Here is a 45,943-nt window from a genome sequence, read left to right on the forward strand (position 1 = left end):
ATAGGTTCGAGGTGGAAGTGTGGCGACACATGGAGCTGACGAATACTAATCGATCGAGGACTTAACCAAATTCTTAAGAACCTTCAATTCACGTTTATCCAGTTTTGAAAGAACAACTTTCTTTCAAATAGTCTAGTAATGATGGCAAAGAGGTCACACCCGTTCCCATGCCGAACACGGAAGTTAAGCTCTTTAGCGCCGATGGTAGTTGGGGGCTTCCCCCTGTGAGAGTAGGACGTTGCTAGGCAATAGTTAAGGTATTAAGCAGATTATGCTTAATACCTTTTTATTTTGTTTAATTGTTACTAGTGTAGAATTCAATTCTAGTATTTAAAGGTAGGACCCTTTATTTACACTTTTACCACTTAGTCATTATTGAACATGCTATCCATTTGTCTAAATTTTCTCATCATCATGCACTTTAAATTTGTTGATATTTTTATAAATATTAATTGTATGTTCTAGGAAGTAGATTTTAGTAACTCAATGAAGCATAGAGATAAATTATTTTGAAAATATATAAATTATCCATAATGCTAGACGAATACGTAGCATATGATTAAATACACGTGTTTAGCACATAGCTATACTGGCCTCAATAAGATTAGTAAACGTCTTTGGCAACATGTATAATAAACATACCAGTAGTCATGAAAGGATATAGAGATGAGTAAATTATTTTTCACATTTGAAGGTCCAGAAGGAGCAGGTAAAACAACAATTTTAAAAATGGTTGTTAGTAAACTGCAAGAAGAGGGAAAGAAAGTAGTAGCGACACGAGAACCAGGCGGAAGTATAATTGCTGAAAAAATACGCCAAGTTATATTAGATCCCTCTCATTTAGAGATGGATCCAAAAACAGAAGCGTTATTATATGCGGCGGCTAGAAGCCAGCATTTTGTTGAAAAGATAAAGCCTTCATTAGATGAAGGAAGTATTGTTTTGTGTGACCGTTTCTTGGATTCTTCATTAGCTTATCAAGGTATAGGCAGAGGCCTTGGTATTGATGCGGTAAAGAGCATCAATGAATTTGCTATAGGAAATCGCTTGCCTGACGCAACGATTTTGTTTGATATAGACCCTCAAGTAGGACTTGATCGAATAGCCGCGCATAGTGAACGCGAGGTCAATCGATTAGATGCAGAAAGTTTGGCTTTCCATCAAAAGGTACATCAAGCATACTTACAATTAGCAAATAAATATCCAACTCGCATTTATAAAATAGATGCCAATAAGCCCCAAGAAGAAGTATTTCAATCTGTATGGAAAATTATGATCGAATTATTGAACTAATGAATTATTACTGTGTTTTAAAGTGTGGTATAATAGAAAAAAGAAATAGAGGAGTGAATGCCGATGAAATTAGTTGTGGCTGTAGTTCAAGATCAGGATAGTAACCGTCTTTCTAACGCTTTAACGAAACATGATTTTCGCGCAACAAAATTGGCCAGTACTGGAGGTTTCCTTCGTTCAGGTAATACAACCTTCTTAATTGGTACTGAGGATTCACTAGTTCAAAAATTATTAGGCGTTATTCGAGATAATTGCCGCTCCCGTGAACAAATGGTAGCTCCTATCTCACCGATGGGTGGAAATGCTGATGCATATATCCCTTATCCAGTAGAAGTAGAAGTAGGCGGCGCAACTGTCTTTGTATTACCTATCGAACAGTTCCATCATTTCTAAACGGTGGAGGGAACATTTTTTTGAAGATTAATCAAGATTTACGGATCGGTGTAGACACAACTAGACAAAAATTGCCTAATCACCAGCCAACTGCACGTTTTGGAGATTTTGTTGTTCAGTCAGGACAACGAATGCAAACAGAGCAATTAACAAGACTGTTAGGTGATATATCGACCGCTGGTGATCGTATTGCAAAATCCAAAAACCTTCGTGATTTAGCTAAATTTAAAATGCTTGTGAAGCGATTTTTAAAAGAAGTCATCTCTTCGGGGATGGAATTAAAGCAATCGCATACCTGGAACCGTTTTGGGGAAGGGCGTCGGTTGAAAATAGTGCAAACCATTGATGACAAACTAATTGAACTGACGGAGGACCTTTTAAATGAAGAAAAATCTTCCGTTGATTTATTAGCTAAAATAGGTGAGATTAAAGGATTGTTAATCAATCTTTATACGTAAAGCCCGTGTTATTCGGTACGCCGAAGCACGGGATTTTTTCAAAACAAGAGGGTGTGATGGAACCGTGGAGAATATAGAAGACTTACTTCAACTGCAGCCTATTGTAACGAAACAGCTTCAAACCATATTCGAAAAAAATCGTGTTGGACATGCCTACATTTTTGAAGGCTCTAAAGGAACTGGCACTGAAGAATTAATGCTTTTTTTTGTTCAATTAATTTTATGTGAAAATCCCCGTTTGAATGTTCCATGTGAAACATGCAGAAACTGTAAGCGTATCCTGTCTGGCAATCATCCTAACCTTCACCAACTATACCCGGATGGACAATTTATAAAAGTAGATGCAATAGACACATTGCTTAGTGAGATGAGCAAGACAGGCTTAGAAGCAGGGCGTAAGGTTTATGTGATACATAGCGCTGAACGTTTAAACGTAAAGTCAGCCAATAAATTGTTGAAGTTTTTAGAAGAACCTGAAGGAAACGTGACAGCCATATTTCTAACAGAAAATATAAATGCTATAATTCCAACGATCCGCTCTCGTTGTCAACATATTAAATTTAGAGATATAAATATACCACGAAATTTATTGATTGAAAAATTAACGGAGAGTGGAATTACCCAATCTATGGCAGCAACAGTCAGCATGTTGACCCATAATGTTGAGGAAGCTTTTGCTCTTGCAAAGGATGAGTCGTTTGCACAGGCAAGAAAAACAGTGTTAAAATTGGTAGAAGCAACCTTTAAAAATGTACATGAAGCAATGCTTATCATACATGAAGACTGGTTGCCTCAATTTAAAGAAAAAGAGCAAGTAGAAATTGCTTTAGATTTAATGCTGTTTGCCTTTCGTGACATTGTCTCCATTAAAGCTAATTCAGAAGTAATGTGCACATACCCAGATACGTTACCCGTATTCAAGGATGCTGCACTTCGAACAAGCTTCAATACATTATCAACCCAATTGCAAGCAATATTAACAGCTCGCAGGCAATTGAAAAGCAATATGAATAAAACGCTAATGATGGAACAGTTGATTTTAAATTTGCAGGAGGTAAAATCCTTTGTATAAAGTAGTTGGTGTCCGTTTTAAAAAAACGGGTAAAATATATTATTTCGACCCTGGCGACTATCTGTTAGAAAAAGGCCAATACGTCATAGTTGAAACAGCAAGAGGCGTAGAATACGGAAAAATTGTTGTAGCAATGAAGGAAGTTGGAGAAAATGATGTCGTATTGCCGCTTAAACAAGTAGTTCGTCCTGCTGATGAACGTGACCGCATTCAAGTTGATGAAAATGAAACTGAATCAACACGTGCGTTTGGAATTGCCACGGATAAAATAGTAGAACATAGTTTGGAAATGAAATTAGTAGATGTTGAATATACGTTTGACCGCAATAAAATTATTTTTTATTTTACAGCTGAAGGCAGAGTTGACTTCCGAGAATTGGTTAAAGATCTTGCAGCTATTTTCCGTACACGTATCGAGCTCAGGCAGATAGGTGTTCGGGATGAAGCGAAAATGTTAGGTGGAATAGGACCATGCGGCAGAATGCTTTGCTGTTCTACCTTCTTAGGAGATTTTGAACCTGTGTCCATAAAAATGGCAAAAGATCAAAATCTCTCGCTCAATCCTTCTAAGATTTCAGGTCTATGCGGTCGCTTAATGTGCTGTTTAAAATATGAAAACGACGAGTATGAAGAGGCGCGGGCACATATGCCAGACATTGGTGAAACAATTAGAACGCCGGATGGCAGAGGAAAAGTCAGCGGCCTAAATATTTTAGAAAGAATACTTCAAGTGGAGTTATATGAGGAGCAGCGAATATTAGAATACACATTGGACGAAATTCTTCAATACGAAAGTTCAGTTCAATAGATAATAACGAGGTGGCTTGAGTGAAGGACCGTAATTTTTTAGATACTGTTATGGAGTTCGAACAACAGCTTGAATCGATGCAAAAACAATTTGAGGCATTGAAGAAATTTGTTGCACTCATGATGGAAGAGCATCAAACATTACAGATGGAGAACAGCCATCTGCGTTCTCGCTTAGAAGAAGTCCTTTCTGTCCATCAGAAAGAGAACGAAAAAGAAGCCATTCAAGAGAAACAAAATGCGATGGATATAGGGGAGGGCTACGATAATTTAGCCCGTCTCTACCATGAAGGATTTCATGTTTGCCATGTTCATTTTGGCAGTTCACGAAAAGGTGAAGACTGTTTATTCTGTTTGTCATTCTTAAATAAACAATAATAATAAAAAGGCTGATTCCACATAAAAGATCGTGGTGGTCAGTCTTTTGCTATGTGGAGGATTTTTAATGGAAGACTGGTTAAAGGAAGATGAAAGAATGGACTATTTATTGGCAGAGGATTTGCGCATAATCCAAAGTCCATCTGTATTTTCATTTTCACTGGATGCTGTGTTGTTATCGAAATTTGTTAACGTTCCTTTTCAAAAAGGAAAACTGGTGGATTTATGTACAGGCAATGGTGTAATTCCTCTCTTTTTAAGTGCGCGTACAAAAGGGCATATCACCGGTGTAGAATTACAAAGTCGGTTGTATGATATGGCTGAAAGAAGTGTACGCTATAACAAATTAGAAGAACAAATAACCATCATACAAGGAGATGTACGTACCATTTCACCCCAACTAGGAGTAGAAAAATATGATGTGGTGACATGTAATCCTCCTTACTTTCCTGCACATGAGGCAAGTGAAAAGAACCTTAAAGAGCATGTTGCAATTGCTCGACATGAAATTCACTTGAAGTTGGACGAAATGATTTATTCAGCAAGCAAACTCTTAAAGCAGGGTGGGAAGGCAGCGTTTGTACATAGGCCTGGTCGCCTTTTAGATATTGTGACCGCAATGCGAAACAATCGATTAGAGCCAAAACGGATACGCTTTGTCTATCCGAAAGAAGGTAAGGAAGCTAATACACTCCTAATTGAAGGCATAAAAGATGGCAAGGCTGATCTAAAAATATTGCCCCCTCTTTATGTGTATGGTGAGGATGGTGCTTATACACCAGAAGTAAGAGAGATGCTATATGGCGACAACGAATAAACATATGATGTATGTGGTAGAATGCAGCGATGGCAGTTATTATACTGGCTATACTAATAATTTAGAGAAGCGTTTGGCTGCACACAATGCTGGTAAAGGTGCAAAATATACGAAACCGAGATTGCCTGTACACTGTATTTACGCTGAAGCATTCCATACAAAGCAAGAGGCCATGAGTGCAGAATACCGTTTCAAACAATTATCTAAAAAGCAAAAGATCGACTATATTGCAGCATGGAGTGAAAAAAGTGAAATCACAAAAGAGTTCAATGCATGAACAGCAGAGTTGCTTGTACTTAGTAGCGACACCTATAGGAAATTTAGAAGACATAACAATGCGTGCCATCCGTATTTTAAAAGAAGCAGATATTATTGCAGCAGAGGATACACGGAATTCTAGAAAAATTTGCAACTATTTTGAAATCGACACACCCTTAACCAGCTATCATGAGCATAATCTGGAACAGGGAGGAGAAAAAATCCTACACTATTTACGAGAGGGAAAAAAGGTTGCATTAGTTAGCGATGCTGGTCTGCCTTGTATTTCTGACCCTGGAGCAGATATTGCAGCTAAGGCAATTGATGAAGGATTTGCAGTCATCCCTATACCAGGCGCAAATGCTGCACTTACAGCTTTAATCGCATCTGGCCTTACTCCTCAGCCATTCTTCTTTTACGGCTTTTTAAGTCGAAATAAAAAGGAACGAAAAGAATCTTTAGAGAACTTAAAAAAACGTCAGGAAACCATTCTTTTTTATGAAGCACCTCACCGCTTAAAAGACACTCTTAAAGACATGCAAGCCATATTAGGCGATCGAAAAATCGTCATGGCACGTGAATTGACAAAGAAATTTGAAGAATTTTTGCGTGGTACTTTAGAAGAAGCGGTTGAATGGGCAATGGCTAATGAAATCCGAGGAGAATTCTGCTTAGTAGTAGAAGGAAGCAAAGAAGCAGAGGAAAATGAAGAAGATAACTGGTGGACACAGCTGACAATAGAAGAACATGTCAACCTTTTAATCGAAGAACAAGGTATGTCGTCAAAAGAAGCAATTAAAGAAGTAGCAAAAATACGGAAGCTAAGTAAGCGAGAGGTTTATCAAGCATACCATGTCGAATAAAAAACAATAAGAAAAAATGAAAAGGCCCATGTGGATGAGTAGCATTCCACGTGGGCCTTTTCACTAATATATTAAACAAGATTCATGACGGCTCTCAAAAATTGTTTTAAAAATAACAAACGGTAGCTAAAGCACCTCTCGATGATATGCTAAGCCTTATTTATTTAATTTAGATTGGATTTCTTTAATAAGAATTTGTGCGCCTTCAGGGCTAAGGATTAGATTGCCTCCAGCTAGGCGGAAGTTATCATCTGATACTTCGCCAGTTACAGCACAAGTCATATTAGGCATATATTTTTTTAAGATGATTTTATCGTCATCCACGTAAATTTCTAGTGCATCTTTTTCAGCGATACCAAGAGTACGGCGAAGCTCGATGGGAATAACCACGCGTCCAAGTTCATCAACTTTACGTACAATACCTGTAGATTTCATAATTAGTGTTCCTCCTATATAAGCTATATATTATTGTTTTTCGTCAAAATTCGACATAATATTCCTTGACTAAGCATTAGTATACCAACTAATACCATATACGTCAATTATTTTTCAAGTTATTTTTTCAACAATTTTCAAGAAATTACCGTTCTTTAAGGAGATTTATCTTATTGGATGTTTTTATTTTGAACAATATTTGTATTTATATACGCTATTTATCTTATTTTTTCAAGAAACACTGTAATACGATGTTATTCGACACGATTTGACAAAAACTGAAGAAGTAATCTTTAATTGAAAGGTTTTTCCGTCTCCTATAGAATAGGAAGTATACTGTAAAGCACTGGAGGAAGTTTTCGTGACAAATGAAAAGAAAACATTCTATATCACAACCCCGATTTATTATCCAAGCGGCAAGTTTCATATTGGTACTGCCTATACAACGGTAGCTGCTGATACAATGGCTCGTTATAAACGTTTGCGCGGTTTTGATGTTAAGTTTCAAACTGGTATGGATGAACATGGCCAGAAGATTCAAGAAAAAGCAGAAGAGGCGAATAAAAATCCGCAAGTATATGTAGATGAAATCGCTCAAGCAGCTAAAAAACTTTGGAAGCTAATGGATATTTCATATGATGACTTCATCCAAACAACCGAAGATCGTCATACAAAGGTCGTAGAAAAAATCTTTAAAAAGTTTTTGGATAATGGCGACATTTATAAAGGAGAATATGAAGGTTGGTATTGTACGCCTTGTGAATCGTTTTTTACAGAAACACAGCTGGATAATGGCAAATGCCCGGATTGCGGTAGACCAGTCCATAAGGTAAAAGAAGAATCCTACTTCTTTAACATGAAAAAATATGCTGATCGTCTTTTGGCATACTACGAAGAGAATCCTACTTTCATTGAGCCTGAATCACGAAAAAATGAAATGATTAACAACTTTATCAAGCCAGGTCTTGAGGATCTTTCTGTATCTCGTACTTCATTTGATTGGGGAATACGGGTTCCTGGCGATCCAAAACATGTCATCTATGTATGGGTAGATGCATTAACGAACTATATTACAACATTAGGGTACGATACAGACAATGATGCCGAGTTTAAAAAATATTGGCCTGCAGATGTACATGTAGTAGGAAAGGATATTGTGCGCTTCCATACAATTTATTGGCCGATCTTCCTAATGGCATTAGATTTGCCACTTCCTAAAAAAGTATTCGCTCATGGCTTTATTATGATGAAGGATGGTAAGATGTCCAAGTCTAAAGGTAATGTCGTATACCCCGAGATGCTAATAGAGCGCTATGGATTAGATGCTACTCGCTACTTCTTACTCCGTGAGCTGCCATTTGGACAAGATGGTGTATTCTCGCCTGAAGCATTTGTCGAAAGAGTAAACTTCGACCTTGCAAATGACTTAGGAAACCTGTTAAACCGTACGATTTCGATGATGAATAAATATTTCGATGGCGTCATCCCAACTGAAGGACTTATTCCAACAGAGTTCGATGAAGCATTAAAGATCCAGGCAAAAGAAACAAAGGCACGTTACGAAGAAAATATTGAAAAAATGCAATTTAGCCAAGTGTTAAGTGACATTTGGGCACTTGTTTCTCGTACGAATAAATATATTGATGAAACACAGCCATGGGTACTTGCCAAGGATGAAGAGCTTCAAGGCAAGCTTGGAACAGTTATGTATAATTTAGCTGAAAACCTACGCAAGATCGCTATTATGGTTCAGCCATTCATGACCCAAGCTCCGAAAGAAATCATGCACCAGCTTGGTTTAAGCGAGGATTTACTTGCTTGGGAAACATTAGATGATGAAAATGGCATTCCAGCGAAAACGAAAGTGATCGATAAAGGTGTTCCAATTTTCCCACGTCTAGATCCAGAAGAAGAAATTACGTATATCCGCGATCAAATGCGCGTTTCTGTTAAAACAGAAGAGCCGAAAAAAGAGGAAGAACCAAAAGAGGAATTTCCTGAAATAACGATTGATGATTTCATGAAAGTCGATTTGCGCGTGGCTACGGTTACAGCTTGCGACAAGGTGCCTAAAGCAGATAAATTATTAAAGCTTCAACTGGATTTAGGCTATGAAAAACGTCAAGTTGTGTCAGGTATTGCGCAATATTACAAATCAGAGGAATTAATTGGACGCAAAGTAATTGTGGTAGCCAATTTAAAACCTGTAAAACTTCGTGGCGAATTATCTCAAGGGATGATTTTAGCTGGCAGCAAAGATGGTATTTTAACACTGGCAACAGTTGATGAAAAGCTTGAAAACGGCGCCCAAGTAAAATAGAAAAGAAAAAAGCCTGCCTATAAAGCAGGCTTTTCTTTTCAAATAAGCGTCATATTAGAGAAATTTGTAAAAAGGTTTTTTTAGTTTTTTAGACCTATTAAGCGAATATATTTTATGTTTCGACAGTTATCTTTATGAGTAAAAAGTATAGAAACAGATGAAATGTTTGTAATATAAATGTAATTTGACTGTGAAGCGTGAAATAATTTAATTGGTTACAATGAAATTCATGTGAGGAGAATGAAAATGTTTATCGATACACACGTCCATTTAAATTCTGAACAATACGAAGAAGATCTTCAACAAGTTATTGACCGTGCGTTAGCCAATAATGTAAAGAAAATGGTAGTAGTAGGTTTTGACCAGCCGACGATCACACGTGCAATGGAACTGGTGGAAATATACGACTTTCTTTATGCAGTAATCGGCTGGCATCCGGTAGATGCAATTGATTGCACAGAAGAAGATTTAAATTGGATTGAGCGTTTAGCTGCCCACCCGAAAGTTGTAGCTATTGGCGAAACAGGATTAGATTATCACTGGGACAAATCGCCAAAAGAAATACAGCAAGACTTACTTAGAAAACAAATTCAACTTGCGAAACGGGTAAAACTGCCGATTGTCATTCACAATCGTGAAGCAACAAATGACTGTATCCGCATTTTACAAGAGGAAGATGCTTCAGAAGTAGGCGGTGTTATGCATTGTTTCAGCGGTAGTGTAGAAACAGCTAAAATCTGTATTGAGATGAATTTTATGATCGGTTTGGGCGGACCAGTGACATTTAAAAATGCCAAAAAACCAAAAGAAGTTGCTGAGGCTATTCCCCTAGACTATTTGATGGTGGAAACAGATGCGCCATTTCTTGCTCCGCATCCTCATCGCGGTAAAAGAAATGAACCTTCCTATGTACCTTTAGTTGCGGAAGAAATTGCAAGACTAAAAAACATAGCAGTGGAAGAAGTAGCCGAAGCTACAACGCAAAATGCACTTCGTTTCTATAACATTTCAAATTAAAAGACTGAACAAACGTCTCCCACACAAAAAATATGAATAGTTTTCATTAGTTAGGAATAATACTAGTTACTGGAAGTTAAATTAGCAATTAGTATTTTTCAAAAAGCAAAAAGGAGGCGTTTTTTCATGATGAAAGAAAAGTTGTCTATAACAAAGAACTTAAAAAGAATATTTGGCGTGACAGTCTTAGCTATTATGGCATCACCTGTATTGACGAGCTCTATTTTTGCAGAAAATAGCTTTAATATACAGCAGAACCAACAGGTACAAAGCAATGAAAATGCAATGGATAGAGGAGACACTTCGACTACTGTCGCTGGCTTTTTAAAGCAACCCGCAAATGATGCAGCACAATCGGAAGTTCGAGTAGAAAAGGCCATCGATGTAGTGGAAAACTCCCATAAAAAAATTACAATGGTCAGCTCAGCCCGCAAATATCATACGACAGACCGTTTGAACTTGCGTAAGGGACCAGGTACAAAATACAAAGTAAAAACATTGATACCTAAAGGCCATAATGTAACATACAAAGGTCGCAAAGGAAACTGGTATAAAGTTAGCTACAAGAACCATACAGGCTATGTAGCAAAACAATATTTACGTATTGGTATTAAGAAAGTATCAAAACCTGTGTCTAACAAATCAATGTATGTTTCTTCTACAGCCTATACAGCTTATTGCAAAGGATGCTCAGGTAAAACAGCTACAGGGATCAATTTGCGCAAAAATCCATATAAAAAGGTGATTGCAGTCGACCCTAAAGTGATTCCATTGCGTTCTATGGTGTATGTGAACGGATATGGTCTAGCGGTTGCTGGCGATACCGGGGGGGCCATTAAAGGCCGCAAAATTGACGTCTTTATGCCATCGAAGAAAAAAGCATATAGCTGGGGACGACGTACTGTTAAAGTCACTATTCAAAAGTAAAGTTAAGATTTCCTAAGTGAGAGCTTCCTTATCGATTGATGATAAGGGAGCTTTTTCGTATCTAATTGAATCTTCATGGATAGCTTTGTATATGCTTATAACCAAAGATCCCATAGAAACTGTACAAACTATACAATAACCAATAAAATAAACAAAGGAACTTCGAAGAAAAGAGGACTTATAATCCGTGGACATTAAGGAAATTATTGTAGTTGAAGGAAAAGATGATACAACAGCGATTAAAAGAGCAGTAAATGCCGATACAATTGAAACAAATGGATCAGCTATCTCAGATGAGACACTGCGCAATATACAACACGCCCAACATGTAAGAGGTGTCATCGTGTTCACTGACCCAGACTATCCTGGCAGGCGTATCCGTGCCATTATTGAGGAACGAGTTCCTGGTGTAAAACATGCATTCTTGCCCAAGGAAAAAACAAAAGCTAAAAACGGAAAAAGCTTGGGGATTGAGCACGCAAAGGACGAAGATATACGCATGGCACTATCCAAGGTTTATTCGCCACAGCAATCTGAAAAATTTATAAGCACGATTACAATAGACGATTTACTAGCAGCTCACTTGCTCTCTCATCCTGATGCTAAAAAACGGCGTGAACGATTAGGAGAGTTGTTAAACGTAGGTTCAACAAACAGCAAACAATTGATCAAAAGGCTGACAATGTTCCAAATTACAGAACAACAATTCGGTGAAGCCATTCGACAACTGAATCAGGAGGAAAAAAATGAATAAAGATATAGCTACACCACTGCGCACTCAAGAAATACTAAAAAAATATGGCTTTTCATTTAAGAAGAGCCTAGGACAAAATTTCTTAATTGACCCTAATATCTTACGTAATATTGTAAGCCATGCAGAGTTGACAAAGGAAAGTGCTGCCATTGAGATAGGACCGGGAATCGGAGCACTCACAGAGCATTTGGCGCGCTCTGCGGGTAAAGTTATTTCTTTTGAAATAGACCAACGTTTACTGCCTGTACTTGCTGATACGTTGAGTCCTTATGATAATGTGAAAATTATTCATTCCGATATTTTAAAAGCGGATGTATCCAACATACTAGCAGAGGAATGTGAAAATTATAATGATATAATGGTGGTTGCAAACCTCCCTTATTACGTTACAACCCCAATCCTATTAAAATTATTAATGGATAAATTGCCGATTCGCGGTATGGTGGTTATGATGCAAAAAGAAGTGGCTGACAGGATATCAGCGGTTCCAGGGACTAAAGCATATGGCTCTCTGTCTATTGCGGTGCAGTATTATATGCAAGCTGAAGTAGTGATGACTGTTCCGAAAACAGTATTTATGCCTCAGCCAAATGTCGATTCGGCGGTTTTACGCCTTCTCCGTCGTGAAAAACCGCCGGTAGAGGTGATTAATGAAGCGTTCTTTTTTGAGGTAACGCGGAGTTCGTTTGCTCAGCGTCGCAAAACAATACTAAACAATCTGCAATCACAGTTGGAGAACGGAAAAGCGAAGAAGGAACAAATTTTATCTGCGCTTGCAGAGGTGAATATAGATCCAACGCGTCGCGGTGAAACCCTTTCTATTGTTGAGTTTGGAAGATTAGCTGATGCCTTATTACCTCACTTCCAAAAATAACCACTATATTGATATAATGATAAAAAATATTTTTTTATAAAAAATTTATTGACAACGTTTTATCAGATTGATAAAATATAAATTTTATGTTGACAATATTTCAGACATTTTGTATAATGGTTATTAGTGAGGTGTAAGCGAAAATGCCAAAAACTTTAGCCGACATTAAAAAGTCGTTAGATTGTCATTTGGGTAGACGTTTGCAATTAAAAGCAAACGGTGGTCGCAAGAAAACGATTGAGCGCGCTGGAATATTACGTGAAACATATCGCGCAGTATTTGTAGTTGATCTTGATCAAGACGATAACGCGATTGAGCGTGTGTCTTACAGCTACACAGATATCTTAACAGAAGCAGTAGAAATAACATTTGATGATGAGGTTGCAACAGGTGTTGCTGCAGCTAAATAAGCAAACAGAACTATAAACCAAAGCATTTTGTACAGCACTCTAGAAACACTCTGGCATACAGAGAATGTTTCTAGAGTGTTTTTTATATTGTTGGTTATACTAAAAGTCCAGGCGTTAAAGGGAGGAATTTCGTATGGCGAGAAAGTCGATTATGTCCGAACAGTTGAAAATAGAAATCGCAAAAGAATTAGGCTTTTACGATACGGTTCAACGTGAAGGATGGGGCGGAATCAAAGCGCGAGATGCCGGAAATATGGTGAAGAGGGCTATTGAAATGGCGAAAGAGTCTTTAGCGGACGGCCAAAAGCAGTAAATATTTTCACGTATATTAACAAATAGACGCACTGGAAAAGGCAGTTCTTCCTAAATGATAGGAAGGCTGCTTTTTGTTATATCCTAGGTATCAAGCGAATGGCTCATCAAACATAACCTGTGGTAAAATAGTGTGAAGTAGACAAAGAACGGAGATTGCTTCTTCTTTTATATTTGAAAGGAGGCGGAGGTATGCTTTATGTAAAAGCACCTGCCAAAATAAATTTAACGCTGGATGTACTATACAAAAGGAAAGACGGCTATCATGAGGTTGAAATGATTATGACGACTGTGGATTTAGCAGATCGCGTTGGTTTATCAAAACGGAGTGATGGGCAAATCCACATACACTCAAGTAGCACCTTTGTGCCGGATGACCAACGAAATTTGGCATATCAAGCAGCCAAGCTATTACAAGATACATACGGAGTCAAAGATGGTGTCTCCATTTCTATTGATAAGCAGATTCCAGTAGCTGCTGGTCTAGCAGGAGGAAGCAGTGATGCCGCTGCAACATTAAAAGGGTTGAATACTCTTTGGAATTTGGGGTTATCCATTGACCAATTGGCAGAATTGGGAGCGGAAATCGGATCAGATGTTTCTTTCTGTGTATACGGTGGGACCGCTATAGCCACAGGCAGAGGCGAAAAAATCAAACATATCGCAACTCCACCTGCATGTTGGGTTATACTGGCAAAGCCTGCGATTGGCGTTTCAACAGCAGCAGTGTATGGCGGTCTAGATATGAATAAGGTCGAACATCCAGACACACAACAAATGGTACAAGCTATTGAAGATAAAGATTATTCTCGATTATGCAACAGTGTTGGTAATGTTTTGGAGAGTGTAACATTAGAACTTTATCCCGAGGTATCCATTATTAAAGAGCAAATGAATAGATTTGGAGCAGATGCCGTATTAATGAGTGGCAGTGGGCCAACAGTATTTGGCTTAGTTCAAAATAAAGCACGGGTGAGTCGCATCGTCAACGGCCTGAGAGGCTTTTGCGATGAAGTATATGCAGTGCGTTTAATTGGTGAAAGAGATGCACTTGCTTAAAGACGCATAATTGTGGTATTTTTTGATTAAAACATTCGGGTAAAAGGAGAGGGTGCTATGAAATGGAAGCGCAGTGAGCGTCTTGTTGATATGACGCATTATTTATTGGAGCATCCACAAAAGCTAATCCCCCTTACTTTTTTTTCAGAGTTATATCAATCTGCTAAATCCTCCATTAGTGAGGATTTAACGATTGTAAAAGATACATTTGAAGAAAGAGGGATTGGGGTTTTAGTGACAGTTCCCGGAGCAGCAGGCGGGGTCAAATATATACCCAAGGTGTCTGAGAAAGTAGTCAAAGAGGTAATTGACGAATTAATAAGTGAGTTAGGCCATTCCGACCGTCTATTGCCAGGCGGCTATTTATTTATGACGGATTTACTTGGCAATCCCGAATTAATGAATAGAGTAGGGAAAGTGTTTGCATCAGCTTTTTGTATCCAGGAAATAGATGTCATTATGACAGTTGCGACTAAGGGAATTTCGATAGCTCATGCCATTGCAAGACACTTAAACGTACCGGTCGTAGTCGTGCGCAGAGATAACAAAGTAACCGAAGGCTCAACTGTCAGCATTAACTATGTTTCAGGCTCATCACGCCGCATTGAAACGATGGTTTTATCGAAACGTAGTATGAAAAGCGGTCAAAGAGTGCTTGTTACAGACGACTTCATGAAAGTCGGCGGCACGATGAATGGCATGAAAAACCTGATTGAAGAGTTTGATTGCACACTAGCAGGAATGGCTGTACTAGTAGAGGCCGCACATACAGATGAACGTTTAGTCGACAATTATTACTCTTTAGTGAAGTTAAAAGAAGTAAATGAAAAAGACCGTACGATCAAATTAGAAGAAGGCAACTATTTTTCGAAAGGCGGATATGACAGATGAAAGTAATCTCAACAAAAAACGCTCCAGCAGCAATTGGACCATATGTCCAAGGAATGGTAGTCAACAATACTTTTTACAGTTCAGGCCAAATTCCGTTAACAGCGGAAGGAGAATTTGTTGGCGGAGATATTACGGAGCAAACAAATCAAGTATTCGAAAACGTCAAAGCAGTTTTGGCTGAAGCAGGTTCTTCATTAAACCAAGTGATTAAAACGACAGTCTTTTTAACTGATATGGAAGACTTTGCAGTAATGAATGAAATCTATGCCGAACATTTTGGCGCACATAAGCCAGCTCGCACAACAGTGGAAGTATCAAAATTGCCAAAAGATGCAAAAGTTGAAATCGAAGTAATTGCTTTAGTATAAAACAAAAGGCCACAATTTTGTGGCCTTTTTATTTTGTTTAAAATAATATTTTAAATTTTATAAAAATTTTTTATAATAAAGAAGGGATTAGCTCTCTGCTTATAGAATTAGGATGTTAATAGATTCTATCTAACAACTAAGATGAGAGGTGGTGAGAAAATGGAAGTAACTGATGTAAGACTTCGCCGTGTAGAGACTGATGGCCGCATGCGCGCCATTGCTTCCATCACACTGGACAACGAATTCGTTGTGCATGATATACGTGTGATTGATGGGAATGCTGGATTATTTGTAGCAATGCCAAGCAAAAGAACGCCAGACGGAGAGTTCCGAGATATTGCCCATCCAATCAATTCTGGCACACGATCTAAGATCCAAGAATCTGTATTGCATGCTTATGCCAATAGCCACGAAGATGAATTTATGGTGCTAGAGGAAGAGAAAGTTTAATAGCAAAAGAAGCAAGGGCCAATTCTTATTGAATGGGCTCTTTTTTATGTTGAAATTTCCTTTTATGTAAAGATTATTAATCTAGCCTGCATATATAGTCTATTACCACATTTTTCTCTAAATAAAACCTCCCATAATAGAATTAAAAGAGTTATGATAAAGAGGAAGAACTTTTTAGAAAAAGAATTATATAATAAATGGTTTCTTAATGATTTGTCAAGTCGCAATGTCTTGAAAATATGTTTAGTTTGCTTTATAGTCAAAAGAGAAAAAATCTGTTTGACTGGAGGACTTGTAAGTATGACCAATATTTATGCCGTAATCTTGGCTGCTGGCCAAGGCACACGTATGAAGTCCAATTTATATAAAGTTCTTCATCCTGTTTGCGGAAAACCAATGGTAGAGCATGTGGTAGACAATATTCAACAGTTGGATGCCAGCCGTATCGTTACAGTGGTAGGACACGGTGCAGAAAAAGTGCAAGAACAATTAAACGATCGTAGTGAATATGTTCTGCAAAAAGAGCAGCTTGGCACTGCGCATGCTGTTCAACAAACAGAATCTTTGCTTCAAGATTTAGATGGTACAACACTGGTAATTTGTGGTGATACACCACTTATACGTCCAGAAACAATGAAAGCTCTCTATGAACATCATGAAGCAAATAAAGCAAAAGCGACAATTTTGACAGCTATAGCTGAAGACCCTACAGGTTATGGACGTATTTTACGTAGCAGCGATGGCAAGGTTGCACAGATTGTTGAGCAAAAAGACGCAACAAAAGAACAACAAGAAGTGACTGAAATCAATACAGGCACATACTGTTTTGATAATAAAGCGCTTTTTGAAGCTTTGAAAGAAGTAAAAAATGACAATGCACAAGGCGAATATTATTTGCCAGATGTGATTGAAATCTTACAAAGTCGCGGAGAAATTGTAGAAGCTTACGTGACTAAAGAATTTTCGGAAACACTAGGTGTTAATGATCGAGTAGCATTAGCACAAGCTGAAAGAATTATGCAATCTCGCATTAATAAGAAACATATGCAAAATGGTGTAACAATCATTAATCCAGACAATACTTATATTAGTGCTGAAGCTGTAATAGGCCGTGATACGGTGATTCAACCAGGAACGATGATTGAAGGCCCATCTACTATTGGCGAAAATTGTCTTATTGGGTTGAACAGCCAAATCCGAAATAGCCAAATAGGCAACCGTACAAAGATTGATCATTCTATCATAGAAGACAGTCGGATTGATGATGATGTAGCAGTTGGCCCTTATGCACATATTCGTCCTGCAACGCATATTATGGATCGCGCTAAAGTCGGCAACTTTGTCGAATTGAAAAAGACAACGCTTGGCGAAGGAAGCAAGGCATCGCATCTTACATATCTAGGCGATTCCACAATCGGCGCAGATGTAAATATTGGATGCGGTACTATTACAGTCAACTATGATGGCAAAAATAAATACGAGACGATTATTGAAGACAACGCATTTGTTGGCTGTAACGCCAATTTAATCGCACCGGTTACTATCGGCAAGAATGCATTTGTTGCTGCAGGTTCAACCATTACGAAAAATGTACCAGAAAATGCTCTTGCTATAGGACGTACAAGACAAGAGAATAAAGAAAACTATGTTAACAAATTAAAATAATTAAAACATTAACAGGAGGCCAACATGCCGTATCAATATGCTAACTCAAATTTAAAAATCTTTTCATTAAATTCAAATGAACCACTTGCTGCTGCAATCGCAAAAGAAGTAGGTGTAGAGTTAGGGAAATGTTCAGTCAAACACTTTAGCGATGGAGAAATCCAAATCAATATTGAGGAAAGCATTCGTGGGAACGATGTGTTTATCGTTCAATCTACTTCAGCGCCAGTAAACGAAAACTTAATGGAATTGTTGATTATGATTGATGCGTTGAAACGTGCTTCTGCTCGCACAGTTAACGTCGTAATGCCTTATTACGGATATGCACGCCAAGACCGTAAAGCGCGTTCACGTGAACCTATTACGGCAAAATTAGTGGCTAATCTATTAGAAACAGCAGGCGCAACACGCGTACTTGTTCTTGATTTGCACGCACCACAAATCCAAGGCTTCTTTGATATTTTAATTGACCACTTAATGGGTGTTCCTCTATTAGCGGATTACTTCAAGAAAAAAGGCTTTAATCCTGAAGACGTAGTTGTTGTTTCACCAGATCACGGTGGAGTAACACGAGCTCGTAAAATGGCAGAGCGTTTAAAAACACCAATTGCCATTATCGATAAACGCCGTCCAAAGCCAAATGTAGCAGAAGTGATGAACATTGTAGGGAATGTAGAAGGAAAAATCTGCATTTTAATCGACGACATTATTGATACAGCAGGCACAATTACAATTGGTGCGGAAGCACTTGTCAAAAGCGGCGCTAAAGAAGTGTATGCATGTTGTACGCATCCTGTTCTTTCAGGTCCTGCAATTGACCGCATCGAAAATTCAGTAATCAAAGAATTAGTTGTAACCAATTCAATTCAGTTGCCAGAAGAAAAGAAAATTCCAAAAATCAAAGAATTATCAGTTGCGACATTGTTGGCAGATGCCATCGTACGCATTTATGAGAATAAATCTGTAAGTAAATTATTTGATTAATGTTTCGTAGTCTTTCCATCCACATCCTATAGCTTAGGGTGTGGATTTTTGTATTTAATAGGTTTCGTTTATCTTTTGTAAGGGTATATACATAAAGCATTAGTTATTTTGAGGAAGGGGACGAAAATCTATGAGCACTGTCATTCAAGCGAATTCACGTGAAACCGGACATCATTCCAATCTTACAAGTCTTAGAAAAGAAGGGTATGTCCCAGGCGTAGTTTATGGCTTCCAAGTAGAATCAACACCCATTGCCGTTAGTGCAAGAGAACTCGAAAAAACATTAAGAGAAGACGGACGCAACGCCGTCATTACATTAGAAGTAGAAGACAAAAATGTTCAAGCCGTTCTAAATGATATCCAAAAGGATAATTTAAAGGGCGATTATCTCCATATCGACTTTTTAGCAATCAACATGTCTGATGCATTAGAAGTAGCTGTTCCGATTACGGTCGTTGGAGAATCCACAGGCGTTAAAGAAGGCGGTGTCTTGCAACAGCCAAATCGTGAGCTGACATTAAATGTGAAACCTTCTGATATACCTGAGAGCATCGAAGTAGATATTTCAGGGTTAGCCATTGGCGATACAATTACCATTAATGATATTCGTGATCAAGTCGAATTTGAGATTGTCGATGATAATGAATTGACACTTGTGACAATTTCAGCGCCAGTCTCAGCGGCAGAGCTAGAAACAGACACAGAAACAGAAGAGCCTGTTGCCGATAATGGAGCTGATGAATAATATATACTATTAACCTTGTGCTTTCTTAATTGAAGGCCCAAGGTTTTTATATTTTAATTAAATTTTTTTGAGACAAAGATTAATTAATATATTTTTGTTTTCCCATATAGTGTTCGACAAAAAAACTGTTTTTTCAACTTGCTTATTGTACTTTTAAACTTGGTAAGGTATTTATATATGCTAATATAACCTGTTTCTGTTATATTGGATTAAAGTGAATGAACCGCATCAAATAATGTTTATGTGATAAAATAACTGGGATTAGTAGTAAAGGAAGATGCAAAAATGAAACTTGTGATTGGCCTAGGTAACCCAGGCAAAGAATATGAACATACGCTCCATAACGTTGGTTTTGATACGATTGATTTATTAGCGGAAAAATGGGGTATATCATTAAATCAACAAAAATTTAATGCAATTTATGGAACTGCACATCTTCCAGAAGGAAAAGTAATGGTGGTGAAGCCACTTACTTACATGAACCTTTCTGGTGAAGCGGTGCGTCCTTTAATGGATTATTTTGATATTGAGCTGGAAGACATTGTGGTCATCTATGATGATTTAGATTTAGAAAAGGGAAAATTGCGTTTGCGTCAAAAGGGTAGCGCAGGTGGCCATAACGGCATAAAGTCGTTAATCCAACACCTAGGCACACAAAATTTTAATCGTATTCGTATAGGAATTGATCGTCCACCTGTAGGAATGAAGGTAGTCAATTATGTTCTAAGCCACTATCAAAAAGAAGATTTGCCGACTATGGAAGATGCATTTAAAAATGCCGCAGAAGCTTGTGATTATTGGTTGACGAAGCCTTTTGTTGAAGTCATGAATAAGTTCAACTAATTCTTCAAGCATAAAAAACTGAAAGCTGTCTATACTTTTACTAAAGGGAGGCATGCTTATGGCTATTCGTTACAAATGTCGTCATTGCAGTACGGAGATTGGTGTATTGCCATTTGATTCTGATGATAGTATTCGCAAACTGCATCAACTCAATGAAAAAGATGCCCAAGAATTTATCCGTCATGAGCAAAATGGCGATACGACCGTAGATAGTATATGTGAACACTGTGAAGATTCGCTAAAGAAATTCCCAAATTATCATGCATTAAAAAATTGGTTACAGTGAAACGCTTTGGCGCTTTTTGCGTCCAAGGCCTTTTTCTGTATGTTCTATAAATAAAGTCCGAAAGAGAAGGGAGATTTGTATGGAAATTTTGCGTCATCTATTGACTAGCGATCCGCAAGTACAAAAATTATTAGATGAAATAAAGAAGGGACAGGGAGCAGAGCTGGTAACGGGTTTGTCTGGCAGCGCGCGTCCCGCATTTTTAGATACAATATTTTATACTCTGCAAAAGCCGCTTTACATAATTTCGCCAAACTTGTTGCAAGCGCAAAAAATGTATGATGATTTGGCTAAACTGATAGGAGAGGACATGGTCCATTACTATCCAGCTGACGAATTTATTGCCGCTGATATGGCCACATCCAGTCCAGAGCTCAGAGCAGCACGTATTGAAACATTGGATCATATGATTCATCAACAAAAAGGAGTATATGTTATTCCTATAGCTGGTATGCGTAAAATAATGGCTCCGAAAGAAGTATGGATGAATTTAAATTTAACTGCCAAGCTTGGTGAAGAAATCGACGTAGAAGAATGGTTGAACCAATTAGTGACAATGGGGTATTCAAGAAGCCAAATGGTCACCTCTCCTGGTGAATTTGCACTGCGAGGTGGTATTTTAGATATTTATCCTCCTTATTCTGAAAATCCTGTTCGCATCGAGTTATTTGATACAGAAGTTGATTCTATTCGCACATTCTCAGCAGATGACCAACGTTCTATTAATAAACTAAAGAATATACATCTCTTACCTGCGACAGAATTTGTTGTGACAAAGAATCAAAGGCAGCAATTCGCGCAAAGGCTGGAAAGTGCATTAAGTGAGAGCTTAAAAAAGGTAAAGAAAAAAGAGATACAAGAACAATTATATCAAAATGTTCAATTGGATATAGAATTGCTTCAGCAAGGTGAGCTGCCGGAGTTTGCTAATCGTTACGGATCTCTGTTATATGAAAAACCTGCATTCTTGGGCGACTATTTTGCGAAAGATGGGCTTGTTGTATATGACGAGTACGGAAGAATCCAAGAAGTAATGGAAGCTTGGGAAAAAGAAGAGAAAGAGTGGTTCATTTCCCTTATAGAAGAAGGAAAAATGGTGCATGCAGTGAAGCCTTCTTATTCAATGAAAGAGGTCTCGGCTATGATTCAATTGCCAATACTTTACTTTTCATTGTTTGCCAGAAATTTCTCTGGCGTACGTTTCCGAGATATCACTAGCCTTTCTTGCAAGCCGATGCAGCATTTTCATGGTCAAATGCCGCTGTTAAAAGGGGAAATTGAGCGTTGGCAGCGTGAAAAATTTACAGTACTGTTTATGGCTGAAGATGGAAGTCGTCTACCAACTATCCAGACCACTTTAGAAGATTACGATATTCATATACAAATTGGAACGCCTGAGGCAGAAGGCATTTTTGCGATTACAGGTAATTTTTCCGCAGGTTTTGAACTACCGATGCAACGTGTGGCAGTAGTGACAGAAGAAGAGCTGTTTAAACAAAAGCCTAAAAAGAAAAGAAACCGCGCTCAAAAAATGTCCAATGCAGAGCGGATTAAAAGTTATACAGAAATCAAGTCTGGCGATTACGTGGTCCATGTGCATCATGGGATCGGCAAATATGTAGGAATTGATACGCTAGATGTGGGGGGGAAACATAAGGATTATCTCCATATCCGTTATCGTGCAGACGATAAATTGTATGTGCCTGTCGATCAAATTGATTTGATTCAAAAGTATATTGGTTCGGAAGATAAAGAAGTGAAACTCCATAAGCTTGGAGGTACAGAGTGGGGCAAAACGAAAACAAAAGTATCGAGAGCTGTCCAAGATATCGCTGATGATCTGATCAAGCTTTATGCTAAGCGTGAAGCAGAAAAAGGATTTGCCTTCTCTCCAGATGGAGATGAGCAACGGGCATTTGAAGAAGCATTCCAGTACGAGGAAACAGAGGATCAACTACGGACGATTCAAGAAGTGAAAATAGATATGGAAAAAGAAAGGCCAATGGACCGCTTAGTATGCGGAGATGTAGGTTATGGCAAAACAGAAGTGGCCATACGGGCTGCATTTAAAGCTGTACTAGACGGCAAGCAAGTAGCCTTTTTGGTCCCAACTACTATTTTGGCTCAGCAGCATTATGAAACGTTACTAGAGAGATTCCAAGATTATCCTGTTACAATCGGCGTACTGAACCGTTTTCGTTCTCGCAAGCAACAAAATGAAACTATAAGCGGACTGAAAGCTGGTACGGTAGATATCGTAGTAGGCACACACCGCCTTTTATCAAAAGATGTCGTGTATAAGGATTTAGGTTTATTAGTTGTCGATGAAGAACAACGATTCGGTGTAACACATAAAGAGAAAATTAAAAAATTACAAACAAAAGTAGATGTATTAACATTAACGGCAACACCGATTCCCCGCACATTGCACATGTCGATGGTCGGAGTACGTGATTTATCTGTAATCGAGACACCACCAGCTGACCGCTTCCCTGTTCAAACGTATGTAATGGAACATAACGGTGCACTTGTGAGAGAAGCGATTGAACGCGAATTAGCACGTGATGGGCAAGTATTCTATCTGCACAACCGTGTAGAAGATATTGCGAAAAAGGTTGAAGAGATTCAAATGCTTGTGCCTGATGCAAGGGTCGGCTCTGCCCATGGCAGAATGACTGAAAGAGATTTAGAAAACGTCATTTTAAAATTCCTTGAAGGTGAATACGATGTATTAGTCACGACCACCATCATTGAGACAGGTATTGACATTCCTAATGTTAACACACTGATTATTAATGACGCTGATCGTATGGGGCTGTCGCAGCTGTATCAATTAAGAGGGCGTGTCGGCAGGTCTAGCCGTGTGGCGTATGCCTATTTCATGTATCAACGTGATAAAGTCTTAACCGAAGTAGCAGAACAAAGGCTACAGGCAGTAAAAGAATTTACAGAGCTTGGTTCCGGTTTTAAAATTGCGATGCGCGATTTATCTATCCGCGGAGCAGGAAACTTGCTTGGTGCACAACAGCATGGCTTTATTGATTCAGTTGGATTTGATTTGTATTCACAAATGTTAGAAGAAGCGATTACGGAGCGGCAAACAGGCGTGAAAAAGGAAGAAGAAAAGGATATTGAAATCATTATTCCATTTGATGCATATATTCCAGATACTTATATTCCTGATGGCTATCAAAAAATACAAATGTATAAACGCATTAAGAGTATGGATGAAGAAGAAGACTACTCTGAGATTATTGATGAGCTGCAAGACCGATTCGGAGATTTCCCAGTTGAAACGGAACGCTTGCTGCGTATTGGCCGTATGAAGGTATGGGCAAAACAAGCAGGAGTAGAATCAATCAAAACGAAAAATAAAATCATCACGATTGAAATCTCGGAAGAAGGCACTGCCAAACTAGATGGAGGCAAAGTTGTAGCCGAATCAATGGTATTTGGTCGGGCAGTAGGCTTCCAATTGGAAGGCCAAAAATTACTTTTAACGATAGACGAAAAGAAAGCAGAAGCAAAATCAACGTTTGACATATTAGAAGCTTTGCTGAAATTATTGCCAACAGCACTCCGTGAAAAGACGGAGGCATAGAACTAATAATTGTTATGTATAAATTTCCCTTTATAAGGCCAAACTACCGACAAGACTATTTATGAAATCTTGTCGAAAGTGAGGCATTCGAATGAAGGCAACAGGCATTGTACGACGGATCGATGATTTAGGGCGCGTAGTCATTCCAAAAGAAATAAGAAGGACTTTGCGTATCCGGGAGGGAGATCCTTTAGAAATTTTTACTGATCGTGAAGGCGAAATTATACTTAAAAAATATTCACCTATTAATGAGCTAGGTGATTTTGCACTTTCTTATGTAGATACATTATTTGAAACATTAGGTACGAGCGCTTTGGTTAGCGATAGAGATCAGGTAATTGCTGCTGCAGGTGTTTCAAAAAAGGATTATTTGCATCGTGCCATTTCTCCTTTTGCAGAAGAACGTATTCTACAAAGGAATTTGATTGTAGAGAAGCATGAGAGTTCGATTGAAATTGTCCCTGGACAAATAGAACAGATCAAATCATATTGTATTGCACCGATTGTTGTAGCAGGAGATGCCATTGGCGCAGTCTATATTTTATCTAAAATGCACTTTATTGGTGATACGGAACAAAAGGTCGCAGAAACAGCGGCACACTTCCTAGCGAAGCAAATGGAAGGATAGAAAACGGTAACAGACTGCTTATATAAGCAGTCTGTTTTTTTGTAAGGCGGTCAGAAGTGTATCTCCTTACTCAATTTACACATATGCTATACTTTGGTAGTAAAAAGAGTTTGTTTTAGAAATGAGTGAGAAATATATGCCTGAAAAGTGGGGTATGAAGGTATATTTAAAGGGCGTGGCAATGCTAACGGTGGCCTCTCTTTTTGTGAAAGTACTGAGTATGGTGTACCGCATTCCTTTTCAAAACCTAGTAGGAGACCGAGGCTTTTATATTTACCAGCAGGTCTATCCTTTTGCTGCTATATTTGTCACATGGACTTCAAGCGGACTAGCTGTAGCTATTTCAAAAATACTGGCAGATGAAGATGCCAATAAACATACGAGTGAGCGCAATGCAATATTGCGATTTTTATTTAGCGTTTTAGCTGTGATATCTGCCATTTTATTTATAGTACTATTTTTTGGCGCTCCTTTTTTTGCAAAGATGATGGGAGATCAAGAGCTAGCCGGATTAATAAAAGTAGCTTCATTTGTTGTATTTTGTATTCCATTTCTTTCAATATACAAAGGATTCTTTCAATCAATTGGGAACATGCAGCCGGTTGCCTATGCGCAAATGATAGAGCAGGCTGTAAGAGTAGCGATCATTATTGTAGGTACTTGGCAAGTTGTTGCTATGACACATTCGCTATATGCAGCTGGCGAAGTGGCAATGGGGGGGACTGTAGCCGGTGAACTGGCAGGAGTTTTTCTGTTAGTTTGGTTTGGAAGGAAATCCTTTTTCTCTCATGAAGGCTTAAAGAGTATTCCTATTCAATCATTGAATAAATGGGCAATGACCAAAAAGCTTTTGCTTTTCAGCTTCAGTGTCAGCTTGAGCAGTTTGATGCTACTGCTGTTTCAACTAGTTGATTCATTTACTATTTTCAGTGCGTTACAAAAAATGGGCTTACCTTCTTTACAAGCGATGGAAACTAAGGGGATTTATGATCGGAGTCAACCGCTCGTACAGGTAGGGTTGGTGATTGCTTCCTCACTTTCACTCGCTATTGTGCCGTTGATTGCCCATAACAAAAAAAACAGGGAGCATGCTAAACGCTACATCAAAATCACCTATCGTGCCTCTCTTTTATTTGGTGTAGCGGCTGCTGTCGGATTAATTCTAGTGATGCCAAATATAAATAAAACATTATTTGAAACAGCCGATTTATCGAATGTCTTATCGATTTTTATCATTCAAATTATATGGCTTTCACTCATATTGACCATCACAGGGATACTACAAGGGTTAGGTAAATTAAAAATACCATCGTTTATTTTATTGATGGGTATTTTGGTGAAATGTTTATGTAACTCTTTATTTGTACAAACATTCGGTATAGCAGGGGCGGCTATTGCAGGGAATATGGGCTTAATGATGTCAGCCATCGTACTGGTTGCTTATCTAAAAAGGTTACAAACTATAAAATTGGCTCCATGGAGTTTCTACAAAGGCATGACGGTGGCCACCCTTCTTATGGCGTTTGTCCTTGTATTATTCTCCGTCTTTTTAGAACCTTATGCTAGAAACTTCTCTGATGGAAGAACGATGGCTTTATGTCTAACGATTATAAAATCATCGATTGGCGCTTTCATCTTTCTGACTACGTTAGCAAAAATGCGTACATTAGCAGTTCGAGAATGGTTCCTATTGCCTCTAGGAAAATACATGGCCGCCTACCAACTCCGGTTGGGAAGAATGGGGAAAGATACAGAAGAAAAGGTTCGACAATGATTTGTTAGCCTGCTACCAACTCGATATAATGAAAACTGAATTCACATAACATGCAGTATTTACAAGTAAGAAAGAAGCACAAGATTAAAGGAGAGAATGTGTATGCATCAACTGACTATAATAGGCTTAGGAGCGGGAGATTTCGAACAATTGCCAATGGGTGTCTATAAAGCACTCAAAGCAGCTAAAAAGGTATATGTTCGAACAAATGATCACCCTGTACTAACAGAATTGGCTAAAGAGGGACTAACATTCGAAAGCTTTGATGCTGTGTATGAAAAACATGATGACTTTTTGCCCGTCTATCAAGAGATTGCTGATTCACTGCTTCAAGCAGCAGGGAAGGACGAGGTTATATATGCTGTGCCTGGCCATCCACTAGTTGCAGAAATGACAGTGCAGCTGCTGATCGAAGCAGAGAAAGAAGGAAAAGTAAGTCTCAAAATAGAAGGTGGTCAGAGCTTCTTGGATGCTGTGTTTGGCGCATTGCGAATTGATCCAATTGATGGCTTTGAATTAGTTGATGGCAGTACATTTTCAATACATGAGACCAATATGTACAAGCACCTACTGATTGCACAAGTGTATGACCAATTCAGTGCATCAGAGGTAAAGCTAACTTTAATGGAGAAATATCCGGCTGAATATCTAGTGACCATTGTGACAGCTGCTGGATCGAAGGATGAAAAGTTGCGCACTGTTCCATTATTTGAACTCGATCATGGTGTTGAAGTAAATAATTTAACAACTGTTTATGTGCCACCTATTAAAAAGAGAGAAGACGGTTTAAGAGAGTGGTCTACATTCCGCGATATTATTGGAGTGCTTAGAAGCCCTGAAGGATGTCCATGGGACCGGGCACAAACACACGAGAGCCTTAAAAAGTATATGCTGGAGGAAGTGCATGAGTTCCTTCAAGCAGTCGAGGAACAAGACGAAGACCATATGATTGAGGAGCTTGGCGATGTATTGTTACAGGTCTTCTTGCAAGCGCAAATCGCAGAGGATGATGGCTTCTGGAATCTAGAGGACGTTCTTCAGGGGATTGCTTCTAAAATGATCCGCCGCCATCCGCATGTTTTTGGCGAAGTGAAAGTAGATAATGCGGAAGACGTAGTGAAGAACTGGGAAGAAATCAAGAAGGAAGAGCATCAGCCTACGAAAACAGAACCACTTTTAAAAGAAGGGTATCGTGCAACCTCTTCACTGCAAACTGCATATAACTATCAAAAAATTGCCGCTAAGGTAGGCTTTGAATGGCCAGACGTTGAGGGAGCATGGGCGAAGGCAAAAGAAGAGTGGGAAGAATTCCAAGAGGAAATAAAAGACGGTACAGATGAAACAAGGCTCGATGAGTTCGGCGATGTGCTTTCTACGCTTGTCAATTTAGCACGCGTCTATAAGATCCCAGCAGAAGAAGCGATGATCCATGCAAACGCAAAATTTGCAAAAAGGTTTGGATATGTAGAACAAAAGGTAATGGCTGGACGAAAGGATTTTAAAAAGTACACACTTGAGGAATTAGATGAGTTTTGGGAAGAAGCAAAACAATTACAAAGTAAGGAGTCATAGATATGAGATTAGATAAATTTTTGAAAAACTCTCGGCTGATCAAACGCCGTACATTAGCAAAAGAAGTAGCAGACCAAGGACGTATTACCATTAATGGAAAAGTGGTAAAAGCAAGCAGCCCCGTAAAAGTAGGCGATGAATTAGCGATTCGTCTCGGCCAAAAAATCGTGACTGTTCGCGTGGAGGAACTAAAAGATATCGTCCGCAAAGAAGAGGCTGCAAATATGTTTACCATTTTGAAAGAAGAAAAAGTAGAGAAAATTGAGCCAGAATTTATTGATGACGAAGAGTAGCAACTAACAAGAAATCAAAATATAGTCGAAGTGGAAATAACGTAGACTGCTGAGGCATAGCACGATGCATGTCCTTAGGAAGTTTAATGTTTCCACTTCTTTTCAAAATTAAATCAGTAAACAACTCCCCATTTTCTAGCCCCATATTCCTTTTCTACCGACAATAGGTATTTACTTAGACCGGAACCATGCTCCCCTTTTTAAACTGTAGAGAATTTTCACTTTCCCCTCATATTCCTCTTTCTCCTAACATATAGATTAGTAGACAGGCTAAGGAGGGGAAAAATGATGACATTCCAACAAGAAAACGCGACTTATACTATTCCAACAGGAGACCACTTGCTAACGGTTCGAAATCGCAAGCGAATGGATGTGACATCTGTAAAATCGATTGAACGCTTTGACCAAGAGGAGTTTTTAGTACTCACCTCTCAAGGACATTTGCAAATTCGAGGAGAAGATTTAAGAATTGTCCATTTAGATGTAGATAAAGGGCTTCTGACTTTAGAAGGGTCTGTGAAGACACTGCAATATGATGAAGAGGATAGCGGCATATCAAAAGGCATTTTGCATAAATTATTTGGATGACCGTTTCACAACAGTTCCTTAGTATAGCAGCACTCATAGCTAGTGGCGTTATAGGGGCCGCAATTATTGATTTGGTACGATCTTTCAGCTTTTATGCCGCACCCAAATCGCTCTTGCGAAAAGGCTATATCCTATTTGAATTAACAGCATGGATTCTTTTAGGGATTGGAACATTCCTACTATTAATGGTTGTTCGAGATGGAGAATGGCATTTTGTAGATTTTCTTTCACAATTGCTGGGCTTTTGTCTGTACCAATTATTTTTGCAAAGCTTAGTTCGATTCTGTGGAAGACTGTTTGTCAGACTTGTCATCCATCCGATTTGGTTTATTATTCGCATCATTATAGGCATAGTCCGACAAATCATTAGGATAATTGTTAAAATTGTTATGATTATTCTATTTCCGTTACGATTTGTTGTCGAAAAAATTAAAAATTTTACTCTTAAAAAATAGGGTAAAATTAGATATAATGGCATTAATGCTAAATGAAAGGGTATAGTTCCTTGCTTGAAGGAATTATACCCTCTTATGGGGAAGTTAGAAATCACCAAGTAAAGGAGGTTAGGGTTAACACCCGCTTATATGCAAAAACCATCGAAGCAAATGTACAAAAAAACTACACAAATGCCAACAGACTATGCAAGAGCAGAGATGCAAAAAAACAGCACACATCAAAAACGCAAGATTGGCTTATATCGTCGTCTTGGGGTTATGACACTTCTATTTGTTCTTATGGCTGGTTCCCTTTTCTTTATGTTGGCGAAACAAAAGCACACTCTCGCAGTGAAAGAACAACACAAAACGGAGCTGCAGAAGACGCTTGCAAAGCAAAAAGAGAAGCAGGAAGATCTAAAAATTCAAATTGCTAAATTGAATGATGATGATTACATCGCAAAACTTGCAAGGAAGGATTTATTCTTATCGGAAGACGGAGAAATTATTTTTTCAACACCTAAATCGTCTGAAAAGGATAAGAAAAAAACAGATTCAAAAGAGTAGTCTTATTGACACTCTTTTTTTGTTGGCTATAATAAAGATAAGAATCAAAGAACACATATTTGAATATAAGACTAATAAGTCGCTTACATTTTAAGGAGGAGCATTTTTTTTATGTCAATTGAAGTAGGCAGCAAGGTACAAGGTAAAGTAACAGGAATCACAAATTTCGGAGCATTCGTAGAGCTGCCAAATGGCTCAACAGGTCTTGTTCATATTAGTGAGGTTGCTGACAACTATGTTAAAGACATTAATGACCATTTGAAAGTTGGAGAACTGGTCGAAGTAAAAGTAATGAATGTAGAAGCAGACGGTAAGATTGGTCTATCCATTCGCAAGGCAAAACCTCAACCTGAGCGACCAGAACGACCAGAACGTCCTCATCGCCCACGTAACAACAACCACCGTTCAAATGACCGTGGTGAACATCGCCAACCTAAGGAAAACTTTGAGCAAAAGATGGCTCGCTTCCTTAAAGACAGTGAAGATCGTCTTTCAACTTTGAAGCGTGCACAAGATTCAAAACGTGGTGGCCGAGGTGCAAGAAGAGGGTAACTTGCTGGCTATTTTAATCGTAGAAAAAGTGTATTAATCAATTTACTAATAAACGAAAGTGAAACTTCACTCAGTATAGGGAGACCTTCTACTGATGTTGATGTCTTACTGTCCGTTCTTACGGTCGCCCTGAGATATTCATCCAGAGGCGGCCGCTTTTTATCTATAATTCTTTCGAAATACAAAAAAGAAGCCTTCCAATTGGAAGGCTTCTTTTTTTATGATGGCGGCCGAGGGGATCGAACCCCCGACCTTACGGGTATGAACCGTACGCTCTAGCCAGCTGAGCTAGGCCGCCGTGTTAGCAACATAATACATAATACAAGAATTGTTTTCACTATGTCAAGCGCTTTTTGTTTTATTTTTATAAACTATGTGATTTGCCGTCGAACGATTTTTTAAATATTGAACACAAACAGACAAAATTTACAGTCATATCCATGTATACTGGCAGAAATATATATAAGAATATTGGAGGTATGTCACGATGAGAAAAGAATTTATCCAATCAAATAAACTATCCATACCTAAAGTTTCGATCGGCCTGAAGCAGGCTTATCCGGTGCTTTTTGGGTTAGCACTTTGCTTTTCTGCTTTTTTCTTATCCAAAGCAGTCCTATTTGAGGCGATTGTTCCCTTTTTCTTGCCTATTATGGCTGTTGTATATGCCAATCATCGAGATTACTTTATGTGGGCCCTTTTCGGAGGAATGCTTGGTAGTGTGACATTGGGCGTTGGCGAGTCATTGATTCACATAGGCGAACTAACCATCTTTGTACTATTACTAAAGACGTTCATACGCAAAGTGCCAATTGCTTTCGTTGTAGGAATTTCCGTTTTGCTTATGCAAGTGACTTGGCAAATGATTTCTTATCACGGTGAGCCACCTTCCATGATTTTATTATATGTGGGATATGAGAGTATATTATCAATCTTTATGACTTTATTTTTAATGCAGTGTTTATTACCGATGCCTGCACTATGGAATGCTTCCTGGACATTGGAGCGGATTGGCGCTGCTCTGGTAGCCCTCGCTATAATGTTGACATCTACAAATAATATTGTATTGAATATCCTGTCACCTACTTACATTGCTCTGCAGCTAGTCATACTAGGTGCTGCCTATGTAGGGGGCGTGACATTATCAACCGCAATCGCTGTATTAATGGGTACGATTATCAGCTTGTCTCATTTATCCTTTAGTGGAATGATTGCAGTGTATGCATTGACTGGGCTTTGTGCAGGTATATGTAAGAAGGTGGGTAAATTCGGTATCATCATAGGCAGTGGCATTGCGACGGCATTTTTTATGCTCTACGATGCAACATTGCCGATTGATCAAACATATTGGATTGCGCTGGGTATCGCTGCATTATTGTTTTTAACTATACCAAAAAGCTGGCTCTCATATTGGCAGCAACAATTATATCCGAATCATGAGGATACCCTGTTAGAAAGACAGCGTTGGCTTACAGAAAAGGTAACTATGAAACTGACCAATTTTAATGACTTTGTGACATTTATGAAAGAACTTGTGAATGATCGTTTTAGCATAGTGGAGCAGCAAGAAGAAGAAATAGAGGCAAGACCACTGTCCCCGTGTGAAACATGCTATCAATTTGAACGGTGCTGGGGGAAAAAAGAGGAAATGCGCTCGATAATGGAGCAGTGGCTCAAGGCAGACACCATTAATGATCACGGAGCAAAAAAGCAATCAGAAGATAAATTGCGCTACAAATGTGTACGCTCCCCATCCCTATTGAATGCTTTAGCAGAATACGTATCAAAGCAGCAGTTAAGCGGACAATTTCATCATGGAAAGAAAATGATTGCCTTACAACTAAGAGATATGTCGCTGCATATTGACCATGTGATGAAAGATATGACGAATGACGCCGTCTCTTTCCAACAGCATGAAGATTTGCTAGTGTCTCGCTTTAAAGAAATAGGAATTGATTTCTTCCAAATTGATATCTTGGCAAATGAACCGGGTAATAGGAAAGTAGTTTGCTGTATCCCATTCAAAAAGGCTCAATGGGAAACAGACCAAATGGTAGCTGAACGACTTATTTTACCTGCCTTACAGGATGTTTTTAAGGAGCCATTTGAAATTAACCAAACGATTAAAAAGACCAAACCCTATGCGCATTTGCAAATCACCTTTCAATCAGCTATTCGTTTTGATCTTTCGTATGATGTCTTATCTACATCTAGAGACAATACGATGTACTCTGGTGACTCACACGCAGTATTCTCGCTAAATCCGGGTCTTACAGCGATTATGCTGTCAGATGGAATGGGGCATAACAAGCAATCCCATAAAGAAAGCAGGAAGCTCATTCGCTTAATGCGGGAATGCTTGCATCATCAAATGTCTCCCGAAACGGCTATGCATACACTTCACTATGTGATGTCACTTAAACAGGAGGAAATGTATGCCACAATGGACTTTGCTTTAATTGACTTACAGCATGGCAAGTTGTGGTCTTGGAAAGCAGGCAGCATGGCAACTTACTTGGTAAGGGGGAGAGAGGTAACACGACTTGAAAGTGCCAGCGAACCATTTGGCATCTATACATCCTACTCAGTAGAAGCAGAGCAAAGGACACTTAAAGCAGGGGATATTATCTTTATGTGTACAGACGGACTTTTCTTTGAAGATATGCCATGGGAAAAACAAGAAAAAATGCTTCGCAATTGTCTTCTGCAACATAGAAGCTTGCCAATTAATGAAATATGTCCAGAAATTATGAGGTCATTCCGGAATAATGACAAACCAGTCGATGATTGTACAATTGTTTGCGTTGAGATTCAGCATAAAACAGTTGATTGGTCATTATTTAAGCCAACTTTCCAAGAAACTTCACACAAAAGAGTGGTAAACTAACAGTGAGGTGAGAAAATGGCGCCGTTCGAAACGAAAGTAAAAGAGTATATTCAGCAATATGGGTTATGTCATAAGGAAGATCGATTGCTTGTAGCTTGTTCTGCTGGAGCAGATTCAATGGCTTTACTGCATTTTCTCTATCAAGAAAAAGAGAGACTGGGTGTTTCCGTTGCAGCTGTCCATGTCAACCATATGTTGAGAGGAAGCGAATCGGAAGAAGACCGCAGATTTGTAGAAAGCTTCTGCCAGGATAAAGGGATACCGGTCTATGCTGCCGATATCCCAATTCCCGCTATACTAGAAAAAGAAAGTGGCAATATGCAAGCGGTGTGCAGAAGAGAACGCTATGCCTACTTTAAAGAAGTCATGCAGGAAACAGAAAGCACAAAGCTTGTTGTAGCCCATCATGCAGATGATCAAATAGAAAGTGTCATTATGGCACTAACCAGAGGTTTATTAGAAGGCGGCATGCAAGGAATTAAACGGTGTCGCCCTTTTGCAAACGGCGAATTGATTCGTCCGTTTCTTTCTGTGACAAGGGAAGAAATAGTAGATTATCTACAAAGAAATCATCAAGGCTACAGGGAGGATTCTAGCAACAAGAAGGATTCTTATACACGCAATCGCATCAGGCATCATGTTGTACCACTCCTAAGAGCTGAAAATGAAAACATTGCAGAAGCTATTATGCATTACACAGAAAAAGTGCAAGAGGATGAACAATTGTTACAAAGCTATGCAGAACAAGCGTTACAAGAGCTATTAGTTGAAAAACAGCGTGATTTATGGAAAATTAATATCAAAGCATTCCATAATCAACCCCTTGCTTTACAAAGAAGAATCATTCTACTACTATTAAAATATCTTTACGAAAATCCAAACATTGAACAAAGCTACACACTTAGCAATGCTATATTAAAACTGACACAATCAACAGATGGAAATGCAACAATTAATTTACCAAAAGGAGCCCTAGCAATACGGGAGTACGACCAGTTGTCGCTTGTAAAAGCACATAAGGAGTCACCTGCACTAATTGCTAGAACATTGCCATTTGGCCAATGGATTGATTTGCCGAATGATTTGCGTATGTATATAGGGAAAGCAGACCATGCTGTTCCTACGAACACCACATCCTTCGCAAAATGCTACTTTGTAAATACTTCAGATTTTGCACTACCATTACATATTCGTGGCAGAATGGATGGCGACCGTATCGATTTGCTAGGAACAAATATAAAAAAACGAGTATCTCGCCTTTTTATAGATGAAAAGATTCCTGCGGCGTTAAGGGAGAATTGGCCAATTGTTACATCTGATGATAATTTGGTGATTGCAGTTCCTGGGCTTCGCATGAGCAACTATCTTTCTACTAGCAAGCGGGCAGAAGATGATGCCCTATTCATCATCGACAAGAGAGTTCTATCATAGAACTAAAGGGAAATGAAGAATACTCTCGCCGGTTGAAATTTTCGCTTTACCATGTTGATTTACTACCAAGGAGGAAACACAAGATGCTTGAGAAAGACATTGAAAACGTATTAATTTCAGAGGAAGAGCTACAGCACAAAATTAAAGAACTTGGCGAATCGTTAGCTGCTGAGTACCAAGATGATTTTCCATTAATGATCTGCGTATTAAAGGGTGCTATGCCGTTCATGGCAGATTTAATCAAACGAATGGATTCTTATGTTGAACTAGATTTCATGGATGTTACAAGCTACGGAAACGCAACTGTTTCTTCTGGTGAAGTAAAGATTGTGAAAGACTTAAATACAAGTGTGGAAGGCCGCGACATCATCATAGTAGAAGATATTATTGATAGTGGATTAACTTTAAGCTATTTGGTTGATTTGTTTAAGTACCGCAAAGCAAAATCAATAAAAATCGTAACATTATTGGATAAACCATCTGGACGCAAGGTAGATTTAAAAGCGGATTATGTTGGTTTTGAAGTGCCGGATGCATTTGTAGTCGGCTATGGTTTAGACTATGCAGAAAAGTATCGTAATCTTCCATATATTGGTGTATTGAAGCCTGCTGTATATTCAAACTAAGACGTTTTCTCGCTGTAAACAAATTTTCCGGGAAACGTGCTAGATAAAAGGCTTTTCATTGTACTAACCAAAAGTTCATATGTTAAGATTTACTATAGTTTTTCTGTTTATCTTGTGAGGAGGCTGGGGATGAATCGAATATTTCGATACACCATATTTTATTTATTAATTTTCCTCGTGATCATTGGGATTTTTGGTACGTTTAATAATGCGAACCAACCTACAAAGGAAATTCAGTATCACGAGTTCATTACAGCATTAGAGAACGGCAAGGTAACTGAGGCTACTATACAACCGGATCAGTTAGTTTATGTCGTCAAAGGGAAAATCGAGGGATATAAAAAAGGCGAATCATTCGTAACAAATATCCCGCGTGATGACCAAGAGTTAATGAATGAAATTCGTAAAGAAGCTAAAACGAGTTCTAAAATTAACTTCTTAGGCGCACCAGAATCAAATGGATGGATACAGTTCTTTACCGGAATTATTCCATTTGTAGTCATCTTTATTCTGTTCTTCTTCTTGTTGAACCAAGCTCAAGGCGGCGGCAATCGCATGATGAGCTTTGGTAAAAGCAAAGCAAAACTTTATGATGACCAGAAGAAAAAAGTTCGCTTTACCGATGTAGCCGGTGCGGACGAAGAAAAACAAGAATTAGTAGAGGTTGTAGATTTCCTTAAAGACCATACTAAATTTGCTGAAATTGGCGCACGTATACCTAAAGGGATCTTATTAGTGGGCCCTCCTGGTACCGGTAAAACATTATTAGCTCGAGCTGTAGCAGGGGAAGCAGGCGTACCATTCTTCTCAATCAGTGGTTCTGATTTCGTCGAAATGTTCGTCGGTGTTGGTGCTTCTCGAGTACGTGATTTATTTGAAAACGCTAAGAAAAATGCTCCATGTATTATCTTTATTGATGAAATCGACGCAGTTGGTCGTCAACGTGGTGCTGGATTAGGCGGCGGTCATGATGAACGTGAACAAACGCTTAACCAATTGCTTGTTGAAATGGATGGTTTTGGTGCAAATGAAGGTATTATCATTATCGCCGCTACAAACCGCCCAGACATTTTAGACCCTGCACTCTTACGTCCGGGTCGTTTTGACAGACAGATCACTGTCGGTCGTCCAGACGTCAAAGGCCGTGAAGCTGTACTTAAAGTACATGCTCGTAAAAAACCTTTAGATGAGTCAGTTGACTTGAAAGCTATCGCACAGCGTACACCAGGTTTCTCGGGCGCTGATTTAGAAAACTTATTGAACGAAGCTGCATTAGTGGCTGCACGCGAAAATAAGAAAAAAATTGATATGGGCGATATTGATGAAGCAACAGACCGCGTTATTGCTGGTGTTGCGAAAACAAGCCGTGTCATTTCTGAGAAAGAGCGCAATATTGTTGCATTCCATGAAGCCGGCCACGTTGTTGTTGGTTTAACATTGGATGAAGCAGAAAAAGTCCACAAGGTTACGATCGTGCCACGCGGTCAAGCAGGCGGATATGCAGTAATGCTACCAAAAGAAGACCGTTATTTCATGACAAAACCAGAGCTACTTGATAAAGTTGCCGGTTTACTTGGTGGACGTGTAGCAGAGGATATCGTCTTTGGCGAAGTATCTACTGGCGCACATAATGACTTCCAGCGTGTAACAAGCATTGTACGTTCTATGGTTACTGAATATGGTATGAGCGATAAACTTGGCCAATTGCAATTTGGTTCAAGCCAGGGAGGCAACGTCTTCTTAGGTCGTGATATCAATTCTGAACAAAACTACTCAGATAAGATTGCATATGAAATTGACCAAGAGATGCAATTTATGGTTAAAGAACAATATGAACGAACAAAACGAATCTTGACAGAACGCCGTGACCTTCTAAATCTGATTGCTACTACTTTACTTGAAGTAGAAACATTGGATGCTGAACAAATTGAGCACTTAGAAAAATACGGTAAGCTTCCTGAACGTTCATACGAAAGAAAAACACATCACGAAGCGGTTGTGGAAAGCAAAGAATCAACGGATGCTGATATCGTAACAGAAACAAAAGTGAATCCTTCAGGCAGTGGAGACCCTACTGTTTCTGATCTTCCAAAAAACGATAATCATACAAGCCGCAACGATAATATCTAGACAGTAAGCCATACTGTAAAGTGAAAAGCTGATCCCTTGCTAGAAGGTGGTCAGCTTTTTCCTATACTAAGGAGATATGCTTTTAGTGATGGGATAGAAATGAGGGGAATACTTTTGATATTAGTGATGGATGTAGGGAATACCAATATTTCGATAGGTGTGTATAAAGAAGATAAACTGCAACATCATTGGCGTTTAAAAACAGATGTGCACAAAACGGAAGATGAGTATGCCATGCAAATAAAAATGCTGTTTATGCACAAATCTTTATCTCTATCCGACATACATGGTATTATAATTTCCTCAGTAGTGCCACCGATTATGTTTACCTTAGAATTAATGTGTAAAAGATATTTTGCTGTAGAACCCCTCGTGGTGGGACCTGGCGTTAAAACAGGGTTGAATATCCATAGCGAAAATCCTAGGGAGATCGGTGCTGACCGCATTGTTAATGCAGTAGCTGCCATCCATGAATATGGAGCTCCGCTTATTGTTGTAGATTTTGGTACTGCCACTACGTATTGTTATATTGATGAAAAAGGTCGTTATCTAGGCGGAGCTATTGCGCCTGGTATTTCAATCGCAATGGAAGCCTTATTTACCAAGGCTTCGAAACTTCCTCGCGTTGAATTGGCCCGCCCTCAAAGTGTTATCGGGAAAAATACGGTTTCCTCCATGCAAGCAGGCATTGTCTACGGGTATATAGGACAAGTTGAGGGAATAGTAAATCGTATGAGGCAAGAAGGTAGCGAAGGAGCTTTAGCCGTTGCAACAGGCGGCCTAGCAGAACTGATTGCAAAAGAATCGCGGGTTATTGATGTTGTAGATCCCCTTTTAACATTAAAAGGATTACATTTAATTTATAAAAGAAATCAAGAAGAAAAGAGGAATAAAAATGGCTGATTATTTAGTAAGAGGGCTTGGATTTAATGGGAGTGTACGTGCGTTTGCTGTAAGTACAACAGAAACAGTAGGAGAAGCACAACGACGCCATGATACATGGCCAACTACTTCTGCTGCATTAGGGCGTACAATGACAGCTGCTGTTATGATGGGTGCTATGCTAAAAGGTGAGGATACAATCACGGTTAAGGTGGAAGGTAACGGGCCGATTGGACCAATGGTTGTGGTAGCCAATGCTAAAGGTGAAGTGCGCGGCTATCCTACACACGCTCATGTTGAATTTGATTTAAATGAAGTAGGCAAATTGGATGTACGACGAGCAGTTGGTACAGAAGGAACGCTTACAGTTGTAAAAGATCTTGGATTACGTGAACACTTTACTGGTCAGGTGCCAATCGTTTCAGGTGAAATTGCTGAAGATTTTACCTATTACTTTGTAAAATCAGAGCAAGTTCCTTCTTCTGTAGGTCTTGGTGTACTTGTCAATACGGATGATAGCATTTTGGCTGCTGGTGGATTTATCATTCAAGTAATGCCTGGTACAGATGATGAAACAATTACTGACATTGAAAACCAACTATCAAAAATTGAACCTGTTTCAAAAATGATTCAAAAAGGTTACTCTCCTGAACAAGTGTTAGAAGAAGTGCTTGGAAAAGATAACGTTGAATTCTTAGATACAATGCCTGTTCAATTTAAATGTACTTGCTCAAAAGAACGTTTCGGCGCTGCTATATTGAGCCTTGGCGAAAAAGAAATTCAAGATATGATCGATGAAGATGGTATGGCAGAAGCTCAATGCCATTTCTGTGAAGAAAAATATCACTACTCAAAAGAAGATTTAGAAGGTTTTATTGACGAAATTCGTGCTCAAAAATCTTAATGCGATAAATGTAGCTGCTAATAACTAGGGACGGAAATGATTGACAAACCTAATTGCAAAAGCATAAAATAAAGATAATAAAACCAACAAAAATACTAGGGTTTAGGAGTGGAGATAATGAGTAAAATTGTAAATTCAGTAGTGGATTTAGTAGGCAATACACCGATCGTCAAGTTAGATAATATAACTGGTCCAAACGACGGGAATGTTTATGTAAAACTCGAATACTTCAACCCAGGTAGCAGTGTAAAAGACCGTATTGCTGTTGCAATGATTGAGGCAGCTGAGAAAGAAGGCAAGTTAAAGCCTGGTAGTACGATTATTGAACCGACAAGTGGGAATACAGGTATCGGTCTTGCAATGGTTGCAGCTGCAAAAGGATACAAAGCAATTCTTGTCATGCCAGATACGATGAGTATGGAAAGACGCAATTTATTGCGTGCCTACGGTGCAGAGCTTGTTTTAACACCAGGTGCTGATGGAATGAAAGGCGCTATTGCTAAAGTGGATGAATTAGCTAAAGAGAACGGCTGGTTTGTACCACAGCAATTTGAAAACCCTGCTAATGCTGAAATACATCGCCGGACAACAGGACCGGAGATTATAGAAGCATTTGAAGGACTTAACTTAGATGCGTTTATCTCTGGTGTAGGAACTGGTGGTACGATTACAGGAACTGGCGAAGTGCTGAAAGAAAAATACCCTAATATTGAATTGATTGCAGTGGAACCAAAAGACTCAGCAGTTCTATCAGGCAATAAACCGGGCCCTCACAAAATTCAAGGAATTGGGGCAGGATTCGTACCTGAAGTCTTAGATACAGAAATCTATACCTCTATATTACCAGTTGAAAATGAAGATGCCTTTGAAACAGCGCGTAAAGTAGCGAAAGAAGAAGGAGTCTTAGGTGGTATTTCTGCAGGTGCAGCGATGTATGCAGCGATTGAAACAGCTAAACGCCTAGGCAAAGGAAAGAATGTTCTTGCATTACTTCCTGATAATGGTGAACGTTATTTAAGTACACCTTTATATCACTATGATGATTAATTCATATTCAAGAGAATGCCTGTCCTTTATGGATAGTGCATTCTTTTTTTCTGCCATGCAGCCGGTTCGCCCCCTTTTCCTGATGTACAAGGTATTGATATACTGATTGTAGGAATAGACAAAGGAGCGCAAGCACATGAAGTTAATGAATAACCAACCGTTAGTCATTCATGGCCATACACTTGATTTTGGTAAAGAAACGATTGTTATGGGCATTTTAAATGTAACACCAGATTCTTTCTCTGATGGAGGAAGATTTGATGCAGTAGATAGCGCATTGGAACATGCTAAAAGAATGGTAGCAGATGGAGCGAAGATTATAGATATAGGTGGAGAATCTACAAGACCGGGCCATACTGCCGTTACGGTAAAAGAAGAAATGGCGCGTATCCTACCTGTCATACGTGCTATTCGTAAGGAACTAGATGTATTAATTTCTGTCGACACATTCAAATCAGAGGTAGCAAGAGCTGCGGTAGAAGCGGGCGCACATATTATTAATGATATATGGGGAGCTACATATGACTCAGAGATTTCTAAAGTAGCCGCTGAATACAAAGTGCCCATTATTTTAATGCATAATCGGCAGGATGAAAATTATGGTGAAGATTTCTGGGGCAGTGTAAAGAGTGATTTAGAAAGAAGTATTGAAATCGCTCGTCAAGCCGGTGTGGATGATCGTTTTATTTGGCTAGATCCAGGCATTGGCTTTGCGAAGACGCATGAACAAAATATTGAAATGATGAAGAATCTGTCAAACCTTGTGGATATGGGCTACCCTGTATTACTAGCAACTTCACGGAAAAGAATGATCGGAAATGTACTCAATCTTCCGGTAGATGAACGTATGGAAGGTACAGCTGCTACTTGTTGTTACGGTGTCGATAAAGGATGTCATATGGTACGGGTTCATGATGTGTTGCCAATTGCTCGCATGATGAAAATGCTGGATGCACTAAGATAAAAATGCGTTTAATGCGAGTTACTACAGCTTCACTAGATGTGAATTAATTTAATGAAGCTCAACGGTCAGTGTAAAGTTTTAAGGTCTACCTGTTCATTAAGTCGATATAGAGGATAAGGAGTGAATGAGATGGATTATATTCATATAAGAGATATGGAGTTTTACGGTTATCATGGAGTTTTAAAGGAAGAAACTGTGTTAGGTCAAAGGTTTCGCGTTACTGTAGCCCTGGCTACTGATTTGAAGAACGCTGGCCAAACTGACAAGTTAGATAATACCGTTAGTTATGCGGATGTATATACGCTATGTGAAAAAATCGTAGAGGGTAAACCTTACAAACTGATTGAAGCAGTAGCTGAAGAAATTGCTAATGTTATTCTTGAGACTTATAAAGTGGAAGTCAAAGGCATACGTGTTGAAGTGATCAAACCTGACCCTCCGATTAAAGGCCACTATAAGGAAGTAGCAGTTGAGATTACAAGAGGTGCTTTCAATGAATGATGTATATATTTCTTTAGGTTCAAATATGGGGGATAAAGCAGAAACGCTCAAACAGGCGGTACAAATGCTTCAAAGTAATCCTGAGGTAGATGTAGTGAATACCTCTTCTATTTACGAAACAGACCCGGTAGGTTATACAGACCAAGATCTATTTTTGAATATGGTGGTGCATGTACATACAACACTGTCAGCTTTACAAATGCTTGAGGTTTGCCAGGAAATTGAACAAGAATTAAAGAGAGAACGTTTGATTAGATGGGGGCCGCGTACAATAGACCTTGACATTTTGCTCTATAATCATGACAATATTGAAACAGAGAAACTGATTGTGCCCCATGAAAGAATGCACGAAAGAGCGTTTGTTCTTGTTCCATTGCTTGAAGTGACACCAAATCTTTACTCCCCTCGTACGCGAGAGTCGTATCAGAAAACGCTCCAAAATATAGGGCAGAGTGGTGTAAGACAATGGAAGAATCGGAGTTCTCTTGATTTTTAATACAAAGTGTTATGAATATAAGCATATCTTCCGCATTGGGATGATGAAGCGATAATTACTAAATCCTAAAAGGGAGGAAAAACATTGGCTACACAAGAAAAACCTTTTCAAATAGGCGATATTGTCATGGATAATCGCGTTGTACTTGCACCAATGGCTGGCGTCTGCAATTCTGCATTCCGTCTAACTGTAAAAGAGTTTGGTGCAGGTTTAGTATACGCTGAGATGATTTCAGATAAAGGGATTGTCCAAAGGAACAGAAAAACCTTAGACATGCTTTATATAGATGAACGGGAAAATCCGCTTTCCCTCCAAATCTTTGGAGGCGATAAAGAAACGTTAGTAGAAGCAGCTCAGTATGTGGACAAATATACGAATGCGGATATTATAGATATCAATATGGGGTGCCCCGTCAATAAAATTATTAAATGTGAGGCAGGGGCTAAATGGCTCCTTGATCCGGATAAAATTTACGAAATGGTTTCCGCTGTTGTGGATGCAGTCGATAAACCAGTCAGCTGTAAAATGCGTATCGGTTGGGATGAAGACCACGTGTATGCAGTGAAAAATGCTCAGGCCGCAGAACGTGCGGGTGCAGCGGCAATTGCAATGCATGGACGTACACGTTTGCAAATGTATGAGGGGCATGCAAATTGGGACATTTTAAAAGAGGTGAAAGAAAATATATCTATTCCGTTTATCGGAAACGGTGATGTTGAAACACCTGAAGATGCTAAACGCCTATTAGATCATACAGGCGCTGATGGCGTGATGATTGGTCGAGCAGCACTTGGGAACCCATGGATGATCTATCGGACAGTAGAATATTTGAAAACGGGAAGGCTCATGCCGGAACCGCCAATACGTGAAAAAATAGAAGTATGTTTATTACATTTTGAGCGTTTGCTCGTGCTGAAAGGCGAAAATATTGCAGTCCGCGAAATGCGTAAACATGCTTCATGGTATTTAAAAGGATTGCGTGGCAACGGAAAAACACGCAATCAAATCAATCAAGCTGAGACAGCTGAAGAGCTGCGCGCTATTTTAAATGAACTAGTCTTAGAAACAGAAGAAAGCGAAAATGATGCGTCTTCTATTCAAATTGGTTAATTACGAGAAGAGCTGCCACTAAGATTGTGGCGGCTTTTTCCTTACCTTAGCAATAGTCGTAAAATGAAAATTGAGCAGAAAGACGTGAATCAGTTGTAAAAATTGTGTACAATAACTAGTATGGGCTATTTAGCGGCACAACTATAAGGAGTGAAAATTGTGGCAGAAGAATTAAATGACCAGCTATTGGTGAGACGCCAAAAGATGGATGCAATAAAAGAACAAGGCTTAGATCCGTTCGGTGGACGTTTTGAACGTACACATTTAACAAATGAAATAAAAGAACAATTTGCGAATTTCTCAAAAGAAGAATTGGAAGAGAAAGAACATGAAGTGGTAATTGCTGGCCGTATCATGACAAAACGCAGCAAGGGGAAAGTTGGATTTGCAAACATCCAAGATCTTGGCGGGCAAATTCAAATCTATGTACGTAAAGATGCAATCGGTGAAGAAGCTTATGATATTTTCAAACATGCGGACCTTGGTGATATTGTCGGTATTAAAGGGACTGTATTCATTACTCATGTTGGCGAATTAACAATTAAAGCATTAGAATTCACATTCCTATCTAAATCTTTGCGTCCATTACCTGAGAAGTATCATGGCTTGCAAGATGTAGAGCAACGCTACCGTCAACGATATTTGGACTTAATTTCAAACGAGGATAGCAAAAAGACATTTATCGCTCGCAGTCAGATCATACGCTCAATCCGTAATTTCTTAGATAATAAAGGCTATTTAGAAGTAGAAACACCTATGTTGAACTCAATCGCAGGTGGAGCAGCAGCTCGTCCGTTTGTTACGCACCATAACGCGTTGGATGCAACTATGTATATGCGTATTGCGATTGAATTGTATCTAAAACGCCTAATTGTCGGCGGCTTGGAAAAAGTCTATGAAATTGGACGAGTATTCCGTAACGAAGGCGTGTCAACTCGCCATAACCCAGAGTTTACACTACTGGAATTATATGAAGCGTATGCAGATTTCCATGATATTATGGACCTTACAGAAGATTTATTTGTCCATGTGGCAAGTGAAGTAATGGGTACAACACAAATTCAATACGGTGAAGACACAATTGATTTGTCTAAAGGCTGGAAACGTCTGCACATGGTAGATGCTGTTAAAGAAGCAACAGGCGTTGATTTCTGGAAAGAGATGACGAAAGAAGAAGCTTTAGCAGTAGCACGTGAGCACCATATCGATGTGAAAGAAACAATGGAAGTTGGCCATATTATTAATGAATTCTTTGAACAAAAAGTAGAAGAATCACTAGTACAACCAACATTTGTCTATGGACATCCAGTGGAAATTTCGCCACTAGCTAAGAAAAACCCTGAAGATCCTCGCTTCACGGATCGCTTTGAATTGTTCATTGTCCGTCGTGAACATGCCAATGCGTTTACGGAACTAAATGATCCAATTGATCAACGTGAACGTTTCGAAGGTCAAATGCGCGAAAAAGAGCAAGGAAATGATGAAGCGCATGAGATGGATGAAGATTTCTTAGAAGCATTAGAATACGGTATGGCTCCTACAGGTGGTTTAGGTATTGGAATTGACCGTTTAATTATGCTTTTGACTAATTCACAATCTATTCGCGATGTATTGTTATTCCCATTAATGCGCAATCGTGATTAATAGAAACAATGCTTATCTAACTGTAGGCAAATCCATTACTTTGGATTTGCCTACAGTTTTTTCTATATATATATATGAATGTTAGTTTCTAATTTAGTGGTGATGGATTTAATAACTTAAGCCAACTTGTCTTGAGAAATGTTATTCGTATGATAGTAAGTAGAACACGATAATTGATAAAAATAGAAACATATAGTTTGGGGGCCAAAACCAACTTAATCGCTGAATTATTAGAATGTCGGAATTTGCTTTTTATCTTTTGTATATTTTCCCTTGCAGAGAAAGATTTTTGTTGATATACTTATTTGGTTGCCAAATTTAGATTAACTGAGATTGAAAATTCTTTTTGATAAAGTTTGTTGAAAGTGTTGACTTAGTTAAGTAAACTTGGTATTATATTTAAGTCGCTTATGACGAACAAATGAAGAACAACAACAGAATAAAAAGTTGTTGACTTCAAAAAGAAGTTATGGTATACTTAATAAGTCGCCAAAACAAGCGATAAAAAATGAACCTTGAAAACTGAACAAGCAAGATGTTAATCATTTAAACTTACTAACAATTGTTAGTTTTAAAGACATCATCGTAAAGATGATGCGCTAGTGAAATTTTGAGCAATCAAACACTTTTATG

Annotated in this window: 46 protein-coding genes, 1 tRNA gene, 1 rRNA gene and 2 pseudogenes; 48 read left to right on the forward strand and 2 right to left on the reverse strand. The window is 38.8% G+C overall.

Going from position 1 to position 45,943, the window contains the following annotated elements; all coding sequences use genetic code 11:
• Nucleotides 1-131 precede the first annotated feature (131 nt).
• The 10 genes from rrf (at nt 132) to rsmI (ending at nt 6,339) form a co-directional block, all read left to right on the forward strand.
• Nucleotides 132-247, forward strand: a 5S ribosomal RNA gene (gene rrf, locus RCJ93_RS16030).
• 419 nt (nt 248-666) lie between these two features.
• Nucleotides 667-1,293, forward strand: a complete 627-nt coding sequence (tmk, locus tag RCJ93_RS16035; protein ID WP_446739563.1) for a dTMP kinase — start codon at nt 667-669, stop codon at nt 1,291-1,293.
• A 63-nt stretch (nt 1,294-1,356) separates the two neighbouring features.
• Complete coding sequence (locus RCJ93_RS16040) at nt 1,357-1,686, forward strand: cyclic-di-AMP receptor (RefSeq protein ID WP_066791257.1); 330 nt, start codon at nt 1,357-1,359, stop codon at nt 1,684-1,686.
• A gap of 20 nt (nt 1,687-1,706) precedes the next feature.
• Entirely contained in the window at nt 1,707-2,144 is a 438-nt protein-coding gene (locus RCJ93_RS16045; RefSeq protein WP_066791258.1) for a YaaR family protein, read from the forward strand.
• 64 nt (nt 2,145-2,208) lie between these two features.
• A complete protein-coding gene (holB, locus tag RCJ93_RS16050; protein ID WP_446739564.1) occupies nt 2,209-3,216 on the forward strand; it encodes a DNA polymerase III subunit delta' in 1,008 nt (335 codons plus the stop codon).
• Complete coding sequence (locus RCJ93_RS16055; RefSeq protein ID WP_066791262.1) at nt 3,209-4,024, forward strand: PSP1 domain-containing protein; 816 nt, start codon at nt 3,209-3,211, stop codon at nt 4,022-4,024. The genes holB and RCJ93_RS16055 overlap by 8 nt, the downstream gene beginning before the upstream one ends.
• A gap of 20 nt (nt 4,025-4,044) precedes the next feature.
• Nucleotides 4,045-4,401: a DNA replication initiation control protein YabA gene (yabA, locus tag RCJ93_RS16060; RefSeq protein ID WP_066791264.1), complete on the forward strand. Its 357-nt coding sequence runs from the start codon at nt 4,045-4,047 to the stop codon at nt 4,399-4,401.
• Between the two features lie 67 nt (nt 4,402-4,468).
• On the forward strand, nt 4,469-5,218 hold the full coding sequence (locus RCJ93_RS16065) for a tRNA1(Val) (adenine(37)-N6)-methyltransferase (protein WP_446739565.1): 750 nt from the start codon (nt 4,469-4,471) through the stop codon (nt 5,216-5,218).
• Nucleotides 5,202-5,495, forward strand: a complete 294-nt coding sequence (locus tag RCJ93_RS16070; protein WP_150285660.1) for a GIY-YIG nuclease family protein — start codon at nt 5,202-5,204, stop codon at nt 5,493-5,495. The genes RCJ93_RS16065 and RCJ93_RS16070 overlap by 17 nt, the downstream gene beginning before the upstream one ends.
• A complete protein-coding gene (gene rsmI, locus RCJ93_RS16075) occupies nt 5,467-6,339 on the forward strand; it encodes a 16S rRNA (cytidine(1402)-2'-O)-methyltransferase (RefSeq protein ID WP_446739566.1) in 873 nt (290 codons plus the stop codon). Before RCJ93_RS16070 ends, rsmI begins: the two co-directional genes overlap by 29 nt.
• A 156-nt stretch (nt 6,340-6,495) precedes the next feature.
• On the opposite strand, the gene RCJ93_RS16080 is transcribed toward rsmI, so the two are convergent.
• Nucleotides 6,496-6,774: an AbrB/MazE/SpoVT family DNA-binding domain-containing protein gene (locus RCJ93_RS16080; protein ID WP_066791272.1), complete on the reverse strand. Its 279-nt coding sequence runs from the start codon at nt 6,772-6,774 to the stop codon at nt 6,496-6,498.
• Nucleotides 6,775-7,135: 361 nt separating this feature from the next.
• Between RCJ93_RS16080 and metG the strand changes: the two genes are divergently transcribed.
• From metG to RCJ93_RS16210, 26 genes and pseudogenes are all read left to right on the forward strand, one after another.
• The gene (metG, locus tag RCJ93_RS16085; protein WP_066791273.1) at nt 7,136-9,094 is read left to right on the forward strand and encodes a methionine--tRNA ligase; all 1,959 of its coding nucleotides are present in this window, start codon (nt 7,136-7,138) and stop codon (nt 9,092-9,094) included.
• Nucleotides 9,095-9,340: 246 nt separating this feature from the next.
• A complete protein-coding gene (locus RCJ93_RS16090; RefSeq protein ID WP_446739567.1) occupies nt 9,341-10,111 on the forward strand; it encodes a TatD family hydrolase in 771 nt (256 codons plus the stop codon).
• A gap of 414 nt (nt 10,112-10,525) precedes the next feature.
• Nucleotides 10,526-10,699 (forward strand): annotated as a pseudogene (locus tag RCJ93_RS16095) (SH3 domain-containing protein); the annotation flags it as partial.
• Nucleotides 10,700-10,750: 51 nt separating this feature from the next.
• Nucleotides 10,751-11,038 (forward strand): annotated as a pseudogene (locus RCJ93_RS16100) (3D domain-containing protein); the annotation flags it as partial.
• A gap of 187 nt (nt 11,039-11,225) precedes the next feature.
• Nucleotides 11,226-11,792 carry a ribonuclease M5 gene (gene rnmV, locus RCJ93_RS16105; RefSeq protein ID WP_446739568.1) on the forward strand — a complete coding sequence of 189 codons (567 nt, stop codon included), beginning with the start codon at nt 11,226-11,228 and terminating at the stop codon, nt 11,790-11,792.
• The gene (rsmA, locus tag RCJ93_RS16110) at nt 11,785-12,666 is read left to right on the forward strand and encodes a 16S rRNA (adenine(1518)-N(6)/adenine(1519)-N(6))-dimethyltransferase RsmA (RefSeq protein WP_147198251.1); all 882 of its coding nucleotides are present in this window, start codon (nt 11,785-11,787) and stop codon (nt 12,664-12,666) included. Before rnmV ends, rsmA begins: the two co-directional genes overlap by 8 nt.
• A gap of 143 nt (nt 12,667-12,809) precedes the next feature.
• On the forward strand, nt 12,810-13,076 hold the full coding sequence (veg, locus tag RCJ93_RS16115; RefSeq protein ID WP_066791286.1) for a biofilm formation stimulator Veg: 267 nt from the start codon (nt 12,810-12,812) through the stop codon (nt 13,074-13,076).
• A 133-nt stretch (nt 13,077-13,209) separates the two neighbouring features.
• Nucleotides 13,210-13,389, forward strand: a complete 180-nt coding sequence (locus RCJ93_RS16120; RefSeq protein WP_066791287.1) for a small, acid-soluble spore protein, alpha/beta type — start codon at nt 13,210-13,212, stop codon at nt 13,387-13,389.
• A 191-nt stretch (nt 13,390-13,580) separates the two neighbouring features.
• Nucleotides 13,581-14,447, forward strand: a complete 867-nt coding sequence (ispE, locus tag RCJ93_RS16125) for a 4-(cytidine 5'-diphospho)-2-C-methyl-D-erythritol kinase (protein WP_150285666.1) — start codon at nt 13,581-13,583, stop codon at nt 14,445-14,447.
• Between the two features lie 57 nt (nt 14,448-14,504).
• The gene (gene purR / locus RCJ93_RS16130; protein WP_446739569.1) at nt 14,505-15,338 is read left to right on the forward strand and encodes a pur operon repressor; all 834 of its coding nucleotides are present in this window, start codon (nt 14,505-14,507) and stop codon (nt 15,336-15,338) included.
• Nucleotides 15,335-15,706, forward strand: a complete 372-nt coding sequence (locus RCJ93_RS16135; protein ID WP_066791291.1) for a RidA family protein — start codon at nt 15,335-15,337, stop codon at nt 15,704-15,706. Before purR ends, RCJ93_RS16135 begins: the two co-directional genes overlap by 4 nt.
• Before the next feature lie 159 nt (nt 15,707-15,865).
• Entirely contained in the window at nt 15,866-16,156 is a 291-nt protein-coding gene (spoVG, locus tag RCJ93_RS16140; protein WP_251648808.1) for a septation regulator SpoVG, read from the forward strand.
• Between the two features lie 300 nt (nt 16,157-16,456).
• Nucleotides 16,457-17,821: a bifunctional UDP-N-acetylglucosamine diphosphorylase/glucosamine-1-phosphate N-acetyltransferase GlmU gene (gene glmU / locus RCJ93_RS16145; protein ID WP_446739570.1), complete on the forward strand. Its 1,365-nt coding sequence runs from the start codon at nt 16,457-16,459 to the stop codon at nt 17,819-17,821.
• Between the two features lie 24 nt (nt 17,822-17,845).
• On the forward strand, nt 17,846-18,805 hold the full coding sequence (locus RCJ93_RS16150) for a ribose-phosphate diphosphokinase (protein WP_066791297.1): 960 nt from the start codon (nt 17,846-17,848) through the stop codon (nt 18,803-18,805).
• 130 nt (nt 18,806-18,935) lie between these two features.
• Nucleotides 18,936-19,550, forward strand: a complete 615-nt coding sequence (locus RCJ93_RS16155) for a 50S ribosomal protein L25/general stress protein Ctc (RefSeq protein ID WP_446739571.1) — start codon at nt 18,936-18,938, stop codon at nt 19,548-19,550.
• A gap of 285 nt (nt 19,551-19,835) precedes the next feature.
• A complete protein-coding gene (gene pth, locus RCJ93_RS16160) occupies nt 19,836-20,393 on the forward strand; it encodes an aminoacyl-tRNA hydrolase (protein WP_066791301.1) in 558 nt (185 codons plus the stop codon).
• Nucleotides 20,394-20,451: 58 nt separating this feature from the next.
• On the forward strand, nt 20,452-20,679 hold the full coding sequence (locus tag RCJ93_RS16165) for an anti-sigma-F factor Fin family protein (protein ID WP_066791303.1): 228 nt from the start codon (nt 20,452-20,454) through the stop codon (nt 20,677-20,679).
• A 79-nt stretch (nt 20,680-20,758) separates the two neighbouring features.
• The gene (gene mfd, locus RCJ93_RS16170) at nt 20,759-24,280 is read left to right on the forward strand and encodes a transcription-repair coupling factor (RefSeq protein WP_446739572.1); all 3,522 of its coding nucleotides are present in this window, start codon (nt 20,759-20,761) and stop codon (nt 24,278-24,280) included.
• 91 nt (nt 24,281-24,371) lie between these two features.
• Entirely contained in the window at nt 24,372-24,908 is a 537-nt protein-coding gene (gene spoVT / locus RCJ93_RS16175) for a stage V sporulation protein T (protein WP_066791307.1), read from the forward strand.
• Between the two features lie 121 nt (nt 24,909-25,029).
• On the forward strand, nt 25,030-26,682 hold the full coding sequence (locus RCJ93_RS16180) for a putative polysaccharide biosynthesis protein (protein ID WP_446739573.1): 1,653 nt from the start codon (nt 25,030-25,032) through the stop codon (nt 26,680-26,682).
• A gap of 102 nt (nt 26,683-26,784) precedes the next feature.
• The gene (gene mazG, locus RCJ93_RS16185) at nt 26,785-28,254 is read left to right on the forward strand and encodes a nucleoside triphosphate pyrophosphohydrolase (RefSeq protein ID WP_150285671.1); all 1,470 of its coding nucleotides are present in this window, start codon (nt 26,785-26,787) and stop codon (nt 28,252-28,254) included.
• Between the two features lie 2 nt (nt 28,255-28,256).
• Nucleotides 28,257-28,547 carry an RNA-binding S4 domain-containing protein gene (locus tag RCJ93_RS16190; protein WP_446739574.1) on the forward strand — a complete coding sequence of 97 codons (291 nt, stop codon included), beginning with the start codon at nt 28,257-28,259 and terminating at the stop codon, nt 28,545-28,547.
• A gap of 288 nt (nt 28,548-28,835) precedes the next feature.
• The gene (locus tag RCJ93_RS16195) at nt 28,836-29,135 is read left to right on the forward strand and encodes a YabP/YqfC family sporulation protein (RefSeq protein ID WP_066792039.1); all 300 of its coding nucleotides are present in this window, start codon (nt 28,836-28,838) and stop codon (nt 29,133-29,135) included.
• Nucleotides 29,132-29,590 (forward strand): spore cortex biosynthesis protein YabQ, encoded by a 459-nt coding sequence (gene yabQ, locus RCJ93_RS16200; protein ID WP_446739576.1) that lies wholly within the window; start codon nt 29,132-29,134, stop codon nt 29,588-29,590. The genes RCJ93_RS16195 and yabQ overlap by 4 nt, the downstream gene beginning before the upstream one ends.
• A gap of 129 nt (nt 29,591-29,719) precedes the next feature.
• The gene (locus RCJ93_RS16205; protein ID WP_066791314.1) at nt 29,720-30,136 is read left to right on the forward strand and encodes an FtsB family cell division protein; all 417 of its coding nucleotides are present in this window, start codon (nt 29,720-29,722) and stop codon (nt 30,134-30,136) included.
• Nucleotides 30,137-30,247: 111 nt separating this feature from the next.
• Complete coding sequence (locus RCJ93_RS16210) at nt 30,248-30,688, forward strand: S1 domain-containing RNA-binding protein (protein WP_446739578.1); 441 nt, start codon at nt 30,248-30,250, stop codon at nt 30,686-30,688.
• A 224-nt stretch (nt 30,689-30,912) separates the two neighbouring features.
• Here the strand turns inward: RCJ93_RS16210 and RCJ93_RS16215 are convergent.
• Nucleotides 30,913-30,986 (reverse strand) — tRNA-Met (locus RCJ93_RS16215).
• 189 nt (nt 30,987-31,175) lie between these two features.
• Here RCJ93_RS16215 and RCJ93_RS16220 point away from each other — a divergent pair.
• The 12 genes from RCJ93_RS16220 to lysS all read left to right on the forward strand — a co-directional run bounded on the left by RCJ93_RS16220 (nt 31,176) and on the right by lysS (nt 45,310).
• Nucleotides 31,176-33,575 carry a SpoIIE family protein phosphatase gene (locus RCJ93_RS16220; protein WP_446739580.1) on the forward strand — a complete coding sequence of 800 codons (2,400 nt, stop codon included), beginning with the start codon at nt 31,176-31,178 and terminating at the stop codon, nt 33,573-33,575.
• A gap of 15 nt (nt 33,576-33,590) precedes the next feature.
• Nucleotides 33,591-35,006: a tRNA lysidine(34) synthetase TilS gene (gene tilS / locus RCJ93_RS16225; RefSeq protein ID WP_066791318.1), complete on the forward strand. Its 1,416-nt coding sequence runs from the start codon at nt 33,591-33,593 to the stop codon at nt 35,004-35,006.
• 83 nt (nt 35,007-35,089) lie between these two features.
• Entirely contained in the window at nt 35,090-35,632 is a 543-nt protein-coding gene (gene hpt, locus RCJ93_RS16230; protein WP_066791321.1) for a hypoxanthine phosphoribosyltransferase, read from the forward strand.
• Nucleotides 35,633-35,761: 129 nt separating this feature from the next.
• Complete coding sequence (ftsH, locus tag RCJ93_RS16235; protein WP_446739581.1) at nt 35,762-37,762, forward strand: ATP-dependent zinc metalloprotease FtsH; 2,001 nt, start codon at nt 35,762-35,764, stop codon at nt 37,760-37,762.
• A gap of 114 nt (nt 37,763-37,876) precedes the next feature.
• Entirely contained in the window at nt 37,877-38,665 is a 789-nt protein-coding gene (locus RCJ93_RS16240) for a type III pantothenate kinase (RefSeq protein ID WP_446739582.1), read from the forward strand.
• The gene (hslO, locus tag RCJ93_RS16245; RefSeq protein ID WP_150285674.1) at nt 38,658-39,548 is read left to right on the forward strand and encodes an Hsp33 family molecular chaperone HslO; all 891 of its coding nucleotides are present in this window, start codon (nt 38,658-38,660) and stop codon (nt 39,546-39,548) included. Before RCJ93_RS16240 ends, hslO begins: the two co-directional genes overlap by 8 nt.
• A gap of 117 nt (nt 39,549-39,665) precedes the next feature.
• Nucleotides 39,666-40,595, forward strand: coding sequence for a cysteine synthase A (gene cysK, locus RCJ93_RS16250; RefSeq protein ID WP_066791325.1), 930 nt, complete (start codon nt 39,666-39,668; stop codon nt 40,593-40,595).
• A gap of 136 nt (nt 40,596-40,731) precedes the next feature.
• A complete protein-coding gene (folP, locus tag RCJ93_RS16255) occupies nt 40,732-41,559 on the forward strand; it encodes a dihydropteroate synthase (RefSeq protein WP_446739583.1) in 828 nt (275 codons plus the stop codon).
• Nucleotides 41,560-41,688: 129 nt separating this feature from the next.
• A complete protein-coding gene (gene folB / locus RCJ93_RS16260) occupies nt 41,689-42,060 on the forward strand; it encodes a dihydroneopterin aldolase (protein WP_150285677.1) in 372 nt (123 codons plus the stop codon).
• Nucleotides 42,053-42,556 carry a 2-amino-4-hydroxy-6-hydroxymethyldihydropteridine diphosphokinase gene (gene folK / locus RCJ93_RS16265; protein ID WP_446739584.1) on the forward strand — a complete coding sequence of 168 codons (504 nt, stop codon included), beginning with the start codon at nt 42,053-42,055 and terminating at the stop codon, nt 42,554-42,556. Before folB ends, folK begins: the two co-directional genes overlap by 8 nt.
• Before the next feature lie 84 nt (nt 42,557-42,640).
• The gene (dusB, locus tag RCJ93_RS16270; RefSeq protein ID WP_255476145.1) at nt 42,641-43,666 is read left to right on the forward strand and encodes a tRNA dihydrouridine synthase DusB; all 1,026 of its coding nucleotides are present in this window, start codon (nt 42,641-42,643) and stop codon (nt 43,664-43,666) included.
• 159 nt (nt 43,667-43,825) lie between these two features.
• Entirely contained in the window at nt 43,826-45,310 is a 1,485-nt protein-coding gene (lysS, locus tag RCJ93_RS16275; RefSeq protein ID WP_084246977.1) for a lysine--tRNA ligase, read from the forward strand.
• Nucleotides 45,311-45,943: the final 633 nt, after the last annotated feature.

It is taken from the genome of Rummeliibacillus sp. BSL5 (assembly GCF_052928305.1).

Coding starts and splice junctions, on each gene's coding strand:
- veg (WP_066791286.1), top strand. CDS start 12,810: ATGCCAAAAACTTTAGCCGACATTAAAAAGTCGTTAGATTGTCATTTG.
- mfd (WP_446739572.1), top strand. CDS start 20,759: ATGGAAATTTTGCGTCATCTATTGACTAGCGATCCGCAAGTACAAAAA.
- RCJ93_RS16190 (WP_446739574.1), top strand. CDS start 28,257: ATGAGATTAGATAAATTTTTGAAAAACTCTCGGCTGATCAAACGCCGT.
- RCJ93_RS16205 (WP_066791314.1), top strand. CDS start 29,720: ATGCAAAAACCATCGAAGCAAATGTACAAAAAAACTACACAAATGCCA.
- spoVT (WP_066791307.1), top strand. CDS start 24,372: ATGAAGGCAACAGGCATTGTACGACGGATCGATGATTTAGGGCGCGTA.
- RCJ93_RS16165 (WP_066791303.1), top strand. CDS start 20,452: ATGGCTATTCGTTACAAATGTCGTCATTGCAGTACGGAGATTGGTGTA.
- ftsH (WP_446739581.1), top strand. CDS start 35,762: ATGAATCGAATATTTCGATACACCATATTTTATTTATTAATTTTCCTC.
- RCJ93_RS16080 (WP_066791272.1), bottom strand. CDS start 6,774: ATGAAATCTACAGGTATTGTACGTAAAGTTGATGAACTTGGACGCGTG.
- RCJ93_RS16090 (WP_446739567.1), top strand. CDS start 9,341: ATGTTTATCGATACACACGTCCATTTAAATTCTGAACAATACGAAGAA.
- RCJ93_RS16065 (WP_446739565.1), top strand. CDS start 4,469: ATGGAAGACTGGTTAAAGGAAGATGAAAGAATGGACTATTTATTGGCA.
- RCJ93_RS16120 (WP_066791287.1), top strand. CDS start 13,210: ATGGCGAGAAAGTCGATTATGTCCGAACAGTTGAAAATAGAAATCGCA.
- mazG (WP_150285671.1), top strand. CDS start 26,785: ATGCATCAACTGACTATAATAGGCTTAGGAGCGGGAGATTTCGAACAA.
- cysK (WP_066791325.1), top strand. CDS start 39,666: ATGAGTAAAATTGTAAATTCAGTAGTGGATTTAGTAGGCAATACACCG.
- RCJ93_RS16195 (WP_066792039.1), top strand. CDS start 28,836: ATGACATTCCAACAAGAAAACGCGACTTATACTATTCCAACAGGAGAC.
- RCJ93_RS16150 (WP_066791297.1), top strand. CDS start 17,846: ATGCCGTATCAATATGCTAACTCAAATTTAAAAATCTTTTCATTAAAT.
- folB (WP_150285677.1), top strand. CDS start 41,689: ATGGATTATATTCATATAAGAGATATGGAGTTTTACGGTTATCATGGA.
- spoVG (WP_251648808.1), top strand. CDS start 15,866: ATGGAAGTAACTGATGTAAGACTTCGCCGTGTAGAGACTGATGGCCGC.
- tilS (WP_066791318.1), top strand. CDS start 33,591: ATGGCGCCGTTCGAAACGAAAGTAAAAGAGTATATTCAGCAATATGGG.
- RCJ93_RS16155 (WP_446739571.1), top strand. CDS start 18,936: ATGAGCACTGTCATTCAAGCGAATTCACGTGAAACCGGACATCATTCC.
- glmU (WP_446739570.1), top strand. CDS start 16,457: ATGACCAATATTTATGCCGTAATCTTGGCTGCTGGCCAAGGCACACGT.
- hpt (WP_066791321.1), top strand. CDS start 35,090: ATGCTTGAGAAAGACATTGAAAACGTATTAATTTCAGAGGAAGAGCTA.
- ispE (WP_150285666.1), top strand. CDS start 13,581: ATGCTTTATGTAAAAGCACCTGCCAAAATAAATTTAACGCTGGATGTA.
- rsmA (WP_147198251.1), top strand. CDS start 11,785: ATGAATAAAGATATAGCTACACCACTGCGCACTCAAGAAATACTAAAA.
- RCJ93_RS16040 (WP_066791257.1), top strand. CDS start 1,357: ATGAAATTAGTTGTGGCTGTAGTTCAAGATCAGGATAGTAACCGTCTT.
- RCJ93_RS16180 (WP_446739573.1), top strand. CDS start 25,030: ATGAGTGAGAAATATATGCCTGAAAAGTGGGGTATGAAGGTATATTTA.
- RCJ93_RS16220 (WP_446739580.1), top strand. CDS start 31,176: ATGAGAAAAGAATTTATCCAATCAAATAAACTATCCATACCTAAAGTT.
- pth (WP_066791301.1), top strand. CDS start 19,836: ATGAAACTTGTGATTGGCCTAGGTAACCCAGGCAAAGAATATGAACAT.
- yabQ (WP_446739576.1), top strand. CDS start 29,132: ATGACCGTTTCACAACAGTTCCTTAGTATAGCAGCACTCATAGCTAGT.
- RCJ93_RS16070 (WP_150285660.1), top strand. CDS start 5,202: ATGGCGACAACGAATAAACATATGATGTATGTGGTAGAATGCAGCGAT.
- folP (WP_446739583.1), top strand. CDS start 40,732: ATGAAGTTAATGAATAACCAACCGTTAGTCATTCATGGCCATACACTT.
- tmk (WP_446739563.1), top strand. CDS start 667: ATGAGTAAATTATTTTTCACATTTGAAGGTCCAGAAGGAGCAGGTAAA.
- RCJ93_RS16210 (WP_446739578.1), top strand. CDS start 30,248: ATGTCAATTGAAGTAGGCAGCAAGGTACAAGGTAAAGTAACAGGAATC.
- purR (WP_446739569.1), top strand. CDS start 14,505: ATGAAATGGAAGCGCAGTGAGCGTCTTGTTGATATGACGCATTATTTA.
- RCJ93_RS16135 (WP_066791291.1), top strand. CDS start 15,335: ATGAAAGTAATCTCAACAAAAAACGCTCCAGCAGCAATTGGACCATAT.
- hslO (WP_150285674.1), top strand. CDS start 38,658: ATGGCTGATTATTTAGTAAGAGGGCTTGGATTTAATGGGAGTGTACGT.
- folK (WP_446739584.1), top strand. CDS start 42,053: ATGAATGATGTATATATTTCTTTAGGTTCAAATATGGGGGATAAAGCA.